This is a genomic window from Aquimarina sp. AWH4_224, from assembly GCF_056160245.1.
Window position 1 is genome coordinate 115,344 of sequence record NZ_JBSWWU010000006.1, and the last position, 57,671, is coordinate 173,014.

At 35.3% G+C, this 57,671-nt stretch carries 50 protein-coding genes (2 of these 50 cut by a window edge); 6 read left to right on the forward strand and 44 right to left on the reverse strand.

Annotation, left to right across the window (positions count from 1 at the left end; genetic code table 11):
- The 4 genes in view from ACXAGJ_RS13080 to ACXAGJ_RS13095 are tightly spaced (at most 27 nt apart) and all read left to right on the forward strand, a layout consistent with a single transcriptional unit that may run on beyond the window.
- Positions 1 to 4,643 carry the 3' portion of a hypothetical protein gene (locus tag ACXAGJ_RS13080; protein ID WP_474840527.1) on the forward strand. It extends 1,786 nt beyond the left edge of the window, so only the last 4,643 of its 6,429 coding nucleotides appear in the window; its start codon lies beyond the left edge, outside the window; the stop codon is at positions 4,641 to 4,643.
- An 11-nt stretch (positions 4,644 to 4,654) separates the two neighbouring features.
- Positions 4,655 to 6,703: a fibronectin type III domain-containing protein gene (locus ACXAGJ_RS13085; protein WP_474840529.1), complete on the forward strand. Its 2,049-nt coding sequence runs from the start codon at positions 4,655 to 4,657 to the stop codon at positions 6,701 to 6,703.
- 27 nt (positions 6,704 to 6,730) lie between these two features.
- Positions 6,731 to 8,065: a sensor histidine kinase gene (locus ACXAGJ_RS13090; RefSeq protein WP_474840531.1), complete on the forward strand. Its 1,335-nt coding sequence runs from the start codon at positions 6,731 to 6,733 to the stop codon at positions 8,063 to 8,065.
- A gap of 2 nt (positions 8,066 to 8,067) precedes the next feature.
- Entirely contained in the window at positions 8,068 to 8,823 is a 756-nt protein-coding gene (locus tag ACXAGJ_RS13095) for a LytR/AlgR family response regulator transcription factor (protein ID WP_474840533.1), read from the forward strand.
- Between the two features lie 59 nt (positions 8,824 to 8,882).
- Here the strand turns inward: ACXAGJ_RS13095 and ACXAGJ_RS13100 are convergent, their stop codons facing one another.
- The 5 genes from ACXAGJ_RS13100 to ACXAGJ_RS13120 all read right to left on the reverse strand — a co-directional run bounded on the left by ACXAGJ_RS13100 (position 8,883) and on the right by ACXAGJ_RS13120 (position 15,431).
- Entirely contained in the window at positions 8,883 to 10,229 is a 1,347-nt protein-coding gene (locus ACXAGJ_RS13100) for a DUF3526 domain-containing protein (protein ID WP_474840535.1), read from the reverse strand.
- Positions 10,226 to 11,677, reverse strand: coding sequence for an ABC transporter permease (locus ACXAGJ_RS13105; protein ID WP_474840537.1), 1,452 nt, complete (start codon positions 11,675 to 11,677; stop codon positions 10,226 to 10,228). Before ACXAGJ_RS13105 ends, ACXAGJ_RS13100 begins: the two co-directional genes overlap by 4 nt.
- Before the next feature lie 3 nt (positions 11,678 to 11,680).
- Positions 11,681 to 14,164, reverse strand: coding sequence for a TonB-dependent siderophore receptor (locus ACXAGJ_RS13110; RefSeq protein WP_474840539.1), 2,484 nt, complete (start codon positions 14,162 to 14,164; stop codon positions 11,681 to 11,683).
- Positions 14,165 to 14,187: 23 nt separating this feature from the next.
- The gene (locus ACXAGJ_RS13115; protein WP_474840541.1) at positions 14,188 to 14,883 is read right to left on the reverse strand and encodes an ABC transporter ATP-binding protein; all 696 of its coding nucleotides are present in this window, start codon (positions 14,881 to 14,883) and stop codon (positions 14,188 to 14,190) included.
- A 239-nt stretch (positions 14,884 to 15,122) separates the two neighbouring features.
- The gene (locus ACXAGJ_RS13120; RefSeq protein ID WP_474840543.1) at positions 15,123 to 15,431 is read right to left on the reverse strand and encodes a hypothetical protein; all 309 of its coding nucleotides are present in this window, start codon (positions 15,429 to 15,431) and stop codon (positions 15,123 to 15,125) included.
- A gap of 151 nt (positions 15,432 to 15,582) precedes the next feature.
- Between ACXAGJ_RS13120 and ACXAGJ_RS13125 the strand changes: the two genes are divergently transcribed.
- Together ACXAGJ_RS13125 and ACXAGJ_RS13130 are read left to right on the forward strand one after the other, a co-directional pair.
- Positions 15,583 to 16,272: a DUF2064 domain-containing protein gene (locus tag ACXAGJ_RS13125; RefSeq protein ID WP_474840545.1), complete on the forward strand. Its 690-nt coding sequence runs from the start codon at positions 15,583 to 15,585 to the stop codon at positions 16,270 to 16,272.
- A gap of 116 nt (positions 16,273 to 16,388) precedes the next feature.
- Positions 16,389 to 19,523 (forward strand): TonB-dependent receptor, encoded by a 3,135-nt coding sequence (locus tag ACXAGJ_RS13130; protein WP_474840547.1) that lies wholly within the window; start codon positions 16,389 to 16,391, stop codon positions 19,521 to 19,523.
- A gap of 52 nt (positions 19,524 to 19,575) precedes the next feature.
- Here ACXAGJ_RS13130 and ACXAGJ_RS13135 read toward each other — a convergent pair whose 3' ends face one another.
- The 39 genes from ACXAGJ_RS13135 to ACXAGJ_RS13325 all read right to left on the reverse strand — a co-directional run.
- Positions 19,576 to 19,986: a BLUF domain-containing protein gene (locus ACXAGJ_RS13135; RefSeq protein WP_474840549.1), complete on the reverse strand. Its 411-nt coding sequence runs from the start codon at positions 19,984 to 19,986 to the stop codon at positions 19,576 to 19,578.
- A 206-nt stretch (positions 19,987 to 20,192) separates the two neighbouring features.
- On the reverse strand, positions 20,193 to 21,569 hold the full coding sequence (locus ACXAGJ_RS13140) for a serine hydrolase domain-containing protein (RefSeq protein WP_474840551.1): 1,377 nt from the start codon (positions 21,567 to 21,569) through the stop codon (positions 20,193 to 20,195).
- The gene (locus ACXAGJ_RS13145; protein ID WP_474840553.1) at positions 21,553 to 23,943 is read right to left on the reverse strand and encodes an outer membrane beta-barrel protein; all 2,391 of its coding nucleotides are present in this window, start codon (positions 23,941 to 23,943) and stop codon (positions 21,553 to 21,555) included. Before ACXAGJ_RS13145 ends, ACXAGJ_RS13140 begins: the two co-directional genes overlap by 17 nt.
- 381 nt (positions 23,944 to 24,324) lie before the next feature.
- On the reverse strand, positions 24,325 to 25,824 hold the full coding sequence (locus ACXAGJ_RS13150) for a serine hydrolase (protein ID WP_474840555.1): 1,500 nt from the start codon (positions 25,822 to 25,824) through the stop codon (positions 24,325 to 24,327).
- Between the two features lie 101 nt (positions 25,825 to 25,925).
- Positions 25,926 to 27,047, reverse strand: a complete 1,122-nt coding sequence (locus tag ACXAGJ_RS13155; RefSeq protein WP_474840557.1) for a helix-turn-helix domain-containing protein — start codon at positions 27,045 to 27,047, stop codon at positions 25,926 to 25,928.
- A gap of 6 nt (positions 27,048 to 27,053) precedes the next feature.
- Positions 27,054 to 27,398 (reverse strand): 5-carboxymethyl-2-hydroxymuconate Delta-isomerase, encoded by a 345-nt coding sequence (locus tag ACXAGJ_RS13160; RefSeq protein WP_474840559.1) that lies wholly within the window; start codon positions 27,396 to 27,398, stop codon positions 27,054 to 27,056.
- A gap of 110 nt (positions 27,399 to 27,508) precedes the next feature.
- Complete coding sequence (locus tag ACXAGJ_RS13165) at positions 27,509 to 28,162, reverse strand: hypothetical protein (RefSeq protein ID WP_474840561.1); 654 nt, start codon at positions 28,160 to 28,162, stop codon at positions 27,509 to 27,511.
- 180 nt (positions 28,163 to 28,342) lie between these two features.
- Positions 28,343 to 28,819 (reverse strand): hypothetical protein, encoded by a 477-nt coding sequence (locus ACXAGJ_RS13170; protein ID WP_474840563.1) that lies wholly within the window; start codon positions 28,817 to 28,819, stop codon positions 28,343 to 28,345.
- 91 nt (positions 28,820 to 28,910) lie between these two features.
- Positions 28,911 to 29,816: a class A beta-lactamase, subclass A2 gene (gene bla, locus ACXAGJ_RS13175; protein WP_474840565.1), complete on the reverse strand. Its 906-nt coding sequence runs from the start codon at positions 29,814 to 29,816 to the stop codon at positions 28,911 to 28,913.
- A 138-nt stretch (positions 29,817 to 29,954) separates the two neighbouring features.
- Positions 29,955 to 30,413: a hypothetical protein gene (locus ACXAGJ_RS13180; protein WP_474840567.1), complete on the reverse strand. Its 459-nt coding sequence runs from the start codon at positions 30,411 to 30,413 to the stop codon at positions 29,955 to 29,957.
- 83 nt (positions 30,414 to 30,496) lie between these two features.
- Positions 30,497 to 30,961, reverse strand: coding sequence for a Crp/Fnr family transcriptional regulator (locus ACXAGJ_RS13185; RefSeq protein ID WP_474840569.1), 465 nt, complete (start codon positions 30,959 to 30,961; stop codon positions 30,497 to 30,499).
- A 96-nt stretch (positions 30,962 to 31,057) separates the two neighbouring features.
- Positions 31,058 to 31,441, reverse strand: coding sequence for a hypothetical protein (locus ACXAGJ_RS13190; RefSeq protein ID WP_474840571.1), 384 nt, complete (start codon positions 31,439 to 31,441; stop codon positions 31,058 to 31,060).
- Positions 31,442 to 31,652: 211 nt separating this feature from the next.
- Positions 31,653 to 32,357, reverse strand: a complete 705-nt coding sequence (locus ACXAGJ_RS13195) for a DUF3667 domain-containing protein (RefSeq protein ID WP_474840573.1) — start codon at positions 32,355 to 32,357, stop codon at positions 31,653 to 31,655.
- Between the two features lie 110 nt (positions 32,358 to 32,467).
- Entirely contained in the window at positions 32,468 to 32,911 is a 444-nt protein-coding gene (locus ACXAGJ_RS13200) for an acetyltransferase (RefSeq protein WP_474840575.1), read from the reverse strand.
- A gap of 105 nt (positions 32,912 to 33,016) precedes the next feature.
- Positions 33,017 to 33,601 carry a nuclear transport factor 2 family protein gene (locus tag ACXAGJ_RS13205; protein ID WP_474840577.1) on the reverse strand — a complete coding sequence of 195 codons (585 nt, stop codon included), beginning with the start codon at positions 33,599 to 33,601 and terminating at the stop codon, positions 33,017 to 33,019.
- Positions 33,602 to 33,728: 127 nt separating this feature from the next.
- On the reverse strand, positions 33,729 to 34,442 hold the full coding sequence (locus ACXAGJ_RS13210) for a hypothetical protein (protein WP_474840579.1): 714 nt from the start codon (positions 34,440 to 34,442) through the stop codon (positions 33,729 to 33,731).
- A gap of 183 nt (positions 34,443 to 34,625) precedes the next feature.
- Positions 34,626 to 36,143 carry a prolyl oligopeptidase family serine peptidase gene (locus ACXAGJ_RS13215; protein ID WP_474840581.1) on the reverse strand — a complete coding sequence of 506 codons (1,518 nt, stop codon included), beginning with the start codon at positions 36,141 to 36,143 and terminating at the stop codon, positions 34,626 to 34,628.
- Positions 36,144 to 36,259: 116 nt separating this feature from the next.
- Positions 36,260 to 37,927: a S8 family serine peptidase gene (locus ACXAGJ_RS13220; protein ID WP_474840583.1), complete on the reverse strand. Its 1,668-nt coding sequence runs from the start codon at positions 37,925 to 37,927 to the stop codon at positions 36,260 to 36,262.
- A gap of 52 nt (positions 37,928 to 37,979) precedes the next feature.
- The gene (locus ACXAGJ_RS13225; protein ID WP_474840585.1) at positions 37,980 to 38,519 is read right to left on the reverse strand and encodes an RDD family protein; all 540 of its coding nucleotides are present in this window, start codon (positions 38,517 to 38,519) and stop codon (positions 37,980 to 37,982) included.
- A gap of 8 nt (positions 38,520 to 38,527) precedes the next feature.
- A complete protein-coding gene (locus ACXAGJ_RS13230) occupies positions 38,528 to 39,058 on the reverse strand; it encodes a CIA30 family protein (protein ID WP_474840587.1) in 531 nt (176 codons plus the stop codon).
- Between the two features lie 148 nt (positions 39,059 to 39,206).
- A complete protein-coding gene (locus ACXAGJ_RS13235) occupies positions 39,207 to 40,313 on the reverse strand; it encodes an ABC transporter substrate-binding protein (protein WP_474840589.1) in 1,107 nt (368 codons plus the stop codon).
- A gap of 20 nt (positions 40,314 to 40,333) precedes the next feature.
- Complete coding sequence (locus tag ACXAGJ_RS13240; RefSeq protein ID WP_474840591.1) at positions 40,334 to 40,822, reverse strand: luciferase domain-containing protein; 489 nt, start codon at positions 40,820 to 40,822, stop codon at positions 40,334 to 40,336.
- Positions 40,823 to 40,893: 71 nt separating this feature from the next.
- Entirely contained in the window at positions 40,894 to 41,466 is a 573-nt protein-coding gene (locus tag ACXAGJ_RS13245) for a Crp/Fnr family transcriptional regulator (RefSeq protein ID WP_474840593.1), read from the reverse strand.
- A gap of 118 nt (positions 41,467 to 41,584) precedes the next feature.
- On the reverse strand, positions 41,585 to 42,079 hold the full coding sequence (locus tag ACXAGJ_RS13250) for a VOC family protein (RefSeq protein ID WP_474840595.1): 495 nt from the start codon (positions 42,077 to 42,079) through the stop codon (positions 41,585 to 41,587).
- Positions 42,080 to 42,154: 75 nt separating this feature from the next.
- The gene (locus tag ACXAGJ_RS13255; protein WP_474840597.1) at positions 42,155 to 42,970 is read right to left on the reverse strand and encodes a DUF6597 domain-containing transcriptional factor; all 816 of its coding nucleotides are present in this window, start codon (positions 42,968 to 42,970) and stop codon (positions 42,155 to 42,157) included.
- A 2-nt stretch (positions 42,971 to 42,972) separates the two neighbouring features.
- Positions 42,973 to 43,461, reverse strand: coding sequence for a ribonuclease E activity regulator RraA (rraA, locus tag ACXAGJ_RS13260; RefSeq protein WP_474840600.1), 489 nt, complete (start codon positions 43,459 to 43,461; stop codon positions 42,973 to 42,975).
- A gap of 33 nt (positions 43,462 to 43,494) precedes the next feature.
- Positions 43,495 to 44,142, reverse strand: a complete 648-nt coding sequence (locus ACXAGJ_RS13265) for a hypothetical protein (RefSeq protein WP_474840602.1) — start codon at positions 44,140 to 44,142, stop codon at positions 43,495 to 43,497.
- 201 nt (positions 44,143 to 44,343) lie between these two features.
- On the reverse strand, positions 44,344 to 45,066 hold the full coding sequence (locus ACXAGJ_RS13270) for a GNAT family N-acetyltransferase (RefSeq protein WP_474840604.1): 723 nt from the start codon (positions 45,064 to 45,066) through the stop codon (positions 44,344 to 44,346).
- A complete protein-coding gene (locus ACXAGJ_RS13275) occupies positions 45,063 to 45,512 on the reverse strand; it encodes a DMT family transporter (protein ID WP_474840606.1) in 450 nt (149 codons plus the stop codon). Before ACXAGJ_RS13275 ends, ACXAGJ_RS13270 begins: the two co-directional genes overlap by 4 nt.
- 49 nt (positions 45,513 to 45,561) lie before the next feature.
- The gene (locus ACXAGJ_RS13280; RefSeq protein ID WP_474840608.1) at positions 45,562 to 46,164 is read right to left on the reverse strand and encodes a Crp/Fnr family transcriptional regulator; all 603 of its coding nucleotides are present in this window, start codon (positions 46,162 to 46,164) and stop codon (positions 45,562 to 45,564) included.
- 45 nt (positions 46,165 to 46,209) lie between these two features.
- Entirely contained in the window at positions 46,210 to 47,289 is a 1,080-nt protein-coding gene (locus ACXAGJ_RS13285) for a glycoside hydrolase family 53 protein (protein WP_474840610.1), read from the reverse strand.
- A 39-nt stretch (positions 47,290 to 47,328) separates the two neighbouring features.
- Complete coding sequence (locus ACXAGJ_RS13290; protein ID WP_474840612.1) at positions 47,329 to 48,348, reverse strand: serine hydrolase domain-containing protein; 1,020 nt, start codon at positions 48,346 to 48,348, stop codon at positions 47,329 to 47,331.
- A gap of 238 nt (positions 48,349 to 48,586) precedes the next feature.
- Positions 48,587 to 49,990, reverse strand: coding sequence for an AraC family transcriptional regulator (locus ACXAGJ_RS13295; RefSeq protein ID WP_474840614.1), 1,404 nt, complete (start codon positions 49,988 to 49,990; stop codon positions 48,587 to 48,589).
- Between the two features lie 84 nt (positions 49,991 to 50,074).
- A complete protein-coding gene (locus ACXAGJ_RS13300) occupies positions 50,075 to 50,431 on the reverse strand; it encodes a hypothetical protein (protein WP_474840616.1) in 357 nt (118 codons plus the stop codon).
- Entirely contained in the window at positions 50,424 to 52,847 is a 2,424-nt protein-coding gene (locus tag ACXAGJ_RS13305) for a penicillin acylase family protein (protein WP_474840618.1), read from the reverse strand. Before ACXAGJ_RS13305 ends, ACXAGJ_RS13300 begins: the two co-directional genes overlap by 8 nt.
- 155 nt (positions 52,848 to 53,002) lie before the next feature.
- On the reverse strand, positions 53,003 to 54,454 hold the full coding sequence (locus ACXAGJ_RS13310) for a protein adenylyltransferase SelO (protein ID WP_474840620.1): 1,452 nt from the start codon (positions 54,452 to 54,454) through the stop codon (positions 53,003 to 53,005).
- A 120-nt stretch (positions 54,455 to 54,574) separates the two neighbouring features.
- A complete protein-coding gene (locus ACXAGJ_RS13315) occupies positions 54,575 to 55,240 on the reverse strand; it encodes an ATP-binding cassette domain-containing protein (protein ID WP_474840622.1) in 666 nt (221 codons plus the stop codon).
- 345 nt (positions 55,241 to 55,585) lie between these two features.
- Positions 55,586 to 56,047, reverse strand: a complete 462-nt coding sequence (locus tag ACXAGJ_RS13320; RefSeq protein ID WP_474840624.1) for a hypothetical protein — start codon at positions 56,045 to 56,047, stop codon at positions 55,586 to 55,588.
- Positions 56,048 to 56,262: 215 nt separating this feature from the next.
- Positions 56,263 to 57,671, reverse strand: the 3' portion of a protein-coding gene (locus ACXAGJ_RS13325; RefSeq protein ID WP_474840626.1) for an alpha/beta hydrolase family protein. Its footprint extends 631 nt past the window's final position; only the last 1,409 of its 2,040 coding nucleotides appear in the window; its start codon lies off the right edge, out of view; it ends in the stop codon at positions 56,263 to 56,265.

Consider the following 57,671-nt stretch of genomic DNA (forward strand, 5'->3'; position numbering starts at 1 on the left):
AAGGAAATGTAACTGCAGACTACGAAACCGACATTACTAACTTTCATGATTGGACATTGGAGATCCCAAAGTTAAGTCACCCGTTTACCATTCCTGGTTTGGTAGGGTTTTCTCTTGACGCCAATACTATTGTTATTGATCAATCGCTATCCACAACTCCAAATCCTATTAACAAGGATGCCTTTTGGAAAGGCGTATATGCCGAAAATATTTCAGTGCAATTCCCCGAGTTCTTTCAAATTAATGATACTCCTATAGAAAAAGAAGTTAGCCATTTTATTCTTGACAAAAACGGGGTTTCAGGAAAAATTGGTCCTTTCAACAATCTAATTTCTATCAACGAAGGAGATGTTGGGGGTTGGCCCATCTCTGTCGATACATTTTCTATTATTCTGGAGGATAGCAACTTGGATGGGGCAGAGATTACCGGTAACGTCAAACTTCCAATCGCGGATACTGAGTTAGGTTATGAAGTACTTTTTACTCTGGGTGAAAATCCTGAAGACAGCTTCGATATGAAATTTGATGTTGTCACCCAGGAAGCCTACGCTGTACCGATGTGGTTTGCACAATTACACCTCGAAAAAGGGTCAGAAGTGAACATCATTAAAGAAGGGAATACCTGGAAACCTTCTGCAAATTTGCATGGTGGTATCGAGATAGACTGGGGGGTTAATAATACTCCAGATGATAGTTTGGTGTCTTCTTTCCAACTTCCCGAAGTAAACTTTACCAATTTGACCATTACTCCAGGACAAAACAATATTCCAGATATCAACTTTGGTGAGTTAGGCATAACCAATGCACAAGCCACTATAGCAGACTTTAGTTTTGATCTTAATGATATCAAAGTCATAAACGAACCCAACGGTGATCTCGGACTAACACTGGACATTTTTGTACACCTCGATGAAGGTGATTTCTCAGTCGGAGGCAGCACAGCTTTTACGATTTGGGGAGCATATAAAGACAAAAAGTACATCTATAAAAAAACCAAACTCAATAGAATATCATTAACTGATGTTGATATCAATATCGCTACTATAAATGGAAACCTCTACCTTTTTGAGAAAGATGAGGTATACGGAAATGGTTTTAAAGGTGATTTTGATGTAAAACTTAATCAAATGGACATGAATTTTGCAGCCCTCATGCAATTTGGATCCATTAAAACCCAACAAGAAAATTATCGCTATTTCTATACAGATTCGTATCTAAAAATAGGTGGAAGCGGGATCCCGATTCCTCCTACTCCATTCGCGGTGTATGGCGGAAGTGGTGGCTTTTGGGTCAATATGAATTTGGCCAATGAACCTGATTCAAATGCTCCTCACAAAACCATTGATCAGTTAAAGCTGAATAAAGAAATGAACGATGATCTGGCCATATCGCTACCTGCTGGAAATACTCGTTTTGAAGAGGATAAAAAGATCCCGACCCAAGGAGGCATCGGTTTTTCTCAATCTATCATTGTAGGTGTCAATAGTGCAGAAACGCTATTTAATGCAGATTTAGGCTTTTTAATGGACTTCAATCTCAATGGCAGTCTAAAAGGAGAAATGAAAATGTTTGGTGATGGATATATCGTACAAGAATTAGATGGCAACCGGGGATCCGCATTTATTAAAGGTGATGTAGACCTAACCATTGGTTATTTGGGTGAAGAACAAAAGAATAACATCTTTTTTGACAATACTTCTACAGTCTCTATTGATCTTTTAGACGGTTTGGTTACCGGGCAAGGTACTTTACATCTATACGCAGATAAAGATACCTGGTTTCATAAATTAGGGTATTGGCAGAAACAATATCAAGATTTTCCGTGGCAAGATAAAAAGCGTGTTCATTTGAGCCTTGGTGATTTTGAAGGGCTAGATACAGAAGTAAACAACAACAGTTTGGATACAGGTTTATATAGCTATTTTATGTTTGGACCCGATATCCCAGGACTACCAGAAATGCCATTAGATGTTCGGAATAACAACCCAAAAAACTGGAAAATGAATAATGAGCGTTATCAGGTTTTTACTGGTCCTAACTCCAGTTCTGGGGTAGCACTAGGTAGTGGTTTACACCTGGATACCGATTTGGATTTTCTTATTTTTTATTTAAAAGCAAAACATATCTCCGGATTTGATTTTACCCTCCGGGATGAAACAGGACTATGTGCTGAAGATTTTGGGTTAAACGGCTGGTATGCCAGAGGCGAAGCTTATGGGTATTTTAAAGGAGAAGCCGGAGTGAAATTAGATTTGTGGGTTTGGAAAGGGGAAGCAAAGCTTATGGAGCTGGAAGCTGTTGCTGCTTTGCAAGCAGGATTGCCAAATCCAATATATTTAAATGGGAATGTGAATGTGAATGGACAAGTTCTAGAGGGCTTGTTGGATTTTAATGTAGATTTTGAAGTTGAACTAGGAGAAGAATGTAACAATCCAAACAGTGGTCCATTTGATGAATACCCTATAATCGCTGAAGTGTTACCAGAAGATCAGGAAGAAGATGTAGACATTTTACGTCAAATGGAGGTCTCCTTTAATTTTCCAAATGGACCTTTTGAATACACCGAATTAGACAAAAAAGGGAAAAAAGTGACACGTGAGTTTCGATACAATGTAGACTATTTTACCTTAGAATGGTTTGATGAAGGAAGTAATACAAACAAATCCAAAGATTTCTTCCCTGCCTATCGAGAGGACGGATATTCTGCTACGTTCACAGATCTAGATTTCTATTTCCCTCCAAAAACCACATTTACCTACAGCATAGGTGTTACGGGCTACGAATTGGTAAATGGTAAAAAAGAAGAACGAGCCAAAGAAACTAAAATCGGAACTTTTACTACGGGAGCTTTTCCTACTAAAATTACCAAAGAAAGTATTTGGTTTAGCACACCATTTATAGGAGAAAACTACTTTATCCCCTCTAACTTCCCTAAAGGATATATCACATTACCAGTGGTACTACCGCATTGGACAGATCCTAATTTTTGGTATGTAGATGCTTTTAAATTAGGAAATACTTACCAAGGTCCTATGGCGAGTGGAACTTTTGAATTTATAGCAAGATTCATTGATGTAAAAAGTAAAGATTATTACGATATCCCCTATCAGATCAATAATGCTGATGCACAAGGTGTATACGGTGGTAAATTGGTATTTGATTTCCCGCAGCAATTAGAAACAGGAAAGATCTACGAACTACAGCTTATGGTTATTTACACCCCCTCTATTAATAATTATGTAGCAACATCTAACTCGGAAGACACCTATAAAAATGTGCTCTTGGGCGGATCCGGACAGCAAAATGGAGGTAATAATAATGGACAAGGTTATCAAGTATTGCAAGCCAATCTCAATTTTAATAACAACAATATCCTTAATGCCAATTTTGTAACCCCAAAACCCAAACCCAATCTGGTTTTTCAGAATTCTTTGGCAAACGCCAATAGCGGTAATCAAAACTTAGCTATCAAAAGAAAACATAGAGCTTTGCTAGGTGCTACAAAAACCTCAAATAAAGTAGAATGGCCCATATTTGAAGGATTTAAATTTCATTTTAAAACCAGCAAATATAACAGCCTATCACAAAAAATGGGTAACATCACTTACGAAACTACTAAGGTGGAACAATTCCCAAGCAATGTGGCAAATATTTCAGATAATTCCCTAAAACCTTTAACTATTAATTTACCTGTTATAGTACTTGAATGTGATGAAAATTTTGATGAAAAGACCTTATTCCCTGAAAAAGAAAACAAAATCGGATTTTTAAATAATGAGCTAACCCTACTAAGCTTTCAAAAACCACCACTTATTGAACTAGCAAAACAAGCAACTTTTACAGGTGCCAGTATTCAATGGGGTGTTGGCAACCAGCAATATCCTGAATTAAGGAACAATTTCTGGAAAGCATATCCTGGATACAATACCGCAGCCTTAAAAACGAATTACCATGTACCGCAGAATCAAAATAATTGGGCTTTGGTGTTGGAAACTAATGATTATCCCTATCCATCAGAAGATTATTGGAATCAACTGTTACCCAGTCGTACGAACAACTCGATTTGGGGTGCAAACCGATATTTTGATAATGCTTTATACGAACCTTTTAATGATAGGCACTATCCCAATGTAGATGATGTCTTATCCCTCAAAAAAGAAGAGCCTTTGTTAGCGTTTTACGCAGGGAACCACACCATAAAAAACATATATCATCAGGGAAAAAAAGTAGGTTTTACTACTACCCCTTTAAACTACAGTCCTCCAAATAACAATAATGGAGGTATGTGGATTCAAAATAATCAATGGCAAAACCAAAACCCTCCATCTAAAAATGCACTTTTTGCAGTTGTAGATTACACAGAGTGGTTAGCCATACAGGATTGGCACAGATTTAAACGACACCTTTATAGAATAAACAATGAAGAAATCCAATTTAATGATGTTCAAGCAGATTATGATAGTAATATGCAGTTCTTAGAAGTAAGAGAAGGGGTTTCTGAATGGATATTAGAAAGAATGCCCTATTGGCAACATAGACGTACTAGTGGTTCACCTTCATTTAAAATTAAAAAACATGGTGGAGGTGCTACCATAGAACGAACATATACTGTGCCTGCAGATTTAAATAAAAACATCAATTAAAGAATAAGCTTATGAAACGATTAACCCATATTATTATAGGTATTCTAATTTGCACTAGCTTACAACTTGCTTATTCGCAAAATAATAATGCTTCTCAAAAAATGATTTTAAAAACAAGAGCTTACCAAGACAGCATTGTACTACGCTGGGTACCTAAAGATTTAAAAGCATGGCATGACATCAATGAGAACGGAATTACCGTTTTACGCACCAATATGGCTACCGATAAAAAGGAAATGCTCACGTTGCAACCATTGTTTCCCTATACCTTATCTACCTGGAAAACCAAAACAGATACTACCAATATTTTTGTAGCCACAGCCGCACAATGCCTTTTGGGCAAAACCAAAGTGACTTCAACAATTGCAGACAGTCATTTTAGTATGCGCTTATTGGCTTCAAAAGAGCAGAATAATACCCTGGCGTTTGCTGCTTACTGTGCCGATTTTTCAACACAAGCTGCAGATGGGCTTGCTTTCCGTTTTGTTGATACTTCAATAAAAAGCAATAACAGTTATAATTACGAATTGCAAGTAGCAGGAAAGACCGTTTCTAACAAAGCATTTCAAAGATCAAAAGATATTTGGAAACCCAATAAAGTTACTAATGTTCGAATAGAAACTAAAGAAGGAGCAATACATGTTTATTGGTCCAAAGCCGTAAATAATTCACTATTCTCTGGATATTATATCGAGCGTGCGATTGATGGGAAGAATTTTAATCTAGTATCAAACTCTATTATAAAGGCTACCTCTCAAGCAACGTATACACAACAACAATCTTACGCAGATACAGATGTAAAGGTTGGGGTTACCTATAGTTACCGAATTATTGGAGTAACTTCTTTTGGCGATTACGGGTTGTATTCTGAAATTGTATCTGCAACGCCTAAGTCCAAAATGATGATTTCAACCATAGATAACTTGAAAGTTACCGCTTCCAATGATACCACATTCCTCTTAAGTTGGGAGGAACCCGATCTCCCAGAGCATACAAAAGGCTATCACATCACAAGAAGTGATACCAAGGAAGGACGTTACGAAAGAGTTTCTACTTCAATTTTACCTGTTGGTACTACTTCTTTTACAGATACACCTCCCAATACACAACGAGCTTATTTTTACAAAGTGATAAGTGAAGGAAAAGACGGAAAGCTATTAGAATCTTCATCTTCTGCGGGAATGTTGACCGATGGCAAAGCTCCGGCAAAACCAAAAGGATTAAAGGGCACCATAGATTCTTTGGGTGTAGTTGCTATCTCATGGGAATTTGGTGAAGAAAAGGACCTAAAAGGGTATCGAGTTTACAGAACCCATGATCCCAAACAAGAATTTCGGCAGCTCACAAAAACCCCTGTTCCTGGCAATTATTACAGTGATACATTGGCATTGGCATCTCTAAAAGAGAATGTATATTACAAAATTGCTGCATTTGATTATAATTATAATCCTTCAGAACATTCAGAACTATTAGTGTTGAAACGACCAGATTTTGTAAAGCCAATTGCTCCAAAAATAGTGAAGGTTAGCAAAGAAAACGGTGCAATTCAAATACAATGGAAAGAAAGCCCCAGTAAAGATGTAGTTACATATCGTTTGTATCGCAAAACATATGGACAAAAGGATGAGGAGGTCATTGCAGAGATCCCATCAAATACATCAAGTTATACTGATGACAATACAACCTCTAATACTACCTATCTCTATAAACTTAAGGCTATTGATCACAACAAAAATGAGAGTATCTTTGGAAACGTTGTTTCATACAACAATACTTCTCAAACCTTGGAAACTCCTCTACTTGGAGGTAGGTTCAACAAAAAAACTAAATACTTTGATCTCAATTGGAGTTCTTCTGGGAATAGCGCTATCAAAACACTAATTTTCAGAAATGACGGTAATGGTTTTACCTTATATCATACTATAAATACCGGAAACACCAATTTTTCTGATACTTCTTTTTTTGAAACCAAAAAAGGCTATCAGTATCGGATTCAATGGGCGGATTCGTTTGGAAATGAATCCCCAATTAGTAATATTATAAGTATCACTTTTAAGTAAATCTTTGTTTCTTTATCTTTAGAGAGGATGTTACTACTTGATTTGTATATACATGAAGAGTCGTCATTTCAGTTTCCTGTTCATTTATTTCTAGGAACCAGTTTCGCCTTTCTGATATGTTCTATTGCGATATATGCTGTAAACAAAAAGTCAGAATTCCTATGGTACGCAGGTTATCTCCTCTGCGTAATGGTATATTTTTCTCATAAAAGTGATTTTATTCTGGCAATGATTTATGAGAATCAGGATTCATTAGTTGCACATATAGTTAACGACACCTCGCAAATGAGTATCAACCTATGCTATCTTCTTTTTTCTATGGCATATTTGAATACCAAAAAGGACTATACGAAGTTTCATAAGTTTCTTCAAGTAGTTGCAATCGCTATGATTGTTTTCATGAGTATGCATACTATCTTACGATTAACAGGTAATTCGCATGCAAATCAGATACAATTGTTAAATATACAGCGATTGGTATTATCCCTTTTTGTCATTTTTAACACCTTTTATCTTTTTCGATACGGAAAAAACAAATTGGTTTATTTTGTCATTGCAGCATCTTTACTGTATGCCGGTGGAGCCATTGTAACCTGGCTTACCAGGGATTTTCATTTTATGGTTTATGGAGTTGGTCTTGAGAATTTTGTTTTCTCTTTTGGTTTGGGATACAAAATTAAAAAACTCAGTTTTGAAAAATCTGAAGCAGAACGTTATGCATTACGAAATGAAATTCATTCGTTGAGAGCACAGATGAATCCACATTTTATCTTTAATTCATTAAATTCGATACAAGGTTTTATTTTAAAAGACAAAAAGAAGGAATCTATTAAATACCTGACCAGCTTCTCTACCCTTTTACGTAAAATTTTGGACACTTCGGAAAATGGAGTAATCTCACTAGAACAAGAGATCGAATTGCTAAAACGCTATCTAGAACTGGAAAGTCTTCGTTTTGATGGTAGTTTCAAGTACGATTTTGATGTTGATCCAGGTTTGGATATTTATAACATTGAAATTCCTATTTTATTGGTACAACCTTATATCGAAAATGCTATTATTCATGGCCTAGCGCCCAAAAAAGAAGGAGACAAAACAATGAAAATTTCGTTTATTGATGCGGATGAGTTTATCACTTGTTCTATCAAGGATAGCGGTATTGGTCGTGAAGCCTCATATAATTTGCAACAAACTAAGAGCATCTACCGAAAATCAAAAGGGATGTCACTCACACAAAAACGACTAGAATTGATCAGCAAACATAAGGACAAGATGAATACTTATGTACATGTAGACGATCTTTATACCCAAGATGGGAAAGCGAATGGGACCAAAGTAACGATCAAAATTTATAAGAACTGAGTATGGAGTTACATGTTGTTATCATAGAAGATGAAAAGAATAGTCAGGATACCCTATCTCATCTGTTATTAGACTTTTGTGAGAATGTTACCATTTTGGGGAGTGCCAACAATGTTAACGAAGGGATCTCTCTCATCAAGGAAACTAATCCTGATCTCGTTTTTTTGGATATTGAGCTGCATTCGGGAACTGGCTTTGACATTCTTCAAAAACTAGATCATATTGCTTTTGAAGTGATATTTACCACTGCTTTTGAACAATATGCGATAAAAGCTATAAAGTTCAGTTCTGTAGACTATTTACTCAAACCCATTGATCTGGATGAATTACAAAGTGCTTTGTCAAAGGTTCGCAGTAGAAAAGGAGATAAAGCGTACATCCAACAAGTGCAAAATTTGGTTAAAAATCTCGAAATACAAGATGTAACCAACAAAAAGATATGTTTATCCACTCACGAAGGAATCGAATTTGTAAAAGTATTAGATATTAGATATTGCAAAGCCAATGGATCCTATACCTTGTTTTCTATAAAAGGACAATCGGATCAATTGGTGAGTAAAAACCTAAAAGAATTTGAAATGCTTTTGCAGGAGTACGACTTTATGAGAGTACACAACAGCTACCTCATCAATTTAAGAGAGGTAAAAAAATACATCAAATCCGAAGGTGGGTATATCATCATGAATAACGGAGATCATATCAACCTTTCGCCTAGAAAAAAAGAGTTGTTTCTAGAGCGCATTGTAAATCTCCGTTAATACCATTGACATTCACATTCTGCTGCCAAAAGAGTTCAGCACTGTACTACTTGCCGCAATCATAGCCTCCTAATCTTTGGTACAGCAAGTGCTATAAGCAATACCGAGGCTACTAGAAGTGGCAACATTCCTTGCATCGGAACCAAATCAGCTTTTGCTTTATGATATTCAGGTTTAAATTGTTTCCAGTCTACAGTATCCGCATGTTGCTGCTCAAAAATTTTGGGGTAAAAGAACAATCTCAACTTTTCATGAAACGCTTCTGTATCTTGCAGATAGTTCATATGTTGCCCCATACTGGTACCTGCTAGTTGATTAAAATACAACTGCAAATGCATATTAGGTACTACAGATGCAATCCATCTACTGGTTTGTTCACGAAGTTCAATCTTACTGCTTAATGCTTCTCGTTCTTTTTTAGAATCATCATCTCCCATTTGTTGCATTGCATAATACCACAACCAATTAAACCCCTCAGTAGGGTATCCATACTTTTCGAATTGTGGGTAATGCGCATAGAACTTTTTGATCGTTGCAAGTTTATCAGTATCCCATTTTACATGATATCCATCACGTTGTGCAATGGCTGTACTCATTGCCTCGGGCACAGGATATCTGGAAGACACATATGCATTAATACCTGCGGGCAAAAGAATAATCAGCACCAACCAGATCGACAATAGCAATAATGCATTAAATCCCGTCGATTTTTTATAAATAATCACAAAAAAGGATAGACTAAACCAAAAAATCAGATATAAGAATGACAGTCCGATCATCAATAAAAAATCGCTATTCAAAGGAATGTTCAGCATAATTTTTGCTACCAAAAAGAGGAAAATCAACACTACAAATAATAGAGCGAATCGAACCAAAAGTTTGCTAATGATAAACCCTAATTTTGATCGTGCCTGAATCGATACTAATCTCCATGTACCTGTTTCTGTTTCTTCTGAAATGAGGTTAAATGTCAAAACAATGACCAGCAACGGAAACAAATAGATAATCACAAAAGACAAGTCTAAATTACCCGATTGCAAATTCATAGGGTTTACCAAATCGGTATCAAACTTTTGAGCTTCGAAGGTTTTGATAGTAATACGTTGTACCGTAGGGTTTACGTCTGCCTGACCGATAGATACCCCAGAAAGCGGATCCAAATCATTGATATACGCAAACTTGGCATAATACAACAACAACCCTAAATCTTCATTATGAAGCGATACTTGTCTATCAAAATGTTCTTCTTGATGAGCACGTACTTCAGCAATAGCATTTTGCTGCCGTTCTAAATGTTTGCTCCCAATAATGATTCCAACAATACCTAGTATCGTAATCAATACCAAGCTAATCCAAACTTCTTTTGATCGGATACACTGCTGAAAAAATAATTTATACTTGATCATATTGCTTTTGCTTTTTTAGAAGTATATACCAATAGTAAGAAGGCCAATCCAGTCCATAGTAGCATTGCCATTAATGCCGGCAGTCCTGCCGATATAGAATTGCTAAATGACATGGGTTGATGGCTAAAATCTGAAAACTCCTCCCAGTGCTCATGATCCACTACATGGACTTTCCCCTCAGAACCACTCTTCTTTTTGGGACTGATATATTCCATCTGCAGTTCATTCATGGTTTGAGCTAATTTATAACGGTAGTCATCGGCTTGATTTTGAAAATCGATGTAGGAAGCAAAATCTGTTCCCGACATGGTCATCGATAACTGCTTGATCGCCGTAAACGGATTCACAAAAGCTGTAAATCGAGTAACATCATTTTGATTTTGATACACTCCAATCAAATTAGCATGGTGTTTTCGATACAATGTAGAGGTAATTTTTTCGCCTTCTCGCATCACAAAACCAGAATAGTTAAACGGTAAATCGGTTACTTTACTCACTTTATGAACCGCCAAAACAGAATCACGTAAGTGATTATAATGGGGGTCATCTGGGTTATGACTATCCCCTTTTTGTATCACTTCTTTCTCGATGGTGGATTGAAAAGCCAGTTTCGTAGGTGTTGGGAACCAATAGTTCCCCATAGCCTGTGCAGACTTCGGTAAAAGTACGACCATCAATAACCATACTCCTAATAACTTCAACAATGCATTTTTGGGACTATTGCTCTGGGTAGAAACTACGATCGTTACAGAAGAAACGATAAATAAAAACATAAGATATCCCAAAGAGATCAATACCATTCGCATCCATAAAAAATTGTCTGTTATTTGATTCGTAAATACCAAAAGAGAAATCGCGACAATCAAAATAATAGGAATAAAGAAGATCATAGAAACCGCAAAAAGCCCAATAGATTTTCCGAAAAGAATTTCTTTCCAAGTTGCTCCTTGGGACAGCAATATTTTTAGAGTTCCATTTTGCTTATCTAAGGCCACCCCAGAAAAACCAATAAAAAATAGAATTAATGGCAATACTAATTGTAGTAGTAGTGCCAAACTTAGCTCTCCAAACCGTAAGGTTCCTGTCGAGAAGGTTGCTTCAGAGAAATTGACACTATTTTGTCGGTGTGCTTCCAAAAACACCGTGTTCCCGGTAAAACTTTCAATCCCATAATCAAACATCGCCAAAGAGGGATTAATTCGAAAAGCAAACGTTCCAAAATGCGCCATTCTATGAGGATGCTTATCAGGATTGGCTTCCCAACTTTGTCTAGCTTTTTTCTGATGCTCTAACCGTATATCATTTTGAGTGATATGTTTTTGAATACTACCAACAGCCGCATAGGCTGTTAGTAGTATAAAAACTGCGTATAACAGAAAAAAAGTTTTAGGTTTTGTTGCATTGGACCAAAAATTCAATGCAAATAGTCGCACATTAGCCCACTTCATTTTTTAAAATTTATAAGTTGTTGTTAGTAATACATTTCTCGGAGCTCCCGGAAAAAGTCTTGTCGCGTTTAAGGCCCCTGTCCAATAGGTTTCATCTAACAAATTGTTCAATTTTACTGCGATCTGCATGTCGATTCCTGTAGGACGGTAGTACACAGCCGCATCAAATACAGTGTATGATGGTAATTCTAAACGATCCCCAAACCATGAAAAACGATCTCCTCTATATTCCATTCCTAAACCTACACCGATGTTTTTTAGTGCACCTCTCATAAAATCATATCGCCCCCAAAAGTTTGCACTGTGCTCTGGTGCTCCTCCTATACGCTCTCCCACAAGTGCAGGGTCATCATCCTCAACAATTTCGGCATCAATAAATGCGTACGAAGCACTTACTTGGAAATTAGGTAAGATATATCCATTAAGATCCCACTCAAAACCTCGGCTACGTTGCTCTCCTCTTTCTACCAAGACAGATTCGTCATTAGGATCCTGTAACAATAAGTTCTTTTGTGTAATTTGATAGATAGAAGCATTCATGGTTAGTTTCCCATTAAAAAACTCTCCCTTGGCACCAAATTCTATATTGTTACTTTCCAGCGGATCAAAACTTGCCGGTGTACCTGCGAAGAAAAAGTCACCTGTAAACGGCGACAAGGTAACCGTATTGGATTGTGGTTGAAAACCTTGAATGTACGACCCATAAACGCTTACATTTTTGGTAGCTTCGTAAGTAAGTCCAATTCTAGGGATAAAAGCTTCATTCTTAAATGACTGCTCATCGTTTGATTTATAATCAAAAATATCTTCATACCAGTCATAACGAATGTTAAGTAAAGCCGAGAATTTTCCCATTTTGAACTGATTCTGAATGTAGATTCCATCAGAAGTAGTAAGGTTTGCAGGAATCGCAAATTCTGAAATGATATACCCAGACGTTTCTCTAGCTGTATTATTTGGATCTGCAAGGTTAAAATGATCCACATTAGGTCTTGGAGCAGTTACTCCATTAATGTCTATCGTTTCAAACTGATCAGCCTCTGCAGGGTCAAAAGAAGTTGCTGTTCCATCTAACCTTCTATAACGTCGTGCTCCATTCGACGATCCTCCAATAGTACGTTCCCATCGGCTCCCATCATATCCCACCAATATTTTATTAGTAAACGTCTCATTTTCAATATCAAAATTGATGTATGCCGTATAATTATCGGTAATCCAAAACTGCTTTCGCTCTGTGTAACGTAACTCGGCCAGTGTTGGTATCGCATTTCCTGCAATATCCACAGCTGCAGAACCAGCAACGCGATGCTCTGCCAGGTCCTCGTCCCAAGTTTGCTTCATATACGAAGCATTAAAACCAATATTCTCTGTAATTTCTTTACTAAAATTACTGATCACCATAAATTCTTTTGAAGCATAGAAATCATTAGCCGCACCAACATTCGTAGAAATATCAGTACTGTTTAAATCAAACTCTCCATTAATGGCACCAAAAAGAGGTTGACCACGATCTAGGTTTCCTACTCCGCTACTATAAATCATCTCTACATTAAGAGCTGTAGTACTATTGGGTAAAAATGTGATCGAAGGTGTGATCAGGAACTGATTGTTCTGCACCAAATCACGAAAAGATCTTGCTTCTTGAACAGCCGCATTAAAACGGTATAATAAAGTTCCAGAATCGTTTAATGGCCCTGTAAAATCAACAGTTGCTCTTAAAGTACCAAAGCTTCCTGCAGTGGCACTTACTTCGTTTCTACTTTCTTTTAATGGTTTTTTGGTCACCAGGTTTACGGATCCTCCCGGATCTACACTAGAAAACGTAACCGAAGAAGGTCCTTTGATCACCTCTGCTCTTTCGATGTGAGAAGTAATTGGCTGTAGAAAGTAATACTGACGTGTTCTCAATCCGTTGATCAATTGGCCATCTTCTGCCTGTATTAATCCTCGAATATTAAAGTGATTGTAGAATCCTGTATGAGAAACACTACTGGCAGTCTTTACTGCATCTGCAATTTGAAAAGCTTGTCGGTCGTTGAACAATTCTTTGGTAATCGTAGAAACTGCCTGCGGAAGTTCTTTGTTCTTGATTGCTACTTTGGTTGATGAAAAGGAGTAATCACTGTTGTAGTCGGTCCTAGGGCGACCAATAACCTCAACACTTTGTAATTGTTCGGTTCCTTCTTCCAAAGTGATGGTTCCTAAATCGTACGGGGTTCCTTCTGTAACTTCAAAAGTGTTTTTGTACGATTGAAACCCTAAATATCGAACTTCGATAGTATAGCTTCCATCAGCAGCACTGATTTCGAACTGCCCAGCTCCATCAGTGAGTTTGCCGTAAGTATTGGCTGCGCTTTTTAAGGAAATTGTAGCCCCAGTAATTGGGGTGTTTTGATTGTCGATCACAGTACCTGTGATTTGCACTTGTGCAAAAGTGACAACACTTAGTAAGAGTACTACTAGTGTGGGAAGTGATTTGATGTTCATTGCGTGAATTATTTATTTGATGTTTAAATGGTTTTTAAATAGAGGTCTTGTAATTCTGTTGCGTTAATACCTTTGGTATCTGAAGTATGTACCAATTCTCCCTCTTTCATAATGCCAATTTTGGTTCCAACATTTACCGCATTAAAAATGTCGTGGGTTGCCATAAATATGGCTTTACCTTCTGCACTTAACTCCTTGCAGATTTTGGTAAATTCGAGAGTAGCTTTTGGATCTAAACCCGAAATAGGCTCATCCATAAAAATGTAATCGGCATTTTTGGCAAGAGCAATGGCAATACCTACTTTTTGACGCATCCCCTTAGAGTAAGAAGACAATTTGTTATGAAAAGCATTTTCTTGAAGTCCTGCTTTTGACAAAAAATCTGTTAGCGTTGTATGATCATACTTATATCCAGCCAATCTGCTAAAGAAATTGAGATTTTCTACTCCAGAAAGATTACCGTACAATTGAACCACTTCTGGAATATACGCGATCATTTGAGTGGTTTTGTTATTGTTGGGTTGTACCGCAATGCCATCTACCAAAGCTTCACCACTGGTAGCTTCAATAAGACCTAAAAAGAGGTTAATTGTCGTGGTTTTACCCGCTCCATTTTGACCAAGTAAACAAAAAATTTCACCTTTATCAACTGATAAATTTAACTGACGAAGTGCTTCGTGCTTACCATATGTTTTGGTAAGATTTACTGCTTTAAGCATAATGTGTTACGTAAAAATTAAAACTGACGATATGTGTTTTTTATCCTGGTAGAAGCCAGAAAAAACAGGATTCGAATTTGAAGAAATATCCCAATAGTAATATACCTCTTAAAATAACATGATATAGCTGCCATTGATCCTTTCTTACCACCATGATCGATTGGTCATAGAAGTTAGAACAACAACATCAAATCGCAAATGCGAATTGTTATCGTACAAAAGGTTACAACTGATATTTCCTATAAAAGAGGGGGAGGCTTATTATATATGTAGTTAGGAGAAGCAATCTTTTCCTTTGGAGTATGATAGTGTTGTAATACAACAATAGTACTTGGAACGTTATGAAGTTCAATTTCTGAGTACAAAGAGTTAGTATTGATCAAATCAAATTGATCGGACTGCATCACAAAATCACAAAGTTCACAGGAAATTGGTGTGTCTTCATCCTCAGATAAATGGCTCAACGCATGCAGATTAGCTATCCTAGGTACAAGAAAAGCTACTGCAAACCATATCATAGCAATATGTGTAAGTCCGCGTCGAAACATAGCTTGCAAGATCAGAAATAATGAAATACAATCTCTTGCTTTAACAAAATTTTAAAACTTAAACATGTACTTTACAGTAAAGTTTTGTAATGATCTTCATTTTTACACGACTTAGCATTACTTATATCATTAAATTATTGTTTCCTACTGCATGCGTACTTCAAACACAGCATTACTTGTTTTCTCCCTTTCGCTTCAAGAAGAGTTGAAAAACAAGGCATTTTTTGGACAACATAATTTAGGAAAATCCTTAAGCAACAACACCAAAAAAATTGCATGTCAGAGTGGGTTACCTGTCCTTTATTTTGACGAAAAGCAACAATCAGGTGTTAATTTTGGAGAAAGATTCTCTAATGCGTTACAAGATGTCTTTGAAGCTGGATACGATAAAATCATTACTATTGGTAATGATTGCCCTCTACTTGATGTAAGGCATATCCAACAGGCAAAAAAAGCGCTAGACAATAATGGTAATGCTATAGGTCCAACTGCTGATGGTGGTTTTTATTTATTAGGTATTTCCAGAGATGACTTTGATTACCATTCTTTTTTGGACTTCACCTGGAATACAGCATTCGTCTATCAGGAAGTATTAGATAACATCATCGATAGCAATCCTTCCTGCATCGTACTTGAAGAGCTTCGAGATATTGATCTCCTATCGGACATCTACAACTTATCTACTAGATACATCCTTAATGAGGCATTACGAAGAAGCCTTCAAGCCATTCAAAATCAAGCCTCTCCGTCTTATAGTCATATTGATTTCAATATACTTCAATGTTTACAACAAATTCCTTTTAACAAAGGATCCCCAGTATCACTCTTAATTCAATTGTAAGAAGAGGTCTTTTGTTTTAAATACAGCCTCTGGTTATTCCTATTTATTTTTTAATCATCTACTTTAAATTCTAGAAGATTTTCTGGTGTTTATAAGTACTAATTCAGCATAGCCGCATGAATCGCTTTGTCATTATCATTACTATACTATTTTTTAACCTATATACTTTTGCTCAAGAAACTACGGGAAGCCTTCAAGGAAGTTTAAAAGATCCTCAAAACAACCCTGTACCCTTTGCCAATATTGTATTAACAGATACTGAAACCAATTTTACCTATGGTGCCATTTCTCAGGAAAACGGGTTTTATAGATTTAATAATATACCCCCTGGAAGTCAATATACTGTTACCATCTCTTTTTTAGGTTTTAAAACCGTTGAAGAGCGTAATCTCGTCATCAATTTGGGGAGCGCAACTATAAGAGATTTTATACTTCAAGAAGAAAGTACTGCATTACAGAAAGTGGTTGTTCTGGCAGAATCTACACCCAAAAAAAATGGTAATGAAACTTTACTCAATCGCAAAGCTATTAAAGCTACTCCTACCATCAATAGAAGCATTCAGGATCTTACTAAAAACCTCCCCGAAAATAATTTAAACTCTTTTAGTGGTGCCAGTAACCGATTTAATAATTTAAATATTGACGGGATTGCAAACAATGATATTATTGGATTTCAGGAACCTGCTAGTGGAGCATCAGGATCGTCGGCTAACGGGACTCCAGGTAGTCTGTCCAGGAGTCAACCTATCGGACTTGGAGCAGTAAAACAAGTAAGTGTAAAACTATCTCCGTTTGATGTGAGTATAGGAAATTTTAACGGAGCAAGTATCAACTTAGTTACAAAAAATGGTACAAACACAACAAAGGGAGAAGTATATGGTTATGGTAACAATCAAAATCTAATAGGTGAGTTTGCCCGCGGTATAGAACAAGATGTACAATCCTTTTATGATGTACAGTTTGGTGGTGGTGTCGGTGGTGCTATTATCAAAGACAAGTTGTTTTACTACGTCAATTTTGAACAAGCCTTATCCAAAACTCCCGTATTAAATGCTCCGGGAAGTGAGTCTTCGAACATTTCGTTGGATGATGTAACTGCAATCCGAAACAGATTACTCAATGTATACAATTATGATCCTGGCGCATTCGAGAGTGCTGATTTACAAACTGCAAGTACCAAACTATTTGCCCGCTTAGACTACAATCTTTCTGAAATCCACAAGTTGACACTTCGTAATAATTATGTGAATAGTTTTGCGGATAATTTGGAATGGAATAGTACTTTTTTTAACTTTGGAAATCAAGGATACCGACATAATAGTATTGCCAATAGTCTGGCATTAGAACTAAAATCTAACTTTTCTAATGGAGCGACCAATAAGCTTTCTGTTGGGTATAATATCGTAAAAGAAGATCGGGATTTTGATGGACGTGTGTTTCCGCATATTCAGATCGCAACTTCGTCTGCGGGTCGTATATTTGCCGGGACTTATCGAGAAGCTTCGGTTTACAATACCGATTTCTCAACACTTCAGATTTCAGACACTTATACTTTTGATATCGACAAGCATCACTTTACTACAGGCGTATTTGGACAACTGCATGATGTTGATTATGGATTTCTTTCGGCATGGAACGGTCGTTGGGAATACCGTTCTGTAGATGATTTTTTGAATGATCGCCCTGCTCGAATTCGAGGAGTTTATAACATCAACAACAACGATTTTGGTTTTGTGAGCAACCGCCCTTCTGCGACTATCGGAGTCTTTGAAGCCGCTGCTTTCTTTCAGGATAACTTTCGTATTGGGGAAAACCTAGAAGTAACTGCCGGAGTGCGACTTGACGGACAGTATCTGACTCAAAAACTACCCATCAGTGAAGCTGTACGTAATACTCCAGAATTTTCTCGATTCGACAATACGATATCCAAAGCCCCACAACTTAATCCAAGAATTGGGTTCAATTACAAAATAGATGCCAATGGCAAATACACGCTACGAGGTGGAACCGGTTTATTCTCTGGACGTATCCCCTATCTGTGGTTTGCTTATGCAGAATATATTTCTGGTACAGAGTATTTTAACATTGATCTAAGGCCTGATAATACGGTTGCACTCACTGAAAACCTGGAAGATTTACGAAGTGTACAGCCCAATTTAACCGAAATTAATCTATTGGATCCTGATTTTAGTCTCCCTCGAGATTGGAAAACAAATATTGCTTTCAAAGCAAAACTACCTTATCGATGGACCGTGGATGTAGAAGGTACTTATACCGAAGTAGTCAATGGGCTCCTTTTTCAGTCGATCAACAGAAGAGATAATGTGGGTAACTTTGATGGGGCAGACAACAGACCGTATTTTTTAGAAACCGGTGATGCCATTAAAATCAATCCAAATTTCACCAACGTGTTTTTACTCACCAATACCGACAAAGGGTTTCGATATAATCTCACTCTAGGACTCAGCAAACAAGCCGGAAATTATAGTGGATATTTGGGTTATACCTATGGACGTAGCCGAGATATTTCAAGTACAGTACGTAGTTCTCCTGCTGCTAATTTTGAGTGGAACCAGGCATTAGTGGCAAACGATCCTGGCTTGTCCTATTCTAATTTTGACCTGAGACATAAATTTGTAAGTAGTCATTCTTACAATTTTAACCTCGGAAAATCAAGTACAGGCTTCATTTCGTTTTTGTATAATGGAAGAGCAGGAAGTCCTTTTTCTTATGTTTATCAAGGGGATTTAAATCGAGATGGTTCCTCCAGAAATGATGTAATCTATGTACCTAGAGATGCTTCAGAAATTAATTTGATTGATATCACTGATAGTGCCGGAAACATTACGGTAAGCGCTACAGAACAGTGGCAACGGCTTAATGCGTTTATAGAAGCAGACCCTTATCTAAGAGAAAGAAGAGGGCAAATTGCCGAACGCAACGGAGCTCGTACCCCCTGGAACCATGAATTAGACATGAAATTAGAATATGCAATGAAATTGAAAAATGGGGATGGCATTTCTTTCTCTTTTGATATGCTTAATGTTTTCAATTTCATCAATAGAGATTGGGGACGTTTAGTTTTTGTGCCTAATGTGGTGAACTCGAGTTTTAGTCTTTTAAATTTTAGAGGAATAGAAAACAACGAACCCTTATTTCAATTTAATATTCCAGAAGGCACAGAACCCTATGTAACCGATTTATTTAACTCTAGATGGAGAGCTCAGTTTGGGTTGAAATATAATTTCTAAATATTAGTATTCACTGAGTTTATTTAATTATAGAAAATTATAGTTACAAAAATCAATAGATGCTCATCAGTGATTTAGATTGGTAAATGATAAAATTATGTAATTTTTGACTAAACATGTTTTGATTGTTTTCTATTACTTTTAGAAGTTCCTGATTAGCTTTTTTCTTGTTGTGGGTAATAAAGTTTGTATTGTATCTATTGTATTCTTTTTTTTCAGATTTAATTTCCAAAATTTTCAAAATATTATAATGCCGATAGTCTTGTTCTATTCTTTCAAATAATGATTTGATGGTATTATATTCGCCTTCTATCACCTGAAAGAAAGTCAAATCTGAATAAATTAGAATTCCACTGATGCTGTTGTTATTATTAAATACTTTGGCATCCAGCAATAATGTTTCTACATCTTCGTCGGTTAACCTTTCGGAGGCATTACTGATGTAACATATGGTTAAAAACATATTTAAAAAGGGTTTAGCAATTAATAAAAAACCCATATCCTTATTTATTCCGGATATGGGGTATTTGACGATTGCTCTACTCTAAGTTAATAAATTCCAATAAGTTACCACTCCATTTTTCCTATAGAAATTTTATGGTTTATCCTTTAGATTTGTTATGATATCCTCCTAGCTGTTTTATTTTTGGAATGAATCTGGGAATATTCTCAATTTGTTTTTGTGCCTTTGAGGATAGATTTCCCCTGACTTATTAACTCAAATTCGCTAATTGAATCGACAGTTTGGAATTTGAAAAAAACCTCAAAATCAGCAGGAAAAAATTCAGTCTTACTTCTAGGGTAGATTTCAACACTTGGAATACCCTCTCCTTTAATTTTTAAAGCATTATCCCTTATCACAAAAGATACTTGGGTGTTTTGGTTGGTAATATAATTGCCAGAGTAATTGTGAAGGATTTCAGGTTCAAGGTTGATAATCTCAGGGATTTCCCCTCCCCAATACAGTTTCTTAATAATTTCATCTCCAAATGTGATAGCCTTTTTAACAAGCGCATTGCAAAGAATGCGTCCATTGTCTCCATTGGTAAGCACTACAATACCACTTTGGGATTTGGGTAATAGTATAATGGTAGTGGCAACACCAATATCTCCACCATCATGGTTTAACGCGTATTCTTGAAAAGGAAGGTCTTGTACTATAGTCCATCCTAGCCCTTGTTTTGCATTGTTATGTATAGAGACTTGAGGTTTTACCATTTCTTTGAAGAGTTTACTTTTAATGATCGACGAATCCATAACTGCTGTTCCAAATTTTGCCAGATCCCCTACTGTAATTAAAAGATCATCGGCAGCATCGGCATTGGGAGTGCTATAATCTTCAATAGGATGCTCTTTTCCATTGCTATCATACCATTTGGCAAAACGCAGCGTATCCTTATTAGAAATCCATTTCAACGTAGTGTCCTCCATATTTAAAGGGGTAAACAATAAAGAATCTGCCAAAACTCCTAAATCTCTCCCAAAACGATTTTCTAAAGCGTTCTTCAGATATTCCATTCCTTCACCAGAATATTGATATTTCTCACCTGGTGTAAAATCAAACTTTAGAAGTCCTGATGTATCCATTCTCCTCCAATTTTTAAATCCAATCGTATGGGTTAAAGCATGCCGTGATGTAATCATTTTATGCAGAGAATCATTGATGATATCTGGATCTATCCAATACTTACTGAGTGGTTCATCCATAAACCATGATCCATTTTCGACCAACTTCAACACGGTCATTGTGGTTATTACTTTTGTAATGGAAGCTACATTAAAAATAGTATTTGAAGGAGCTTCTTTACCCAATTGATGTTCTCCATATACTTTGCAGAATCGAACATTTCCATGTTCAATCAACCCTATCCCAACCGCTGGGACTTTATATTCTAGCTGAAGTTCAGGAATTTCATGATTCAAAATCAATTCGATATCTTCTGTAAAAACAGATTTTTGGTTTGCAACAGTAATCTCTTTTTCTTTACAAGAAAGTACTGTAAAAACTAAGAGTACTCCCAGTGTTAGTTTAATCCAATTTATCATATTGTTGTCCTTTTTTTCCTTTATATTTTTTTTGATTGAATAAATAACTGAAGGCAACATTCAGTTGAGGAGTTCGTATTTGACTGCGCAATTGCTGATTAAAGTCTTCTCCATTGGTTGTAATATTAAATTTCCATGTATTAAAAACATCTTTTGCATTCAAGGTTAGCAAGCCTTTGTCATTAAACACTTTTTGACGCAATGCAACGTCCATTCTGTAGATCGCCTCACGTTTGAGCTGCCCTTGTTTGTTACCTCCTCGAAAACGGTGTTGTAATTGAAATGTAAAAGTCTTAGTAAAATCAAAATTAAAATGTACTCTCCCCGAAGAATTCCATCCATCACTATTGTAATCAACTCCATCAAACTGTCCAATTTGATTGAAATACGAAACAATAGTTTCTGCATACAGACTCAACCATGAAATTGGCTTGAACGTAGCACTTACTTCCAATCCTAAAGAATTTCGCTTCCCGATATTAATGGTAGTAACCTCAAACACTTCTTGCAGCTCGTTATCTATTGTAATTGACCGTTGTTGAACAAAAAAATCTTGGATATTATTTGAATTGCGGTAAAATAATGTGGGTGTAATTGAAAAAAGATTATCGAATTTTCTTAAGTACCCCAATTCTGAAATAATGGTATACGTAGGATTTACAGAGGGGTTCCCTACAAAAATATTACGTGCATCACTAAAAGATGAAAAAGGAACCAATGCATTACGCCTTGGGCGACGGATTCTTCTGGAGATCGATAACCGAAGACTTTGGTCATTCTTGAAATTATATTCCAGAAAACCCGATGGAAACAGATCAGTATATTGAATTTTGCTCTCAGCATCTGTTGTCGAAATAATAATATTGGTCGTTTCTGAACGTAGCCCCAGTTGAAATGATAGTCTTTTAAACTTATGGGCATATTGACCATACAATGCCAAAATATGCTCATCATAGGTCGTATTATCGGTAAATTCGGGAATAATGAAGGTGTTATTCTCCGTATTTCTTCTCACTTCGAAGTCATTGTCGATGGTTGTGTTTCTATTACGAACTCCAAATTCCAATTGCTTATTCTTCCCTATCGGTTGCATCCAGTCTATCCATTGGGTGTTTCTTCTGTCCTCTATAACATTTCGAATCAAATCTTCATTAAGGATTTGTTGATTAGGAAATAGTAGAAGGTCATTTATAAAGGAAAAACCGTCTTCATTTGAGAACTGAAGCATCAATCCGACATCAATTTTAGCACCCTTATCGCTCAATTGGAGTTCATAGTCTATTTGATTTTGAAAAAAACTATTTGTGTATGTTTGTATATCTTCACGAGTTGATATTGAAAAAGTTTCTTGATTAATAAAATCGGAATATCGAATGTTATTTTTAGTATTCAAGTCGGCAACACGTTGGGTAATTTCGATTCCCAATTTATTTTTTTTATCAATTTTCCATTGGCTTCCGATATTATTCAAAACGTAGAACTGTTCCAAAACTCGTTCTGAATTTTGGCGAGTATCTATTTCCGTTTCATCAAATTTGTCGGTTTCAAGTTTACTAATTGCTTTAGGTTCTGAGTATCCCAATCCGCCATTATAATACCAGGAAATTTTATCGCCTCCTCGATTAATATTTACATTTAAACCGGAGTTAATGCGAATTCCTGAAAATAGCTCAACGCTACCTGTAAAATTCTTGTTTTTTCCCTTTTTCAGAATCACATTGATGATACCTCCTGTACCTTCAGCGTTGTATTTTGAGGAAGGATTGGTTATAACTTCTATCTTTTCTATTGAAGCTGCAGGAATAGTACGCAATAAGGATGCTGTGCTTGTCAGCCCGCTTATCCGGCCATCCACTAGTATTTGTACTTGAGCGTCACCTCGAATACTAACACTTCCATCAACTTCTACTTGCACCGAAGGAAGATTCTGCATTACTTCTAGTAGACTTCCTCCAGTAGCCTGTAAATCTTTGGTAACATTATACACCTTTTTATCCAACTCAATACGCTGATAGTCATTTGTTTTTATAATGATTTTATCAAGAAGAACATCTGTACGGATAACAAGTGTACCCAAGTTCTTTTTCATTTTGGCTTGGGTCAGATCAATTTCTTTGATATCAGGTTGAATCCCTACAATAGATATTTCTACGTAGTACAAAGCCCTTTGCAATGAAATGCTAAAACTCCCATCTTCATTACACAGAACACCCAGATTTGTTTTTTCAGTATCCTTTTTTTTAAAGATAAGATTTGCAAAGGGTACAGGATTTCCGCTTGTATCCTTGACCTCTCCTGTTACATCCACTCTTTGAGCTAAACACAATAATGGTAAAGAAAAAAGAAATGAGAATATTATATGCTTTAACTTCATTATGGGGTTAACAACTTTTTCTTTTCTAATGAGACTATTAATATTGATTGTACCTGAAACACTAAGAAGACATTTCTGGTCTTTATTGATTAATGTTTTGAGGTTTCTGGAAGTAGCCCTTAGGCAGCATGAGTTTTGTCTGATTCTTCATAGTAAATAAGTATGTAAAAATATTTAACGACTACAAATATAGTAATAAAACTATAATTATAGTAATACTACTATTTTTATAGTCAAAACTATCATTTGAACTATACAAAGGTTTGGTTCCGCAGGTTTTACTTAAAACTAATTACACAAAGCCTCAATATGGTTTCGAAATCTAAACGTTTCTTATCCAAAATTTGAGACTTTTATCTTAAATGAAAGCTAAAGCCGATATTAGTTTTTATAACCCGTCTCCATCTTTTTAATCATTTCTTTTGCGTTAGTATTTTTCGGATTTAAATCAAGAGATTTTTTATAGTTGGTTACTGCATTTTCTTGGTCTCCTAATTTCAAATAACACTCTCCAAGACTATCATATACATTGGCAGAATCAGGAAATAATTGTGTATTTAATTCAAATACTTTTAGCGCATCATCAATTTTTTCATGATTCAAAAGTGCATAGCCCACATTATTCATTTCCCGTTCTCTCAGATAAAATTTCTCTGAATTTTTATGTTGGTCAAACCATTCTTTTCCCGCTTCATAATTTGTAGTAAAAATAATATCATAGATTTCTTGCGCAATGGATTTTTTGGGTAAAACATATTTCCTGTTGGTTAGCTTGTAAAATATTTCCTTTTCTAATTCTCCAATCCACTTTCCACCGCTTGAAGTGAGTATGATTACTCCCGATTGATATTCTGGAGAAAAAACATAAGCACTTCCAAAACCATCTAAGTCCCCACCATGTCCATATTGTATCCCGGTATCAAAAACCTTTTTACCCAATCCAAAACCATATCCATTTTCTTTTTCAAATAGATTTTTATGAAGTATTAACGGATTTGAGGGATCACTCTCTTTGGAATACGTTTTCATCTGAAGCCTCATCAGTTGGATTTGATCATGTATTGTAGAATACACTCCCCCAGCAGCGGTTAATGTACCCATAGTAAATGCAGATGTTTCCTCATTTCTATTTTCTTTTCGATAAGGGGTAGCTAGAAGTTCTTTCTGTTTGTCTGTCAAAACCACCGTTGTATTAGTCATATCATATGCGTTTGAAATATACTTCTGGATCAATGCTGCATAAGTTTGTTGACTTGCCAATTCGCAAACATATCCCACAATTGCATATCCAAAGTTCGAATAGCCAAATTCTGCTCCTGGTTTAGACTGTAATGCAACCTTGTTCAAATCGTTTATCAAAAGCTCTTTGGTATACGGATTTAGCATAGGTTCTCCATTCTTTCTCGTAATAGTGGGTTGCCTATAAGGCAATCCGGATGTATGTAACAAAAGATGTCTTACTGTCACATGCTTGAGTCTTTCTTTAGCATCGTTCGCTAATAAACTCCCTAGATATACTATAAAAGGTTGATCCAAGTCTAATTTTTGTTCATTAACCATGTTTTTGACAATGATTCCCGTCATTTTTTTGGTATCCGAAGCAATTTGATACATCGTATTTTCGGTCGCTGGTTGTTTTGTATTTCGATGTAGAACACCAACTCCTTTTTTAAGAATAACCTTTCCCTTATGTATAACCCCTATAGATAAGGCAGGGATGTTGTTTTTTTGAACTACACTATCAATTTTGTGATTTATCCACTGCATCAATTGTTCTTCGGTGTCCTCGGAAATTACTCCATCTTGCGTTTCCGATTGTGAATACAAGGAATAACTACTTAGTAGATAGCAGGTAATTACGAACAGCATTATTTGTCTCATGTTTTCTAATTTTTTAAAACGATGCCACAAACCTCTGATTTATAGTTCTAATAAAAGTACGAATGATTCATTCGAACCATTTTCTGATCACATAACTATGATTAGCTATGTTTTTTTCTGAATTCTGTAGGAGTATATCCCGTGGATGTTTTGAAATGAGTATTAAAAGTTGATTTGCTATTATAACCTACTTCATACAAAACTTCCAAAATTGTTTTCTCTTTGTCTTGAAGTAGAATATGTTTTGCTTCGGTAATCCGGTATTGATTCACAAATTCGTAAAAATTGAGATTCAGATGGTGGTTTAGGATACTTGAAATTTCTCTGGTATCGATTTGAGTCTGCTCGGATAGCTTTTGAATCGTAAAGTCGGGATCAAAAAAAGGTTTTTCTTCTTGCATGAACCTTTTTAATTCATTCACTTTTTGATGGAGATCAGGATTTTCTTTTACGATAGCCGTTTCCTTGTTTTTATTCAATTGAAGTTTGGAATCAATTCCTGTAAAAATTTTGGGAGCATACATGGCTTTTAGCACTAGCCAACAGGTAAACAATAACATTCCCACGGATACCGCTAACCGAAAGGGAAGAAGGCCTTCGTTTGTATTTCCATACTTCTGACTATTTTTTATAATGGCAACTACAAACAATACACTTAGAAAAATAGTCATTTGCATCAACCATTTATAGTTATAATCGTCTGAGATTGCATAGTTGGCCACCAGTATCTTTTTATATTTCATTAAAAGCTGAAAAATCAGAATGATATACAGTAAGTTTTGCAAATGGGCTAAAGACATCGAAAACACACCAAAGGGGTTATACAGATAGGTATCTGCAAATTGATTTTGAGCGCTAGCATCGGCCAAATAAAAAATAGGAATTTGTATCAGACTCACCAACACAAAAGGAATCAGGTGCAACAAGTATTTTTTCTTGATTTCAAAGTCGGCGTAGACTATAGAAAGTACAAAAAGATATAGAAATGGAATCTCCAAAAAGGAGCCAAGGTCCATTCTGAACAACTCTAACTCGATAGGTAAATCCACTATATTATAGTAAAAATAAGCACTTACATCTATGGCTCTAATGATTAAATAAATGGCCAGAAATATATTCCCTATCCTATTTTTTGAGTTTACCGTAAATAAGAAAAACGCTAAAAGAAATGAAACAAATACTATTAAAAAACTAGTAATTTGAAGTAAAAACTCAGTATTCATTCTTTCTTACACCATTGTTTTATTGCAGTAGGTTGCCTTTTCGAAGTCCCTAATATTTATCGAAATAATCGGAACGTCTGGAAATAGCAATTTCAACTCGGTGATGATACTATCCGATAATTTCTTTTTTTGAGAAAAGGTACGTCCTTCCATAATATTACCAAAAATATGAATGAAATCATCTTGAGTATTACCAACTGTATAATATTCAAAAGGATTGATTCTAACTTTAATATCTGCTGGATCAAAAAGATCGGATGCTACTGCCGTATCATAGACTTTTTGAATAATTTCTTGTGGGGACTTTAGTTGTATAATGTGCTGTGAACAATCAATAACAAAGTGTGGCATAAACTATTTGATTTTCGGCTGTTGATTTTGACTAATGAGAAGGTATTATATTCTTGGGAGTTTTATCCATACTAAGGTAATGAAATTGCAAAGAATTAAAGCACCCTAAATCACAAATATTGGTACCATAATTTTTCTTTAATACCCACTAATTTTTTGATCACCTGGTTGTAACGAATCATGATTCTTATTTGACTTTTATTTGAACAAAAAATGTGTTTGTAGTTCACTCCATAGTTTTCAATTATTCGCTTTTTGCGATTGATTGTTTCCGGGGTTAGCCAATCGTAAAAAATAATCAGAATCACATGTTTACCGTTTTTGAAATCTATTTCTGCCTGTTGCTCATTATACTTTTGATAAAAATCAGGATCATAGTTAGCATCTAAATGAACAGCAGCTTTTTTATCCGAAATTCGAAGTTTTAACGTGTCTTTAATTTCGTTGTAATCAAACTTAAATCTACCATCGAAAACCGGAGAATGATCATTAATTATAATTTGAATGGAGTCTTTAGAAGTCGTCTGTATTCTGAAAATCCCTTTAGCGTCTGTTTCTAATTTAGTAATATGATCTCCTTGAATGATTTGAACTTTGCTCTTTCTTTTATTTAGATTTTTGATGAATGTGTCCTCAGCATCTCTACGAAATATAAATTCGCTAGCTTTGGATTTATAGAATTCGACTTTTGCAACTATTTCCCTTTGTGAATAAAGATGTTGCTGCAAAAGGAAAACGATGGGTAGGAAAAGTAATTTTTTCAAACTGTGTGTTTTGTTCAAACCAACAAGAATTATACCATACAAAACAGGTTTAGGTAATTTTTTATGATCTCAAAATGTGATATGTTTCCTTGACAATAAACATTCAAGAGTTAATTCAATACTGTTTTTATTTTCTCCCAAAAAATTTTCTTTTTTGACTGAATTTGAAACTTATTATCTTCATTTCTGATGTTCACTTCTTTTACGATAGATCTTTAATAAGTATTCTATCCTTGATGAATTTGTATCCAGATGATTCAGGAATACTTTAAACTCTTCAGATCCGGCTGTAAAGGTCAAATATTCATCAGGGTTCCATGGAGAAGTATGATTAGCTTCATTTATGATTTGGTCATTAGAGATAGCCTCCCAACTTATCGCCTTTCTCCCTTCTAATGCAATTCCTTTATCGGATAGTTCTATTTGTATACTATTCTCTTTTGCTAATTTTAGATACCCCGGAATGCCTCTCATCGTTAATAGCATATATAAAATAACCACCACCCCAATTATCCAGTGGGCAGCGAACAGGAAATAAACCCCAACAGCAATCCAAAATATCGCTAACGCGATTTGCCGGTAATAATAGGATTTGGATATGTATATTTTGGTTTGTTGTGGCGCTTTTTTGTTTTCTACAAAAAATTCTGAAATCATTTTTGATTTAATTCTATTTTGAGGTTTATGTGATCTTGCAAAAAGACAAAAGAAAATACATTTTATATGGTGTTGTTTTTCCTTTTTTTAACTAGTATTTTTTTGCAAAATAATCCCAAGCTACTTTGGTAATATCAGCGATGATCTTCTCGTTGGTTTCAAAATTTTCTGACGATTCGGTGACAAAGACACTTATGGCAAAGTACTTTCCGTTAGGCAAAAAAACGAGTCCAATATCGTTTACTGCAGCGGTTATCCCTGTTTCCTTATGCGCTCCCGACCAACCTGTTTTATGAGCCACTACGGTTTCTTTAGGTAATTGGCCTTTTAATCGGTTTTTACCTGTTTTGGTTCCTTTCATGACATCCCAAACAAATTGGTGACTTTCTTTGGTGAGCAGACTATTGCTATTTTTGTAAAATGCTTTAAGAATCCTATTTGCTTCTTGAGGCGTTGTCCAATTCAAAAACTGCTGGTCCCAATTATTTTGCATGGTTTCTTCGTTGATTTTGACTGCAAAATCTTTAAAACCTAATTGAGAAAAATGATTTTCTATTGCTTGTGGCCCTCCCATCAGTCTTAATAACACATCGCACCCCACGTTGTCACTTAAAGCTACTGTATATTTCATAATTTCGGCCAAGGTTAGTGTAGCTCCTTCTGGATATTTTTCGCGTATTGGGCTCCATAAACCTGGCAACAATTCACTTTCCTTGATTTTGATTTTTTGCTCCAGAGAAAAGTTTCCTTTATCGATTTCAGATAACACCTTCAGCGCAATTGGGAACTTGAATACACTTTGCATCGGAAAGTGTTTTTGTCCGTTGATACTCAACGTGTCTTTATCATCCATTCCATGAATTGCCACTCCAACAACAACGTTTTTGGACTGTATAATATCTTCTAATTTCTGTCGTAAAGTTTCTATTTTTTGAGAATATCCTTGTGTAAAAATTAAGAAAAGGATAAAGACAGTAAGAGATCTTTTGTTTGTCATATTGCTTGCTGGTGCTTGTGTGAGAATTGTAGTCTGAAAAATAGCTGTTGCTTATTACTTGTATCAAATATAAAGAAAAAGGCAATTGAGTAAGTTCTCAAATGCCTTATGTTTTTACAAAATTTGATGTTCTTCTATTTATTCTGCCAAACTGAATTTTCGATTTTTGAAGTAAGCATAAAAACTTGTAATTATGGCAAAAGATGAAACGATAGTCATTACGGTTCCCGGAAAAAACTTAACATATCCTCCTAAATCCATAAATAAGAAGTATCCCAAATCTGCTAAACCACCTGTTATTGCGGCAAGAAAAATAGCATTTTTATTTCCTTTCCAAACAAAGAATGCACTTATAAAAGTTACAATACCAATCCAAAACAAGTTGAATCCGTGTTGTCCTACAACCGCCCCTGCAGCTTTCGGATAGTCCATAGTTAGCGTATTGGGATCAATCGCATCTGCTATTCCCGCAATCGATGAAGAAATATCGTTGGTGAGTATGCCTTTCATGGTCATGATTCCTGCGAGAATATGTACAATTCCCCAAATAACCCATAAAATCGCCGAAATTTTTAGTAGTGTAGCTTCGCTTTTCATTTGACTGTAAAATTGATTCCGTCAAATATGTCCTTAATTTATCTTTTGTGCATTAATGTAGATTAAGAAATGATAGTAGACCTTTACTTAAGTTGTTTATTTTTGATCGCACTAAGCGCTTCGGGAGTAATCCCCAAATACGAAGCAATCATCTTTTGAGGTACTCTCTGTACAATTTCTGGATAGGTCTGTATAAAATGGTCATATCGCTCGAGAGCAGAAGCGCTCATTAGCATAATCACCCTTTTCTGAAGGACAGCAATACGTTTTATAAATGCTGGTGCATTTTTACTTTCTTTTTGTATATCTTTTGGAAAAACAGTAATCATAGAATCCTCGAGCGCATCGATATATAAATCGCAAGGTACATCTGGTGCTACATTATCAGCTACCGTCCAACCCTCGGGACCAAACATAAAAATATGTTCTTTGCCCTTTTTATCAATTAAATAACTTCGTAAAAGCCCAGATCGAACTTGATAAATTTTACTGTTTAGATCTCCACTTTTTTGTAAGATCTCACCTTTTTTGACGCTGATCTGTTTCAATAATTAGGGTTTTCAATATGACGTAAAACTATTATTTTATATCCTGCTTGCCAAAGGAAGGGATAAAAGCAATTTACCAGATGTTTGGTATCTGTTTTAAGGTTCACCCATTTCTTCTTCCACATCTTCTACTATTTCAATAGGTTTCTTTTCATCCCAATACGTACCATCCGCAGATAAGTCTAATACTCGGATTGCTTTTGGTTTCTTATTATAATTGTGAATCACAAAATCAAACCAGAAAAAGCAATCGCAGAGTGTCATTGGATATTCTCCGTTATTAGAATGAGACCTATCTAATTTGACAATTAATGTGTCATTCTGTTCTATAACATTTTCTAAATACCCTTTCTTCCATGAACAGTTTACAATATAACCAAACTTCACCTCTAGGTTGCCATCATTGGTTGTATTACTCCGAGTTCCAATAGAATCAATTCCACAATCAGTTCTGCACTCTGAAACCCGAAACTTATCCACTCGTTGACTTAAAGGCAGCTCTTTTTGTTTGACACATCCAAATACTAGAAGTATCAGTGAAATAATAATATAGTTTTTCATTCAAACATTTTTCATTTCCTTCAATTATAGATCAGTTAGGTAAAAGATTATTTTGAAATTTCCTAACTATTTTTTATCCACATCTTAACCTATATTTCAGAGGTATACTTCGATTTACACCTTATCCTTCTCATCCTCCAAATTTGTTATAGACATCTATTAAAATCCCAACCAAGACAATAACGAATGAACCCATTGTTGTTCCAAAAACATATGCTAACAAGCCCTTGAAATAACTCATCGCTTTGTTTTTATTAAAGAAATTTCCAATAGCCCAGGCAGAATATGCAAGTGCCACAAAATAAGTAAAGTTATAACTTTCAAAACCAGTTATACTTTCTATGATCCCAAAGAAAGTGAAAATTAGATTTCCGATTCCTACAGTAAAAAATATCAAAATAAATATCTCATAGATATTATACTTGGAGTTTAAAAAAAATAACCGAGTCCAAAGCCCAATAAAAAAACCCAATAGAATATTGACAACTCCAAAATTTTCTCCAACCCATTCAAATGCTTTTAGCACACCAGGGCTTTGTATATTCTCTGGTGTTGTGCCTGTATTAAAACCTAATATTTGTTGAGTAATCACAAAAAACAACGAACTGAAAATCACAAAAATGATAGGTTTTACCAGTCTTTTTCTATCATATAAAATAAATTCCAGGACGGCTTTTCCAGGTCTTAAAAACAACTCTTTGATGGTATATAAAACTCCCTTTTCAAAGTTCAAAACACCACCAATTTCTTTAAGGATATAGGCACCATCAATTCTCTCTAAAGGTTCTAAATTTTTATGTTCCTCAGACTGTTGTTGATCAGGAGTAGTATTCATTTTTTTGTTTTTTTATCAATAGTAACTTTAACGCGTAGAATGATTAAGTTACTTCCCTTGAGCACTAAAATAACAAAATTGAAAGGAGCTTTGTCTCTTTTGAAGTAGTATTATTTTTTTAACTCCATATGTAAAATGGGATAAGGCTTACCCGTGGAATCTAACTCTGAACGATTTATAACTTCAAATCCACAATGCTTATAAAAACCAACAGCTTGTTCATTTTGTTCGTTCACATCTACCATGGTTACGCCCAAATTGTTGATCGCATAATCCAATAATGTTTTTCCAATTCTTTTTCCTCGATACTTAGGATCTATAAATAACATTTCCAAATTCCCATCGGCGACCCCCAAAAACCCAACTATGTTCTGATCTTCATCCTTGATACATCTTAATGTTACCGCATCCAGATAGGTATTTAAGATTAACGGTTTAAAATAGGTTATATCTTCTTCTTTCAAAAAGTGATGTGTAGCTCTAACCGAAGCTTCCCAAACCTCTACTACTTCTTGGTATTGTTCTTTACTAACTGTATCTATTTTTTGTTTCATTTCCTTGAGTGTGGCTAATGTTTTCGTAAATGTCCTACCAAAACAAAGTGTTACCCTGTTTTAGATTTTTCTACCTCATCGACAATCAAATCTAGATACGGATTGCTATTTTTTGGTATTGTACAATTCGATGGCTTGTAAGTATTTTTTTCCTACCTCCTTTGTTTGCGGATACAGAAATCCATCCAGTTCAGGATGGTTTGCCTTGGTCCAATTTACCAGGCTATCTCTGTTTTTAAGAAATTTTGCGACATCAAAAACCTCGTATTTCAATCTTTCTACTTTGACTATTTTTTGATCCTCAAATCGTACCATTTCACGCCATACTATTGGTTCTTCGGTAAGAAAAAGGATTCTTTTATCAATTTTTGAAATTTTGGCTTTTACCACATCATTTTCTTGTTCAATTTCAAGGACTTTGTAAGTGGGTTCGAATACCGAATCCCATTCTAGCCATACGGTATAGGCTTCTTGAGAAAAACGTTCTTCGTAGTTGTCTGCATTTTCTCGTACCACAATACTATCCCCTAGTATCGCTGCCATTCCGGAGACATCAGAACGATCAAGAGCCTCATAATACTGCTTTGCAATTTCGAGTTTGGTAATTTCTTCATCCTTTTTCTTTTCAGAAGTATTGCAGGACGTACACCCTATGATCAGCAATACTAGTAGTGTCAGGATTTTGTTCATTCTCTTTTAATTTGATGTAATATAAATAATAAAGGGCATTAAATGCCCTTTATATAATGTGATCTTCATCGTTTTTAATTAAATCCGATTCTTCAAGATGAAATTATGCCATCATGAATCATTCAAGTTATAGACCTTTCAAATCGATTACTTCAAAATTTCTTGCATCAAAATAATCATCTAATCCATAATCAGTATTGATGATGATACCTCCCAATAAGGTTATCTTGTCTACATGGAATTCACTTTTACAGGTTTTTATATACTCATGGATCTTCTTATCAATAATCTTGTACGTAGCTTCTGTGATGGCTTTTGCTTGATTATCGCTACCTAGTATTTCGTCTCTGTATGGTAATAAACTCTCTTCCAACTTCATTTGTTGGTAATCATCATCATTCACTACAGGAGCATAATCATTATCCTGTAAACGACTTAAAGCAAGCATCAAAGCTCCACAAGAGTTTCCTGTTTCTTCCATTCTTGGTCGATACATCTTACCTAAATCTCCTTCTAAGGTAATTCCGATATGAGGACCATAAAAAATAAAAGCACTTCCATTATCTGGTATATGATGCGCAAATGCTGTCATTCCCGTTTGTCCAACAAAAGGGACTCCCCCAAGTCCTCCCATTACAAACGGTCCAAACAAGACATTAAAGAACGTAGTTGATGGTACATTAATATCGTCAGAACAAACAGAAGTTGCCATAAGTACCTTTGAAATATCCAATTGATGCTCAATTTGCATTTTCCCTAAATAATGAATAGAAGTATCTTTTGCATCCTTGGCATTAGGGAATTCCTTTTTTACTACTTCGTCAAATTTTCTTTGTAACATGCTTCAGTGATTTTTTACGATGTTTTAATTATTAGATCTCATAAAGATAAACTAATTTCATTAAAAGCAACAATGTTGCATTAAATAACAAATACCAAATAGGTGTCCTTACCAGATATAATTTCTAGACTATTGTTTTTTTGCCCTTAGCTATCTCATTAGGTATGTGTAATACCGAAATTCTTAATTCTTTAACTGCTGTAGTCTATTAATTGCATTTTGATTTTCGGGATTCAATTCCAAGGATTTTTTGAAGTTTGCAATGGCATTTTTTGCATCCTTTTTGATCAAATAAGCCTCGGCCAAACTATCGTACAAATTTGCCGAATTTGGATATATATGCAAGGCTAACAAAAACACATTAATCCCATCATCTATTCTTTTTTGGCCAAAAGACAAGCTCAAACCTAGTTTATTAAGCATCCATTCTTGTAGTTCAAGGTTTGGATATTTTTTCAAGGTTTGTTGATACAAAGGAATCAAATCTTGATATCCCTGACCCAATGCCAAATCATTAAAATCCTTATAGTTGAATTCTTTTGTGAGGGATTTCTTCATTCTTTTTGAAATCTCATTACTTTCCGGAGTGTTTTCAATGAATTTCTTGGCACTTACTTCATTTTTTAATGTAGCATTGAGAAATTGCAAGGTATACATGGAAAGCAGGTTGTAAGAGGTCATTATTTTATCATCACTTTTGTCTTGCCTTTTATCTCTATTCCCAAATAAAACGCCATAGGAACTAAAATAAGAATGAGATAGATCATGGAATTTGTAACTATACGAATTACTGTATTGCAAAGAATCATACAGTTGAAACTTATAGTTCAATTCTGCCGGGATTTTATCCTCCTTCAAAACGATTTCAGGAATTTCTTTTTGAGCAAAATGAACATAGGGAATATTCAATCTGTTTAAATTAAAATAAGCCGATTTTTCTAACACATCATATCTGTATCTTTCAGTTCCATCAAGACTTATTAAGACTTTGATGTTACGATTTTTCATCACCGTAATTGCGTTAGAGAGCCCGCCAAAACTAAATCCCATCAATGCAATTTTATCTGTATCTATGCTTTTATACTTATGAATCTCTTTCAGCAGGAATTCCACATCACGAGATTGCGTTTCCATATCTTTGGTTGTTCCGCCTTCTAATTGCCTGGTATCTGTACCTCTAGATGGGCTGGATATCACTACAAATCCATTACTCGCCAAATACTCAAAGAGTGCAAAATTCTCGATCGATGATGCCTGATAACTAGGGGCGTACACTACCACAGGAAATGTATCGTCCAAAAAACGGGCTTCAGGAAAAGCTCTCGCGTTTTCGGATAGATGCGCTTTGTTTTGAGGTGTATTCCACAAGTAAGGAAACCAATCTAGCAGAAACTCATTGGGTAAGTTTTCCCATTCTTCCTCTTCCTTTAACACCTCCAAATAATCTAAAACTGTTAGTGGCCTGGTAGTTTCTTTTTTAAGGTCTGCAGGATACCAAATACTCACAGAAATGGGTCGGTATATCAATTGATTATTAAACTCATTTTTGATTTGATAAGTTCTCGTGCTATCAATAGCGGTATAGTGTTTAAATCCAACAGCATATTTACCTGGATTTAAATTGATTTTTTCTAATGAAGTTTGTCCAAATAGTACCCCAAATTGAAAAAGCACCAAGGCCCATAACGTTACAATTCTCATTTTTTTGATGATTAGTGTTCAAATGTATAGATTGATTAATCGGGTAATTGTTACAGTTCGTGGCCTCCTAGTAAATGTATACAATAGGAGTAAATTCTAAATAAGCCAATCCGGGCTTAATTTGTGGTTTGCAACCTGGATGCCATCAAAAAGGCGTTATAAGCATTTATTATCCTACCTGATTTGCTCAATTCTGTAAAAGAAACCTCTTTTGGGTTATTATTATCATCATTTATTTTGACTGGAATTTCAAAATAAGTTCCAGACTCCATGATAACCTTCTTCAATTCAACTGCCGATAAGTTGGGGAAATAAGATAATAGAAGCCCTGCCAATCCAGAAACCATAGGTGCTGCCAAAGAAGTCCCCCTAGAAAACCCAAAATTATTATTTTCTTTAGTCGTATAAATTTTTACTCCGGGAGCGAAAACATCTACAGTGTTTTTTCCGTAATTAGAAAAACTGGCCACAAGATTTTCATTGACTTCATAACCACTTGCACCAACAACGATAAAATTATTTACTAATTCTGGACCGCCCATATAATCATTTGGAAAATATAAGTGTTTATCTGTATTAACTGCGTCATTTCCTGCTCCATGTACAACGAGTACATTGTTACTTTCGGCATATTTAATAGCATCTATGACCCAATTTTGATGTAAAGAGAATTGCTTGCCCCAACTCATGTTAATTACTCTTGCCCCATTATTTACCGCATATCGAATTGCCATTGCGATATCTTTATCATGTTCATCACCAGATGCAACCATGACAATAGGCATAATTTTAATGTTTTCTGAAAAGCCCATAGCTCCCAAACTATTATTCCTATCAGAACCAATAACACCAGAAACAACTATTGAATGATTAAAAGGTACTTTCCCAGAAACAACATGATTTCCATAAATTGAATCCGTTATCTTATTGAGATTATCACCAACGATTTCTCGTTCCTTGTAATCCAGATTATAAGTTGTTTCAAGCATATCGCTATACCACTGGATGTAATGTTTAAACATTTTTTCTGTTCGATCGTTTTGTTTTGCAGATTTAAGAAATTTTGCATGGTCATTAGTAATCGAGTCCTTAGTTGAACTCAATACTTTATCCAAATCTGCAATGCTAAACTCCTCTTTTTTTGTTAGTTGCTCAATACTTGCTGAAGCTGATTCATACCTTTTCAACCACTCCTTAAAGTAACTTATTGAAGACTTTAATTTATTAATATCATTTGGAAGCTGTTTTTTGGCTTTTACATAAAGTTTATAGTTTGATAACTCTTCTTTGTCAATATCAGTTGAATCCTTTCCTTCAAATACTTGTTCAAATTTTTTAATGACTCTTATGACCTCGGCGCTTTGAAACTTAACATATTTTCCATTTGAATTTCCCAAAAAATCCCAACCCACTTTGTCATCTATAAAACCATTGTTATCATCATCTATTCCATTATTAGCAATCTCATCTTTATTTTCCCAAATATGTTCTTTTAAATCAATATGATCTATATCGACCTTGGTATCAATTACAGCTACTATAACTTCGTCTCCTTTTGGGTACTTATCCAACAAACCTGATTCGTATAACCTATCTAAACCAACACCTGGTATTGTGTCATTTTCATAATCCTTATGATGCCAATTTTGTAGTTCTTCGTTGGATAATTGTTTTTCTTTTGAGGTTAGATGATTATTTGATGATTTCTTCGGTGTTTCCTGGCAGGAAGAATGACTAATTACCAAAAGGTAGAAAACAGTTATAACAACTCTTTTTATATTCATTTTTTAATTCAGTTTTATTGGCTTTGATGTTTAATATATGTGTTGTAACGAGTTAAAATGTTACGTTGTTCTTTTGGCTATTTGTTGGCTGATTCTTTTCAATTTTTGTATTTGATACTTTATCGTATAAACTACTTTTCCCTCCCGAAATAACAATACTGATTAGATAAATCACAATAATAACCTGTGGTACTATGAGAGTAATCCAAACCCAAACCGGAGGGTTTTGATCAGATTGTGAATAGAAAACAATCCAATGTACCCCAGTATGCGCAATTTCCCAAGGCAACAGCTTTAAGATATTTCTTGTAAGAACATGTAGTTTACTATTTTGAGAATCAGAGCGAACTGAAATATTTAAGATTCTTTTTCCAACTGTAGCTCTAGTTTTGCTTTGTTCTGACAAGAAAAAATAAAAGAACACTGGCAATGTTAATGAAATGAACCCCACCAGCTGAGCACTTATAGGTGTTAAAGGGATTTTTTTAAAATTGAAGATAGTCGCGATACCAAATAAAAGAACTGCATAGATGGCGATGATGATATAATCAATCATGTACGCTACTAATCTTCTTGTAACTAATTTTTTCATACGTTGACTTATCTCAATGCTATGGTATCAATAAGCAACTGAAATTCTTCTTCACTCTTGTTCCCAATTAAAAAAGCAATTTCCTCAATATACTCTCCCGAAAAATTTGGTTGCTCAAGTTTTCTCCCTCTAAATGTTGGATACATAACTTCTAAAGGGATTTGAATTTCTTGCCAATCACCATTTGTAGAGAAGTAAGAGATATAAGAATAATAATCTCTCGAATTGGCTTTTAGTCTAAATTGATATTTTTTACCGTCTCCTTTTACTTTAAGAACAATCTTAGTGTAACCCTTCACCGATATTCTTTCGAATCTATGTCTTACCGAAGAGAATCCTCCATTATTTTCTAAGGATACATTTCCTTTAAAAACCCCATAACCTTCAGGACTTAACACTAAAGAACCGGATGATCTTCCTCCCATCACCACATCATCAACCACTAACCAGTTTTTTAGATCCGAATCTGGATTAAAATCAAAAATGATCTGTGATGAAAGTGAAGCAAACATGATAATCATAGTTATTATATACTTCATGATTTGGTCATTATTAGTATTTACAAGATATTTTCTTGTAAGAAAAGTAATGGTAAACAACCCACTTTTTCAATACTATAAATGTAAAAAAAAGCATAAGTTTTATCAACTTATGCTTTTTATGTTCCTTGTTGGTGATTGACTAAAACTATTGGGGTTTGATAGTATAGTCAATATCTATTGGAGTTGGGCCATTAGCCGGTCCAATTAAATGAAGCATTTGCATTCGAAATCTTTCCACAATGTCCCTCTTTAATAACCAACGGTGAAAATCTGCGGGAGAGGTATTGTGATGATGAACAGATTTTTTTTCTGCGGGAGCATCTACATCTCTTCTGACAGGAAACTGAAGCCATTTGGATTGAAACTCTTCAGAAAGCATCCAATTTAGATATAACTTAGCCGCAGCTTTATGCTTGGCTTCTTTTGGAATTCCAGCAGCTTGAAACCAAGTAAGAAAATAATCTTTTTTTGGAAACTGAAAACTTGTATTCATACCAGGAATCGGTGCAAAAGCCCAAAAAGTTGTAAAGCTTGCTCCGTACCATCCATTATTTATTGCCACATAGGGCATCGCTGTACCTCGAACCCAAACAGGTTTTGTGGCCACAAGTTTTTCTAAATACTCCCAACCGTACATTTCTTTCAGATTCCAAAATTGATAGAGCACAGCATCATCATCATGAGGGTAGGTTAAAATTACTTTTCCCTTAAGTGCTGGATTCAAATAATCCATTGCATCTCTCGGCGCTTCATTTTCAGGAATTATATCTTTATTCACATAATTACTAAAAGTCACTCCATATAGACCTGTCCAATGCCCATGAGGATCTTTGTAATCAGGAAAAACTTTATCCCAATTTTTTGGTTTGTATGAGTCTAAAAATCCTTGTTCTGTATAATATGTAAATCGATGTAATGTCTGAAATTGTATCACATCAGGAATATTCTTTTTCCCTCCTGCAGCACGTGCGTTATCATAACGTGGAGCATGATTAATACTTACATCTACAGAATGCGTCACTTTCAATTTTGGAAAACGTTTTTTAAACATGTCCAAATAATAATCTATTTGATCAGATTTGTCTCCACCTGCACGAAGAATGAATTCACCTCCTTCTTCTAATGCTGCTTGATACAATTCTTCCAAAGATTTAGTTTCAATTTCTATGTATGCGGACCCCTTGAAGTTTTGGGCATTAATACTCCCCATGCATATGGTTATAACTACAAAAAGACTTTGTACTTGTTTCATTTTATTTCTGTTTAAAGTGATTATTTTATTTTTCCCAAGGCAAAATCGTAAGATCGTTTCAGTATGAATTTGGCAACCTCCAACTCTTCTTGATTCCTTGGAGCATACATCATGATAATATTTGGAGGTAGGTATCCTCTTTCAATAAGTGGATGCCACTCACCCCAACCATTTATAATTATGAATTCGGCATCTTTTTGAGGAAGCCCTAGATGCATACTATAATCGGGATAAGGGTGAAAATGCGCAAATTCCGAGTCTACCATAAAAGCACTACAGCTTTTACATTTATGATCATCTTCCATGCACATTGCAATAGATCCAGGGACAGATATTGTGCTAGGTTTTTTTTCTATATGACCAAGTTTGAAAGCCCAATCTTTCAGTTCTTCGATAAATGAAATATCTTGTGGCTGTTGGTTTAGTTGTGTATGTGGATTGGTATCAGTCGTCTTTGGACGAAGACCATTCCTGATTGGTAAATTTCCAAGTGTGAGATTAGAATCCATGTTTCTTTGTCTTTTTTATAGAGCAAAGTTCTATGGTATAACTTGAAAAAAACTTAAGGTAGTTTAAGAAATCACTTCTTCAGATTGTTACGCAACATGCTTAAAAACTCAGGAGTTACTCCTATATAACTGGCGATATGTTTCTGAGAAATCCGTTGTGCCAAATTCGGATATTTATTAAGAAAAAAAGTGTAGCGTTCTTCGGCAGTAAACGAAAGGTTTTGCAAAATTCTGTTTTCGTGAGAAAACATGGTATTTCTAAACAAAACTCTGGTGTAGATCACAAATTCAGGAATCTCTTCTATCAGATAATCCCAATTTTCCTTACTTATGGATAACACAACTGTATTTTCTAAGGCTTGAATATTAAATGAAGCTGGCGTTTTATTTATAAAACTTTGTAAATCTCCAAACCACCAATTTTCCATCGAAAAAGTAATATTATGGGCAACACCATTTAGATCATAAACATAAGTTCTAACACAACCCTTTAGAATAAAGTATACTTCTTTAGCATATTGATTTGAAAGGAGTAAATGTTCTTTTTTGGGATATTCTTTAGTCACTAATCGATCTAATATCATCAAAAGTTTCTTGTCAGAAACTGACACTACACTTCTAATATGTTCTGAGATTTCGTTCATTTAGCTTACTGTCTAATTTTTGATAACAAGATACTAAATATTAGAAACAACAACGGTTTGAGCCTACACCCAAACCGTCATTATTCTTTATACATTTTTGTAAGCTCTTTTTTCTCTATTAATTTGGAGAATGTAGCCCTAATTTATTTCCTTCTGTATCCAAAAACAAGGCAAAAAATCCACTTTCATCTGCATGAGCAGTTTTGGGAACAATAATACTGCCACCATTTTCTTCAACCTTATCGAGTATAGTTTGAAGATTATTACCGCCATTTAGATATATAGTTACCCCATCCGCAGAGGGTTTGAAATCCTCTCCTTTCATAATGACTCCCATTACCGTTTGGTTTTGATACGGGAATACTCCCATTTCCATTCCTGGCATTTCCATTTTTTCGATATCCACCTCCAAAATTGTTTGATAAAAACGAATTGCTCGTGAAATATCTGTTGCTGGAATCTCAAAAAGGGAAACAAAACTATTCATATCTTTTACTTTTTCTTCTACCGTTGTAAGTTGTATTTTGGTTTCTGAATTGGGCTTATTTTGATCTTTACAGCTAATAACGCTTAAGATCAAAAAAAATGAAACCCCTAGTATTTTTCTTTTCATTCTTTTAAATAAGTTTATATCGTAAAGTTAATTGTAATGAACGAATTGGAATTGTAAAAATGCGACACCTACCCCCTATTTGTAGAAAAGGGTCGAAAGCTCCATGTTTTTGTTTCCTAAAAATTCCTTTGGCGTAGTCCCAACGAATTCTTTAAAGTCTTTATTAAAATGGGCTTGATCAAAATATTCACTTTCATAAGCAATTGTCGTCAGGCTTTCTTTATCATCGAGCAACATCCTTAAAGCCGATTGTAAACGCAATACCCTACCCAACTGTTTTGGACTAATTCCTATTTGTTTTTTGAAATTTCTTTCGAGCTGTCTTCTTTTTGATAAATCTTCTTTCAATATTTGATGTATAGGGCTACTTCCATTTGTAGTAAGAAGTGCATCTACGGTGGTTTTCACTAAGTTTTCAATAGTAGAATGCTGATTCAATTTGTCAAAAAGAAAGGTTTCAATAATCTCAATACGTTCTTCAGTACCAGACGCCTTATCTATCTTCTGCTCTAGTACTTGCCCAGCATTCTCTCCAAACAAATCTTTGATTGGAGTCTCTTTATCTACCAAATTTTCGAGAGGGGTGTTTACAAAATTTGCAAACCCATGTGGATAAAAGCAAATTGCAAATGACTTGACATCACCCAAGGGTTCTATAAAGTAGGATTTTGTTCTTTGTCCCATTATCATGGCGTTAGGATGCACTACAAATTCTTCTTCAGAGATATATTTTTTGATCTTATCCTTCAGGTTAAAGGTCATCTCGATGCATCCATCGGGAATGATTTTTTGCTTTTCGTTATTAGGATCAAAAGGGACTTCCAAAGTCCAATAAAATTTGACCAAAGCACTTAGATCAGGATGTGGTTGAAACGTCTGATAATCCATCATAATTACATATTGTTGAGCAACTTTTCGGAAGAGAATAACACCCCATCCAAATCAGCATATATATAGTGTGCATTCTTAATTTTAGTCCCTTCGATTATTAATTCTTCACCCAATACACCTACATTTCTTTTAACACTTTTTACAGGGCAGGTTCCTATGGCTTTAATGCCAACATCCATGGTATTAATTTCTTTGGAATCTCTAATGCAACCATATACCAATATTCCTTCCCAATGGTTATCTATCGCTAGCTTTGCTATATTATCTCCTACCAGGGCGCAACGTCGAGATCCTCCTCCATCAATCATTAAAACCTTACCACTTCCATCTTTTTCAAGGGTTTTTCTAACATAGGTATTATCCTCATAGACTTTTAAGGTGACCACCTCTCCGGCAAAACTTTCTTTTTTACCAAAATGTTTAAAATCTACATTGAGTAAGGTAAGTCGTTCTGCATGTTGATCCCAAAGATCGGCTGTAATGATTTCCATGGTTATTGCTTTCTGTTTTTATGATGATAATGTTTAATATTTAATCGTCAAATTCAACTCCAAAAATTCCCTTGATTTTCCCTGACGCATATTGTCAAACTCGAGAGTTAGGTGCATTCTATTTCCTGTTGTAAATTCGATGAGATCTACATCTTGAAAATAGTTGACAAATTTGGTTCCGTAATTAAGTGTGGGCATTTCAAATTCTACTCGAGTGAGTAACTCAATTTGGTTTGCATGTCCCGAAGGTTCTGTTTGAGATTTCTTTTCGCCACGATAAGGAAGTCTAAAAGTCCAAGGTAATTTTGGATATTCTTCGTTGGGGATGATGTCTATTGACATTCCTTCGGGAAAATAATTCGGTTGGTAAATTTTACTTGTCTCAAAAAGTTGATCCGTCGATGCAGCGTTTACCAAACACAAACCAAACGGCGAATGTTCATTGTTCTTGAATTGAGAGCGTTCCCATAGTTTTGTTGGAGCGGTCAATTCACTTTGAATTTCCTTTTCGTTAACCACCCATAAAATCTCGAGGAAGAAATTTTCAAAATAGAATTTTCGATTCGTTGTTCCTTGTCCAGGATGCAATCGACTGCTACCTTCGGTCAAACCAAATTCACTCAAACTATTGGCTTCTTCACCTCTAGCACTAGAAAATATAAATATGTGATCAACTTCCATATTCAATGAATAGCATCCAAAGTTTTATAACGGACTAGCATATGAAAAACGATAGGGTTTCCCTGCACTGACTTTTCAATATTATAGGATTATAAATTTATTAAATTCATTTCCGTTTAAATGCTTATCAGATACTTTTTTATTCGGATCGAAGTTTTTTGTAACATATATGCATTTTTGGTTTTTGATATCGGTAAGTATTTATTCCTTTAGCCTATAGTTCTGCATTAAAAAATCAATTGTGAATCCCATTTTCAGGTACATGTTTTTTGCCATTTCTGAAGCTTGTAACGCAGCTATATCACAGTTAAGGTTAATTGCCCTATTCAAAACATGTTGCATGATACTCCATGCATAACCTTTTTTTCTTTGAGCAGGAATAATGCCCAAGCTATGGATTCCGGCCACGTTGTTTGTGATCAACAACATCACTGTTCCTACGATATTTCCCTGATCATATACAAGAAAATAGTGCACATCATTGCTAGTTTTTACTACTACATTTGCTGCGATTTGATATCCAAAAGCTTCAGAAAAAGTACTACTCCACAACAAAGCTTTGGCTTCGTCATCTACTAGTATGCATTCTAATTCTCTTTCAATTTTATTTTTTTCGCTAAGAGGTAAACTCATACCGTATTGTAGCGATTTAAGTGTAAAAAGCTGTTGAGTCTCTAAGGAATTATCTTCCTGAATTTCATTAAAACAGGAGAAGGTCAACTCAGGGTATTCTTTCATTTTCAAACCTATTTCTTTTAATGACTCTTCAGATAGCGTTGAAGTCGACCAAATTCTATTAGGCCATTCCGTATTATTTATCCTAGAAATAGAATACGTTAACTTTTCTTCAAATCCCTGGAAAGCTTGTCCTGCTAACGCCCATAAATGGGTCAAATTATTTATGTTTTGTTTTACGTTTTTCATTTTGAATTGATTAAGATGATTCCTACGATCATTGCAAAAGCACCTACCAGGCGTTTTGTTGTTAAGGGTTCTACAGGCAGGTTTAACCAACCAAACTTTCCAGCTATTAGGGAAAAAATAAGTTGTCCACACAGACCGAGAGCAATCATTTTTGAAATTCCAAGTTTTGGGATGGTATAGAAATAAAGTGTTATTCCAATCATACTAAATAATCCGCCGATAAACCATAAAAACCAAGGTACTTGACCAAAGATTTGAAGCTGAATATTTCCTTTACTTATGATTAACAAAATAAGTAAACCAAAAATAACACTCGTTAGAGAAGCTGATATTACTGCAATAATAGGTTGTTTAAGAATTGAACCCAACTGTGTGTTGAATCCAGCTTGAACGGCAAGAAAAACGCCGCCCGTAAATGCAAGTGTGTATACTAATATTGATTTCATATTGCAAAGTTCAAGAAGAACAAGTTCTTTTTCCTTTACATATGTTGATTCAGGTGTCTTTTTTTATTTTTTTTCGAATTCTACTTAATTGTGTTGGAGTAATCCCCAGATTCGAAGCTATGTAGTGTAAAGGAATACGCTCTTCAATTTTAGGATGGACATTGATAAAATCAAGATATCGTTCTTCGGCATCTTTTAAAACAATATTGATCTCTCGTTTTTCTTTATCGAGCACCCAATTTTTTTCGAGATAGGCAATATAGAAGTTTTTGAGTTCGATATGTTCCTCAATAAGTTGGTGATATAGTTTATAATCAAAACTAATGAGTATACAAGGTTCAATCGCCTCGAGCGCAAAATTTGAAGGTTCATTTATTAAAGCAGAAACCATCGAACCTACAAAATTCTCTTTTAGGAAGATATTTTTATGATACAAATTCCCTTCATCACTGATATAATAAGAGACAATGACTCCTTTGTACAAAATGTGTTTTTGTTTTGAAGTCTTCCCGATTTCCAGCAACATTTCTCCTTTATCTAAATGCGTGATTTCAGAAATTGACGCAATCAATGAGACATTCGCATCACTTACCGGACTGTATGTATTCAGAACTTTTTTGATAAATGGTATGTAGTCTTCTATATCCTTCATTACATACTGATTTGCCGGTTTATATTGTTGCTACCGAAATAGGTTTTATTGCACTTTAAATTCTCTTAATACAGGTAGGGCGTTATTATCAAAATCAAACAACGCCTGATTTTCCCAGGGCGAAGCATTGGTTGCTTGACTCCCTTTCCATGCGATTAATTCGGCACCCCAATAACAAAAACCTATTCCTTTTTCCAATTCTTGCGTAATTGTTTTTATATCCCTAATAAATTTACTTTGTCCCTCTGTCGTTGCAGGGTATTCTGGTAAAACGAGTTGTTCTTCTAATCCCACTATGTTGTTGGTCCAATCATTCCATTCTAGTGTAAAGGGATATGCTGTTTCTGCAATTAAGATTTGCTTATTGTTGGACTCGCTCAGCGTTTGCATTGTAGTCTTTAGATCATCTAAAGATTTTCCGTGCCAAATAGGATAATAGGATAAACCGATGATATCAAAATCAATAGTACGTACCTGGTCGAAAAACCATTCAGCATTTTCGAGTCCGGCAAAATGCAATATGATTTTACAATCCTCAGCATTTTCTCTTACCGCCTCGCATCCTTTCTCAATGAGACGCATAAAGTTTTCATAATTAGTAGACATCTCTCCATGGGGATGTAGGATCCCAGAATTGATTTCATTTCCAATTTGAATATAGTTAGGTTGCATTTCCTTCACTACCCTTGCCGTATAGCTATAGACTTGGTCTCGTAATTCTTCCAGATCTAATCCTTGCCATTGAGATGGGATTTGTTGATGCCCTGGATCAGCCCAAGTATCTGAATAGTGAAGGGTTAACCAAGTTTTAAACCCATTGCTCTTCAGTGTTTGAGAAAACTCTTTTACTTCATCAAATCCAGAATGTTGATTTACCGGATTCACCCAAAGCCTTAATCGAATAGTATTAACACCATTTTCTTTGAGTATTGCCAAAAAATCTTTTGGATTTCCTTCTAAATCATAGAAAGTCGAGTTTACATTTGATATTTCAGGATATCTCGAAATGTCTACAGCAGATACAAATTCAGTATTTTCGATCAGGGGATCAGGATCATCCACCTCCTCTTTTTTACAGGAAAAGAGAATTAAAGAAAATAGCAATATGTATACTAATCGTTTCATTTTTCTACTGATTGATAACTGTTGTCATAAAAATCAACATTACAAAGTGTTCACTTTTGTTTTCATTAAATGTTGTTCTATTAACGGCTTTAACTCATAAATAAGGTCCCTCCCTTTATTACCATTGGTCATTATAATGAATCCCATTTGCTGCTTCCAAAATAAATAAAAAAGAGATCTATAGGAATCATTTGCTCCACCATGCTCAACGATATGTTTCCCATTTTCTGTATTGATTCTAGGACCTAATCCATGATGTGAGTTTTCTTCTGCCGTGATCATATCTTCAACTAATCCTTTTGACAAAAATTTGGAACTAGCATCTTGTTGTGATGTCATCGTTGCTTTCAAAATCACATACAAATCCGTAGGAGTTATCCACAACCCAGAAGCGGCTGCTTCTGGCATGGCTTGATAACCTCGTGGCAAAGCTTCTGGCTTTCCTTTTTCGTCATGGGCTTTGGCAATATTTCCAAATGACTCTGGAAGCGGATTTAAAAAACTAGCTCTTTTAAGTCCTAACGGTTCAAATACTTCTTTTGCGGCAGCTTTATGAAAAGGTAACCCGGTAACATCTTCAATGATCTTCTGTAAGACCGTTGTTCCTCCACCAGAATATTGATATTTTTCTCCTACTGGAAAGATTAATTTTACTTCGTTATTTTTTGCTGGCTTTTTACCTTCCAGAATAGCTGTCGTTGATGTTGGCAGTGCTTCTCCCGGATAATAATCAGCAAAACCATGGACCGAAAATCCTGCTGTATGAGACAAGATATGTCTTATGGTTACTGGTTGATGCTTATTAAATTGATTTTCCTCGACCTTCCAATCTCTTAAATAGGTATTGATATCAGTATCCAACGCTAATTTCCCAGAATCTACCAATCTTAATGCTAAAATTGCGGTGACTACTTTACTGACAGAGCCTGCCGAAAATACCGTCTCTTGATCGATCGGTATTTTTTTTCCTTTTTGTTGTACGCCAAATGTTAGGGCTTGTACGGTATCCAAACTCTTCATCAATAACATGCTCATCCCAGGGATTTTATGTTTTTTCATAAGCCGTTGTGCTGATACCTTTAGGCTATCTTTACTCACAGCTAATGCGGTAGCATTATACCTATCTTTCGAACTTTTTGTTTGCGCGCAAGAAAAGGTGATGCCGTACGATAAACAGATCGCAAGTATTAATCTTTTACTATTCATTTTGGAAAGTATTTTTAACATTTGTGTTGAGAAATTTTGGCTAACAATTTGTACAACAAACATTGACATCATAATAGATGATCATGTTGTATTATTCAAGTATATCGCTGAGTTCCCGAATAAACTTCATCGATTCCTTTTCGATCTTTTCGGTTAAATTTCTTCTATTGCTGAAATTTGGTTCTTTAACAATAATATGGTCTATGATCGATAAACTATTATCAATCGATTCAACCAAAGGATAGGTATTCCAATCACTGTCTTTAAAAATATTCCAATACTTTTTCCGGATACTTTTGTTTTGACCCGACAAGCAAATCGAAAAACATAGGGTTTTATGATCCAGGACCATAACAAATTTAAGTTTTTGTTTCTTTAACTGCTCCGTGGTTAACGAAAAGTAGGAATACGCTGGATTTCCTTTATAAATACTTCCGAGTTTAAACAAGGTCTCATATTCTTTAGAAAAAAAAGCTCTCAATTCTTTCATATACGCTATCAACTCATGATAATCCAAACCTTCTTCGTATTGGTGATCATTATTGACGTTATCATTCGAAAAATCTATAGTTCTAGTTTCCTCGAGTTTAACATTCTCTGTTTTTTCCAATGGAATACAAATATCAATAATGAATTTCTGTTCAGGATGCGTGTTATGGTCGTTATGATAGATTTCAAAATAATCTCCATCTCTAAATTTATAGTTATGCTCAAGGACCCAAACATTCATACTTTTCCAGGCTTTGGAAATCTCTTCGGCCTTAATTTCGAAATGTCCAACGACATAAATTCCATTATTCAATGTTAGTTGCCTGATTTCTCCATCGGCTTTGATACCCTCTTTAATAGTGACACCTGTGCTGAATCTTATTTTGGTTCCTTCAGTAATATTAGGGTTGTCATGATAGATTGTAACTGCTTTGAAATTTGAAATATCTAATACTCCTTTTTGATGCCCCCACTCCATCAATCTTTGAAACATATCACCGGCTTTATCAAATTCTCCAATGTGGGATATACTCGCAAGTTGCAATTCGGGAAGTTCTTGTATGCTTATTTGTCCATTCATTTTAATCCATTGTTTACTATTATCAATGGAACAAATGTATTTTTCAGAAGAAAAAGGAACTATACCAATCTTGCTAAGTATTTTTTTACCTTCTGATTTAAATCTAGTTGGAGTAACCCCATAGTATTTTTTAAAAGCTCTTGAAAATGAGCTATCACTATTGAAACCATATTTGTAAATCAATTCTTTTAAAGGAAGATCCGGTTCGGTAAGTATAATAGAAGCAATACGTTCAATTCGTTTTCTATTGATAAATGCATTGAGTCTTTCGTTCACCACAGTTAAAAAAACTCTATGAAAGTGATATGGTGAATAATTAGCTTTCTTAGCCAAATACGCTAACGAGAACTCTGTATCGAGGTTTTTTTCAATAACGTCTAATACTCCATTTATTCTTTTAAGATACTCTCGGTTTGTTTCGTTCATTTCATTTCTATCTACTGTTACACTCTTTAAACGAAAACCTCTTTGATTACTTTTGAAGTAGTATTGCCAGTTTCTCTAAAAACCTTATCTACCTTTACTAATTGCAACGACTTGTTTTCCGAAAACGGCGGCGATACCAGCCGCTAATCCTCCTATCACTCCTGTAATCAAAATAAGCAGATAAGGATTACTTCCAATTTGTAACAATTGCGATATTTTTTTAGCCAGCGTAAAATCATTGGCGCTACTCAACATAAAACAATACACAGTCCAAAAAAGTAATATCGCCAAAAAGGGAACAAAAAATACAGCTGCTTTTTTAAGCGGTATAAATAAAGATGTAGCTAAAGCCGCTGTCATTACAGACCACCACGGTAGAAATAATGATAATACTACTCCCAATATAATGGTGGCTATAAAATTGATGATATTCTTAATCATTGTTGGCTGGTATTAAAGTTTGTGTCCCAATGATCGCACTAGTGGCTCCATTAGACTGTAAAAAATTCAGGCTGTGGTACTTCCCAGCGGCCCAATCGTCGATAAAATTGTCATAGTATTTACTCCCAGGATTACCCGACTGACCTCCAGGATATATCCCCAAAGCTGTTGGCGGCGAGGTCATTTCTACGATCATTCTCCACGAAGGTCCGTGATCCTCAGAAGTGGCATTGACAATATTACGATCTCCGCCAATAGGAATATCAAATCTTGAAAAGGCCGGTAAGGATTGTAACAAATGACCCACATAAGTCCCCTTGTAATTTGACCAGGTATAATCTCCTTCTTCCTCCTTTATTTCTTGCAAACGTTTCGCCGCTTCTTTAAAAGCCAATAGGAATAAATCTTTTGCTGTTTCAGTGGTATTCTTAGTGGCTACAATATCCATAAACTCGTGGTTACCATGGTTTTTTAACAGATAAATCGTCTGGTAGGTATACGGCGAAGTCAAAGCCATATCTTCTACATCAAATTCGTCCCAAAGCATTTTGTACAATTTGCCATACCACTGTCTCCATATACTTGGCCCAACCTCATCTATATCATTATTAAAATTCCAGGCTCTAATTTCTTCGTAGATCTCTATTTCATCTTCTGACAAGGAAGTGATATCCATATGTATAAACATATATGGAAGGAGTTCCTTAGCCTTAAGATTAAGATTATTATTGTGTAAATCTTTAAAATCCTGTACACTAAACTTATCCTTAGCATTAAAAAAGGTGTTAATTACACGATTTCTATACGTTTCATACCCATCATTAAAAACGAAATAGGGATAGTTTTCATCTACAGGATGCTGATTAGCAGAGCTTACAAAACCACGTTCGGGATTTTTGGTATGTGCATTGAATTTTTGTGGAATATAGGATTGCCAATCGTTTTCTGGATTACTACCATCCATCAAAAATTTCCCTTGCCCTTCCCATTTATTTGGAAATTTTCCTTGTATCCATAATGCTATATCTCCTTCGGTGGATGCAAATACGAAGTTTTGAGCAGGTGCATTCCAATATTGTAATGCACTAACGTAGTCCTCATAGTTTTTTGCTTTATTGAGTTCTAAAAATGTTTTCTGGTTATTCCCCCCATCATGACCTATCCACCTCATCGCATACCCTGAGCGCTCATTATCTGATTTAAAGTTTTTATCATACACTACAGGACCATGATGGGTATAAAGCACAGAATCCTTATAACTTTCTTGACCTTTTACCTTAATATCTTCTATCCTAACCGAAACATCTTTCCATTGACCGTCATATTTATATTTCGTATGATCCTCGTTGAATTCTATTTTATACCAATCGATAACATCTCTTGTAGCATTGGTTTCTCCCCAGGCAATATATTGGTTAAAGCCAGAAATTACTCCTAATGCACCAGGAATCGTAGCCCCAAACGCATTGTGATCTGGTGTGCTTAATTGCATCACAAACCAGATAGCAGGTAATTTAAGCCCTAAGTGCGGATCATTCGCTAGTATCGGGTTACCAGTTTCAGACTTCGCTCCAGAAACCGCCCAGTTATTACTTCCATTATCGGGATGTGGCTTTTCTATAGTTTCGGCAATAGTATCCAAAACTGCTTGGCTAGCTGGCAAATCTGTCTGAGGCACATCAATAAAACTCCAATCGGTCTCCTTGGGAATTACCGGATCAGTAACATCAAAAAAGTCAGGAAAGAGCAAATTGAAGTTCTCTTCCCCAACAAGGCGCAGCATATTGGTATATTCGAGATCATCGTCATAACCCGCCAGCATTTTGGTCATATACATTAACAACAAGGCTGTTTTTTTTGCTGTCCAGGTTTCGGGTTGATAATCCAAAAGTTTGTATTCTACAGGATAATCTTTAGGATCAAGTTGATCGATATATGCATTTACCCCATCTGCATAACTCTGCACAAAACTTAAGGTTTTGGGATCATAGTCCTCCATATACTTCATTACCTGATCTGCACCAAAGCCCATACCTCGTCTTCGTTCTGTCCTGTCATAATTTAAAGCTCTTTCACCAAAAATCTCGGATAAGCGTCCAGCAGCAGCATGGGTTTGGAACTCCAATTGCCACAAACGGTGCTTTGCGGTAAGGTAGCCCTGGGCTTTATACAAGTCCTGCTCGTTTTGCGCAAAAACATGCGGAATTATTAATTCATCATAATGCACGGTTACCTTATCTGTAAGGCCAGGGACATTAATTTCTCCTGTTAAGGATTCATCGGTTTCATTTTGCCAAATGCCCGAACTTGGATTTAAAAATTTACCTAAGGGAGGAATGGCGCCGAGTTTGGTATTTAAAACGTAAAAAATTCCAATTGTGAGTGCAAAGGAAATGAGAAGTTTAAAGTATTTCATTAAGTGTGTCTATTATAACCTCTCTAAAAATACCAAATATTATTTTAACATTATGTAGTCAATATGTGGTTTAAATTTTTCCTTTTTCCTACTACTTAAACATAAGTACCCAAAGAGTTTAGCATCTACCTTTACCTTTTTATCTGATCACCTTTTTAAGTCCCACAAAACGTTTGATAACGAGCATCAAAATCTTCTGGTATTTGCTGAAATTGGAGTTCATCGGGATGATCTCCATAGGGTTTGGAGAGTACTTCTAACAATTCATTAAAGGGTTCCATCTCCCCTCTAGCTGCAACGTTCAACACCTGTTCTACCCAATGGTTACGTGGGATCACTTTGGGGTTCGATCGATTCATGAGTTCTAGGTTAGGCCCTTCACGACCGTCACGTAAGTAGGTAGCTTCCCATTTTTGCATCCAATCTTTAAAACTCTCCGATTCAAAAAGAGAACCTTCTATTGGTGTATCTTGTTGTAGCGTCAAAAACACTTGCGTATAATCTGCTTTATGGGTTTCCATTAGCTTGAGTAGATGATCCACCAATTCTTTATCCTTTTCTTCAGGATGTGAAATACCCAACTTATCAAACATCATTTTGTACCATCTTTCAGTAAACTTATATTGAAATCCATCTATAACTTCCTGAGCAAGCTGTACAGCCTTTTTCTGATCTTCTGAAATTATTGGCAACAATGCATTGGCAAATGCAGTTAAGTTCCACTGTGTGATATGAGCCTGGTTACCGAAAGCATATCGCCCTTGGGTGTCTATCGAGCTAAATACCGTATTCGGGTTATAAGAATTCATAAAAGCACAAGGACCATAATCAATGGTTTCTCCGGCAATGCTCATGTTATCAGTATTCATCACCCCATGAATAAACCCTACCCGCATCCAATCCACAACCAGGTCTATCTGTTTGTGCATTACGGCCTTTAACAACTCAAGTACTGGATTGTCTGCATCTTTTTTATCTGGGTAATGTCTTTCTATGGTATACATTGCTAATGCACGCAAGTCTTCTGTACTACCAAAATGACGTGCATATTCAAAAGTTCCCACCCGTATATGGCTTTCTGCCGTGCGTGTAAGCACAGCTCCGTTATGCATCTGCCCACGAAAAACCTTTTCTCCAGTAGTAACAACCGCTAGACTGCGTGTAGTAGGTATACCCAAATGAAACATGGATTCGCTAATCAGGTATTCTCGTAACATAGAATATAAAGTTGCTCTACCATCACCACGTCTTGAATAAGGGGTTTGTCCAGATCCTTTTAGCTGTATGTCAAACCTTTTGCCCGTTGTGTCAATTTGTTCGCCTAATACAATAGCCCTGCCATCTCCCAACATATTGAAGTGACCGAACTGATGACCAGCGTAAGCTTGGGCCAAAGGTTTTGCTCCATCAGGGATTACTTTTCCTGAAAAATAATCTGCGATGTTTTCGTTCTCCTGATCTAAAAACCCAAGACCTAATTGATCAGCCAGTACTTCATTAAAACATACCAGTTCTGGCTTGGTTACGGGTACAGGCTGATGAAGGCTATAAAAAATCTCCGGTAATTCGGTATAAGTGTTCTCTAACTGCCAATTGTCTTTCTTCATGTTTGCTGATGTATGTAACCCTGTTGTTATTCGAATTATTCTTAAAGTATATCATAAGAAGTGTTTGCTCTCTAAAAGAAGCTTATGCAAGATACGATTTGTTAGGCAAAATTTCTTTTCCTATTTGGAGTTTAAATATTCATATTTGACCAAATCATCTTTACACCTTACTCCAATTTTTTGAGCATCTTTGATGACAAAATTTCGATCACTTACTTGTAGAACATCGTTGTAATAATGATCGGTTAAAACTATTCCTTTTGTTTCTTTAAGTTCGTACAAAAGGTTTTTGATGATATCCTTATAGAGAGGTTCGATCATTGAAAAAGGTTCATCCAGCATTATAAATGGATGATTGAGATTTCCAATAAGTAATAACTCAAAATATCGTAGTTGTCCCATAGATAATTTTCCTGCTTTTATTTTTTCAAAACTCGCGATTTTTGGAGCATAAAAAATCTTATCCTGATCGTCTCCATTTGGGAAAAACATGGGTATAATTTCTCGTACTGTTTTCTCTTTGGGCAAAAATGTATCTTGAGGTAAATAGGCTATTTGTTTGGACGGAATAATTTCTTTGGGAGTGATTATTTCCGAATTAATTTTGATCTGAACTGAATCAGCTTTTACCGTACCAAAGATTACTTGTAACAAGGTAGATTTCCCAGTTCCATTTCGTCCAAAAACCCCTATTATTTCTCCTGTTTTACATTGAAGAGAAATGTCTTTTAAGATTACTTTTTTACCATAGGATTTATTGAGACCAGTGACTTCTAACACATTCATTTATCTGAATATCATAAAAATTAATAGCCCTAAAAAAGATATAGACCCATTTATCAACCATACTTTTTTTATCAAGTTGAATTTAGTAAAACCTAAATTGTAATATCCAAAATACTCATTCTTTTTAAACGCATGAAATCCGATATATCCCATTAAAATACCGAAGGAAGAAAACATAATTAAGCTCCAGAAAATACCGGACGTAAATCCAAAAAACAGAGAAAAAGGTATATTAAACATATTAATGTCTACATAGTATTTCCAAATTGCTCTGCTGTTCATTTCTAAATATTGAGTTTCACTTAGCTTAATATCGAATTTTGTTTCATGTATATCATCTATTAGTTACACTGGGGTTGAAGACATTTTTTCTATTTTCTGGTATATTAGTTCTATATCATTTTTTATTTCTCTTATGTTATTTCTAGCTGCTTTATAAGGTTTGTAAACCAGAAAATACACAAAAACACTTAAACCTAAGGGGCCAAATATCATACTACTATCCACATATCTGGTATCCGAGGAAAACAAACTAAGTAAAAGTTCTAGTTGCATAAAAAACATAGAGAAGAAATAAATGAATAGAAAAAAAAACCTCAATAAAAAAGGTAATGCTTGCATACCATGTATTTGAGTTTTTATTTTCAAACTTCCATCTTCGAAACTATATTCTGCTTTTACTTTCGATAAATTTATAGTATTCAAATTTTGCGCGTTGCATTTTTCTCGAATTATGAAATCTCTAAAGCTCACATCCCCTATATACTTTTTATTTTCAGAACTAAACAAATCAAAAAGCACTAACATAGGTGAGTAATAGCCCTGTTCTGTATATTTTCTGATTTCAGTAACGAATACGTCAACATCAACATCAAGTTCGGCTTCGAACGTTTTGAGAAGTTTGGATTTTTCTAATAGTTTTTTAATCTCTATCCGTTTTTAAATAAGTCATAATTATATTAGTAAATGGCATAACGATTCATAGACATCATGAATGTTTTACCATTCGGTAAAGTAAATTTTTACTTTTCTGGTAATTCAATTTCTTCATCCCAGATATACTTACCAAACCATTGCCAGTTGTGCCACATAGCAGCAAGCCTTTCTTTTGGTTTATTGATACCATGTCCAAATCCTTTATAAATGATAAGCTCTGTCGGTACTCCTACATCTTTAAGCCCTTGAAATAACTCGTAGGCATTTGCCGTAGGAACTCTTCTATCAAACTCTCCATGCTGAATTAGTGTTGGTGTTGCAGCGTTACGAATGTTTGTCATTGGTGAGGTTTTCTCGTATATCTTTTTATCTGACCAAGGTGTTGCTTTAAGATACTGTCTTGTAAATGGATGAATGTCGGTATTTACATAATAGGTCATCCAGTTAGAAATTCCGGCACCAACAGAAATAGCTTTAAACTTATTGGAGTTTGTCGTTAGAAAAGCTGATATGTATCCCCCTTGACTCCATCCCATGGCACCTACCTTATTCCCATCGATAATACCTTTATTTTCTAAATAATCCACTCCAGAAATTACATCCCATGCATCTCCAACTCCTAAATTTTTGACATTCAATGACCTGAACTTTTCACCATAACCTGCAGAACCTCTATAATTGGGTCTTAATATCAGTGCACCTTTATTAAGCCATTGAATCATAGGATAAACATAAGCAGGTGTAGCACTTGGCGTTGAAATTCCTGTAGGTCCTCCATGAATAATCACCAGAAGTGGATATTTCTTGTTTGGATCATAATCCATAGGTTTGTGTAGCACACCTTCTATTATAGCTCCGTCTTTACTTTTCCACGAGACAACTTCACTCTTTGCGGCTAACCAATTCTGGATTTGCTGTGTGGATTGGGTTAATCGCTTTGGGTTTTTTATAGGATATTCGCTCTGATAGATCTCTGATAGATCTTCATCATTTACTCCAGAATATGCTATTCTTTTTCCGTCTTTAGAGAATGAATAACTCCATATTCTTTTGGGGCTATTGGTTAGTATTGTCGTAGTTCCATTTTTGGGATCTATTCTTACCATCTGCCTAACTGTCTTTTGCCAGGCTAATCCAAATATTCCATTCTTATTCCAAACAATTCTACTGATATTTTCATCAAAATCTTTAGCTAATTGTTTGGTATTGGATCCATCCAAATCGATTCTAAACAGCTTGCCGTTTTTGTAGTAATTAGAAGTACTATCGTTTAGACTTGATTCGTACAGTATTGACTTACTATCTGGAGACCACCCCTCCAATCCATCATAGCTCAGATTATTTACCAAAACCTTATGGCTTTTGGAGGCAATATCATAAATGGAGATATCCGCTTTAAAAAAGCCATTTATAGTAGGGTTAGGTTGATGTCCAAAAGCAATTTTTTGCCCATCTGGTGACCATTTAAAACTATTTATAGAAAACGCAACGCTAT

What these genes read in the sequence shown, in the direction of transcription:
- ACXAGJ_RS13085 (WP_474840529.1), top strand. Translation starts at nt 4,655, where the DNA reads ATGAAACGATTAACCCATATTATTATAGGTATTCTAATTTGCACTAGC.
- ACXAGJ_RS13090 (WP_474840531.1), top strand. Translation starts at nt 6,731, where the DNA reads ATGTTACTACTTGATTTGTATATACATGAAGAGTCGTCATTTCAGTTT.
- ACXAGJ_RS13095 (WP_474840533.1), top strand. Translation starts at nt 8,068, where the DNA reads ATGGAGTTACATGTTGTTATCATAGAAGATGAAAAGAATAGTCAGGAT.
- ACXAGJ_RS13100 (WP_474840535.1), bottom strand. Translation starts at nt 10,229, where the DNA reads ATGATCAAGTATAAATTATTTTTTCAGCAGTGTATCCGATCAAAAGAA.
- ACXAGJ_RS13105 (WP_474840537.1), bottom strand. Translation starts at nt 11,677, where the DNA reads ATGAAGTGGGCTAATGTGCGACTATTTGCATTGAATTTTTGGTCCAAT.
- ACXAGJ_RS13110 (WP_474840539.1), bottom strand. Translation starts at nt 14,164, where the DNA reads ATGAACATCAAATCACTTCCCACACTAGTAGTACTCTTACTAAGTGTT.
- ACXAGJ_RS13115 (WP_474840541.1), bottom strand. Translation starts at nt 14,883, where the DNA reads ATGCTTAAAGCAGTAAATCTTACCAAAACATATGGTAAGCACGAAGCA.
- ACXAGJ_RS13120 (WP_474840543.1), bottom strand. Translation starts at nt 15,431, where the DNA reads ATGTTTCGACGCGGACTTACACATATTGCTATGATATGGTTTGCAGTA.
- ACXAGJ_RS13125 (WP_474840545.1), top strand. Translation starts at nt 15,583, where the DNA reads ATGCGTACTTCAAACACAGCATTACTTGTTTTCTCCCTTTCGCTTCAA.
- ACXAGJ_RS13130 (WP_474840547.1), top strand. Translation starts at nt 16,389, where the DNA reads ATGAATCGCTTTGTCATTATCATTACTATACTATTTTTTAACCTATAT.
- ACXAGJ_RS13135 (WP_474840549.1), bottom strand. Translation starts at nt 19,986, where the DNA reads ATGTTTTTAACCATATGTTACATCAGTAATGCCTCCGAAAGGTTAACC.
- ACXAGJ_RS13140 (WP_474840551.1), bottom strand. Translation starts at nt 21,569, where the DNA reads ATGATAAATTGGATTAAACTAACACTGGGAGTACTCTTAGTTTTTACA.
- ACXAGJ_RS13145 (WP_474840553.1), bottom strand. Translation starts at nt 23,943, where the DNA reads ATGAAGTTAAAGCATATAATATTCTCATTTCTTTTTTCTTTACCATTA.
- ACXAGJ_RS13150 (WP_474840555.1), bottom strand. Translation starts at nt 25,824, where the DNA reads ATGAGACAAATAATGCTGTTCGTAATTACCTGCTATCTACTAAGTAGT.
- ACXAGJ_RS13155 (WP_474840557.1), bottom strand. Translation starts at nt 27,047, where the DNA reads ATGAATACTGAGTTTTTACTTCAAATTACTAGTTTTTTAATAGTATTT.
- ACXAGJ_RS13160 (WP_474840559.1), bottom strand. Translation starts at nt 27,398, where the DNA reads ATGCCACACTTTGTTATTGATTGTTCACAGCACATTATACAACTAAAG.
- ACXAGJ_RS13170 (WP_474840563.1), bottom strand. Translation starts at nt 28,819, where the DNA reads ATGATTTCAGAATTTTTTGTAGAAAACAAAAAAGCGCCACAACAAACC.
- bla (WP_474840565.1), bottom strand. Translation starts at nt 29,816, where the DNA reads ATGACAAACAAAAGATCTCTTACTGTCTTTATCCTTTTCTTAATTTTT.
- ACXAGJ_RS13180 (WP_474840567.1), bottom strand. Translation starts at nt 30,413, where the DNA reads ATGAAAAGCGAAGCTACACTACTAAAAATTTCGGCGATTTTATGGGTT.
- ACXAGJ_RS13195 (WP_474840573.1), bottom strand. Translation starts at nt 32,357, where the DNA reads ATGAATACTACTCCTGATCAACAACAGTCTGAGGAACATAAAAATTTA.
- ACXAGJ_RS13200 (WP_474840575.1), bottom strand. Translation starts at nt 32,911, where the DNA reads ATGAAACAAAAAATAGATACAGTTAGTAAAGAACAATACCAAGAAGTA.
- ACXAGJ_RS13205 (WP_474840577.1), bottom strand. Translation starts at nt 33,601, where the DNA reads ATGAACAAAATCCTGACACTACTAGTATTGCTGATCATAGGGTGTACG.
- ACXAGJ_RS13210 (WP_474840579.1), bottom strand. Translation starts at nt 34,442, where the DNA reads ATGTTACAAAGAAAATTTGACGAAGTAGTAAAAAAGGAATTCCCTAAT.
- ACXAGJ_RS13215 (WP_474840581.1), bottom strand. Translation starts at nt 36,143, where the DNA reads ATGAGAATTGTAACGTTATGGGCCTTGGTGCTTTTTCAATTTGGGGTA.
- ACXAGJ_RS13220 (WP_474840583.1), bottom strand. Translation starts at nt 37,927, where the DNA reads ATGAATATAAAAAGAGTTGTTATAACTGTTTTCTACCTTTTGGTAATT.
- ACXAGJ_RS13225 (WP_474840585.1), bottom strand. Translation starts at nt 38,519, where the DNA reads ATGAAAAAATTAGTTACAAGAAGATTAGTAGCGTACATGATTGATTAT.
- ACXAGJ_RS13230 (WP_474840587.1), bottom strand. Translation starts at nt 39,058, where the DNA reads ATGAAGTATATAATAACTATGATTATCATGTTTGCTTCACTTTCATCA.
- ACXAGJ_RS13235 (WP_474840589.1), bottom strand. Translation starts at nt 40,313, where the DNA reads ATGAAACAAGTACAAAGTCTTTTTGTAGTTATAACCATATGCATGGGG.
- ACXAGJ_RS13240 (WP_474840591.1), bottom strand. Translation starts at nt 40,822, where the DNA reads ATGGATTCTAATCTCACACTTGGAAATTTACCAATCAGGAATGGTCTT.
- ACXAGJ_RS13245 (WP_474840593.1), bottom strand. Translation starts at nt 41,466, where the DNA reads ATGAACGAAATCTCAGAACATATTAGAAGTGTAGTGTCAGTTTCTGAC.
- ACXAGJ_RS13250 (WP_474840595.1), bottom strand. Translation starts at nt 42,079, where the DNA reads ATGAAAAGAAAAATACTAGGGGTTTCATTTTTTTTGATCTTAAGCGTT.
- ACXAGJ_RS13255 (WP_474840597.1), bottom strand. Translation starts at nt 42,970, where the DNA reads ATGATGGATTATCAGACGTTTCAACCACATCCTGATCTAAGTGCTTTG.
- rraA (WP_474840600.1), bottom strand. Translation starts at nt 43,461, where the DNA reads ATGGAAATCATTACAGCCGATCTTTGGGATCAACATGCAGAACGACTT.
- ACXAGJ_RS13265 (WP_474840602.1), bottom strand. Translation starts at nt 44,142, where the DNA reads ATGGAAGTTGATCACATATTTATATTTTCTAGTGCTAGAGGTGAAGAA.
- ACXAGJ_RS13270 (WP_474840604.1), bottom strand. Translation starts at nt 45,066, where the DNA reads ATGAAAAACGTAAAACAAAACATAAATAATTTGACCCATTTATGGGCG.
- ACXAGJ_RS13275 (WP_474840606.1), bottom strand. Translation starts at nt 45,512, where the DNA reads ATGAAATCAATATTAGTATACACACTTGCATTTACGGGCGGCGTTTTT.
- ACXAGJ_RS13280 (WP_474840608.1), bottom strand. Translation starts at nt 46,164, where the DNA reads ATGAAGGATATAGAAGACTACATACCATTTATCAAAAAAGTTCTGAAT.
- ACXAGJ_RS13285 (WP_474840610.1), bottom strand. Translation starts at nt 47,289, where the DNA reads ATGAAACGATTAGTATACATATTGCTATTTTCTTTAATTCTCTTTTCC.
- ACXAGJ_RS13290 (WP_474840612.1), bottom strand. Translation starts at nt 48,348, where the DNA reads ATGAAAAAACATAAAATCCCTGGGATGAGCATGTTATTGATGAAGAGT.
- ACXAGJ_RS13295 (WP_474840614.1), bottom strand. Translation starts at nt 49,990, where the DNA reads ATGAACGAAACAAACCGAGAGTATCTTAAAAGAATAAATGGAGTATTA.
- ACXAGJ_RS13300 (WP_474840616.1), bottom strand. Translation starts at nt 50,431, where the DNA reads ATGATTAAGAATATCATCAATTTTATAGCCACCATTATATTGGGAGTA.
- ACXAGJ_RS13305 (WP_474840618.1), bottom strand. Translation starts at nt 52,847, where the DNA reads ATGAAATACTTTAAACTTCTCATTTCCTTTGCACTCACAATTGGAATT.
- ACXAGJ_RS13310 (WP_474840620.1), bottom strand. Translation starts at nt 54,454, where the DNA reads ATGAAGAAAGACAATTGGCAGTTAGAGAACACTTATACCGAATTACCG.
- ACXAGJ_RS13315 (WP_474840622.1), bottom strand. Translation starts at nt 55,240, where the DNA reads ATGAATGTGTTAGAAGTCACTGGTCTCAATAAATCCTATGGTAAAAAA.
- ACXAGJ_RS13320 (WP_474840624.1), bottom strand. Translation starts at nt 56,047, where the DNA reads ATGTTAGTGCTTTTTGATTTGTTTAGTTCTGAAAATAAAAAGTATATA.